The following is a 57,671-nucleotide window of genomic DNA, read 5'->3' as shown; positions in this document are numbered from 1 at the left end:
GGGCTCAGAGAGCCCTTGCGTCCCGTTTCAGTCAGTCCGACCGAATAGAGAATACCTTCCGGTATCCCGTAGCGATCTGCCGCAGCATGTATTTGCCGTTCGCAATCGACCGTGTTGACCGGTTGAGAAGCCTCACAGGTAAACGTGGTCAGGACGAGCACTGGCAACGCGAGCAGGTACTTCAGGGCGTGAAACGCTTTCATGGCTGATGGTCTCCTCTCTGGCGTTGCTTCCCGGCTGCCGATAGAACTGTTCCTGTTGCTTCTCTTCATGGCCACGCTGGCCCTGTTGTGCACCCTGCTGGCCCGTATCCGCGGATTGGCGGTTATTGGTGCCGCTATCCTGGCGGTCCGCGCCGCTGGCAAGGGTTACTGTTACCTGTTCCACGGTAAAGCCCTGCGATTTCAGTGCATCCAGAATTCCAGAGCTGTCCTTTTGCAGCTCGCTATAGCCCTTGAGCGTGTGTGCGGTCAGTTGCACGCTGAGCTCATCTCCGACCAGTTTCATGGCAGCGGTAACGTGCCCCAGGTCCACGGGTGTCATCTGGATCTTCAAGACGTGGACGACCTGCCCTGTGCTTGAGATCATCGGAGAGTTACTTGTCTGACCCGACATGGCTGTGGCCCATTCCGGGTCAGTCGCCATCGCCGTCGTGATGCTTGCTGCGTTGGATGTCGGTGCCAATCCTACAAATCGTCTGCTTTCCACCACCTGCACAACATCGGCAACATCACCTGAAGCCTTCGATACGTCGACCTTCGTAGACCCATCCTCGCTGGTGTCGAAATGAAGATCGAGAGCCGACGCATCCTGCTTCTGCAATCGTACGACGGTTGAACTGGTCGTCGCGCTTTCATCGATCGGCTCACCACCAAGCGCCGCGCCTGACACGGTACCCAATGCGGAGTTTCCATCACCGCGGGCCGGAGGTGCGTTCTGCTGGGTGGTTTGCTCGATCGGCATCACTGTCGAAGCAAGCAGCGTCAAAAGATCGTTGTTCTGGCTGGAGGCCTCAGGCAAGGCAACATCCACATCATCTACGTCGTCGCCAGTTTCGACAGTGCTGTCCGTTTCAGAAGGTGCAGAGGAGGCAGATGTTTTACTCAATGCGGTGACAAGCTTCGCCAGATCGCTCATCACCGGCAGCGGCATGGTTTCATCCGTGGCTTCAAGGAGCGGCGCGACAGCGACCGGGCCAGCCTGCACGGCTTTGGCATTCTGAAGCCCATCGAACGGTGCGGGTATCGCCGTCTGTGTCGTTGGCGGAGCGACTGTAGCGTTCGTTGCCTCGAGAAAGATTCCCGGCGTGGTAATGGTCTTGTTGGCAGCCGCAGTCGGTGCAGCGGTGACAGGCGTCTCTGCGGTATCGGTCTGGGCAGCCGTTGCCGATTGTGCAGCGTCGACATTGCTATTTGCAGATTTGCTGGCCGGAGCCTGCTTGGAAGGAGCGGCCTTGTCGAGGGTATCGGAAAAGCCCGATCCTCCCCGCTTCGACGAACTATCTCTGTCCTGACGGCTTGCCTGACTGACAATCTCAGCATTACCGGGAATAGTCTTTAAGACATTCATTCTATCTCTCCTCCTGCTCCAGCAAGGAATCGATCTCGTTCAAACGAGCGCGGCTCTTGTCGAAGAATTCTCTCAAAGGTGCTCCAGCAACGGCCTGCCCTGACTGTTTCTGTGAGTCGGCATCATCATTACTGGCCTGCAAGACAGGCTTGCCATCATCTGCCAGGCCTGCCCCAATGCCTTCCGGCGGGCTTGCAGAGGCTGGCGCTCTCACGATTTGTTCGGCAATCGATCTGGCTGCATCACGAAGCGCAAGATCGCGCGAAGACAGTTCGTCGTTGGGTATGCTCGCCAGCGTCTCGCTGGCACTATGGACAGCACCGCTCGGAACGTCTGCCAGGCCGGAATACAGCGCCGACAAAGGTGCCCGCGAGGTATCGCCAGTCTGTGATGTCAGCGCTTTCGCCTCGTCCGTCGCAAAACGCGCTAGCTCGACCTGGCCTCGTAAGGAGGCCTGACGCGCGATGCGCAAATAGATTTCCTCAGCCCGTTCGGGATCCATCAAATCCGCGATTTCCGTGATGTTATCCTTGGAAACCGGCCCGAAGCTTTCGACAACGAAACTGACGAAGAGATCGGCGAACTGTGATGCGTAGGGCGAATGCAGAAATCTGACCGCATATTTTCGAACGTATTCGAGGGTCTTTTCGTGCTGCTTGGTCTGTATCATCGCGATGATTGATCGCCGCAACGCAGCCTCTTCGATAATCGTACCAGGTGCCGTGAGACGCGCATCATCGAAGAAAACAAGGGACGCCGCTGGATCTCTGGTGACGGCAATGTTGCCCGCGATCAGCATCAGATATGGCCCGAGAACACCCTTGCGATATTCGGGAAGAATATCGGTGATGATCTTTTCGACCTGCACGCCACGCCCGTTGAAATATTTCTGCAGAACGTTGATGACGCGGGAATCGAAATGTCCCTGAACGTCACGCGCAACAAGATAATCAAGCGTTTGCGGGTTGCCGCCACTCATGATGTAGGCGAGCGCCGCATCCGCATTTCGTGAATCTTCGAATATCGAAGTGTCGGCCGTTCTCAGGGTCGAATCGATGGTTTCCAGAAGATATTTCTGCATTTCCCGCGCAGAGTGATCGCCCATGACGACCGAGTCCTGAACGAACTGGAGAGATCGCAGGATTTTGGCCGGCGGCAGATCACTCTGAGCGTATCCGTAACTGGCGCTGGCCAGCCACGGAATACCCAGAAACAAGACAGCAATGCGGGTCGCTTTCATCATCCGCTGCCTCAACTATCCTCTAGCAATATTTCGATGCGACGGTTTGCACCATTCAGCGGATCGTCTGAAGTTTGCAGACGCCGGTCGGCAAAGCCGGACAATTGCTTGATGCGCGTCTCATCCAGACCTCCGCGAGACAACATGAAGTAAGCCGCGTGAGCGCGATCCATCGACAGCGTCCAGTTGTCTTTCCCGTCACTGCTGTAGGGCCGCGCATCCGTGTGCCCGCGAATGACGACAGCACCTTTCTGCTTGCTCAGAACCTGGCCGATTTTTTCCATGGCCAGCACGAGATCTTTTTGCGGCACGGCAGAGCCGATACCGAACATGGCGGTATTGGCCTTTTCAGAAATCGTGATCAGGGTTCCGCCTTCTGCCGGTGTGACGACGATGCCTTCGGCCAGTTTGCCAGCAACACCGGAGACCTGCTGGGCAATCTCGTCGCGCAATTCCTCCGTCGTCTTTTCCTGTGCGGCAGCTGCTGTCGATTTTGCAGAAGCGTCTGTTTTCCCAACCTTCGTCTTGCTTTGTTTCGAAGACGGTTCGCCTATCTCATCGACCGAGCCCGGATCGACCTTTTGCGCCTTGACATCCGTGGCCTTCAATGGAGCCGGCGGTTCGCTGTCATTGATCACACTGGCCATGTCCTGTGGAACAGCCACTGCTTTCGAATCTGTCTTCTTCTGCGCTTTTTCAGGCAGAGCCGTATCCTGGATCGCTATGCCGCCCTGATCGGGGCGCACGTCAACCTGCTTGCTCCAGAAGTCCGGATCGAACGGGTCGCGATAGGCCTCACCACCGGACGCGCCGGTCGATGGACCGGAATTGCTGGCACCGCCCTCGCCCTTGGCGCTGACATTGGCCTGCTGTCCGACTTCCTGCGCGATTTCAGCCAGAACCGCGTAAGGGTTCTCGAAAAACGCGGCTTCGGAATAGGCCGTCTTGTCGCCCGAAGATGAGGTCATGTCGTCACCGCTGGCAGCAGCAGCGGCATCAAAGGACTTTTCGGCTTTGGTATCGGATTTTTGCTGCGAATCCTCGCCCTTCGCCGTCTTTGCGGGCTGCTTCATTCCCTTGTCGGCGGGCTTCTCGTCCGTCAGCTTGATCGGATTGAAATAGCTTGCCACGGAAGCCTTGGTTTCCTCGTTTGCAGCATTGACCAGCCACATCACGAGGAAGAAGGCCATCATAGCGGTCATGAAGTCTGCAAAGGCGATTTTCCAGGCACCGCCGTGCGAGCCTTCGTGACCGCCTTTATGGCGTTTAACGATGATGATTTCATTTTTGCCGTGATGGTGATTTTCGCCTTCACTCATCAGCCAAACCCCGTGCGTTCTGGAAGAACTCCGCCAGTCTCGTCATCAAGACTGAGCTATCCAGTTGAACTTTAATATCAATATCGTCTGATTCGTCGTAATCGACCTGATTGTCGACCGGGCCCAAATCGTCGCGGATTTTGGACAAGAGATGCTCTGGACCGGTGATCTTGATCGTCCCAGCATACCCGCCTTCAATCTCACGAATGATCTCGGCCGAAATATCTGCGGCAGTCGTTTTCGCGAGTTCCCGCTCCATCACCAAGGCGAACAGGCGAAAACAGGCGGCCTCGACATTTCCGGCAATCGCCTGCTTCATGGAGATGACAGAGGTCGCGAGATGCGTTGCGATCTCATCCTCGTAGCGGTTCTGCATCGCCTCCAGCTCTTTGCTGTGAAGGGCGCGCAGTGCTTCCAGTTCAGCCTCTTGACTGAGAAGCTGTTCCCGTTTGCCCGCTTCTTGCCCTTCGGCAAAAGCTTTGCGCTTTTCCTCATCGAGATCGATGGCGATTTCGGGTTCCGGCAGCCAGGCACTTTCAAAGGAGGACACGGATGTCTCGGGCTCGAATACGCTTGGTGCTTCAGGCGGCGGGACGAACTGGCTGAAGTCCTTGAGATATTTCGCTAGCGCTCCGCTCATAGCCACACCTCGCCCAATATCGCGCTTGTCTTTTCTATGGAGAAGAGAATCATGAAATAATCCAAGGCATTTAGATACAGCCAGCGGAGCGACGTCGCACTTTCCGTGAGAGCGCGAAAACCCGGTAGCAATTCAGTGTCCGAAAGTAGCGGTTCAAACTTGTGCGAGGATGAACCCCACCGCACATCAGCCAAAGAGAGTCGCTATGCTCTTGCGATGGTTGTTCGCCATGGACACCACCTCCACCGCCAAATCACGCTGGGTCTTGTATGCCGTCAACTTGGTCGATTCCTCTTCCATGTCGGCGTCGACCAGGCGGCTCACGCTTTTATCCATGGAATCTTTCAGCGAACTGACAAAAGTTGTCTGTTGGTCCATACGGTTCGACATCGTACCGAGAGAGCCTCCCAGTTCATTCAGCTTTTTCTGCACTTGGCCAACGACATAAACCATGTCATCCAGTTCATCATTCGTCGTCGTGTCAGAAACGGCGATTTCCGTACCAGTAACTCCAGTCGCTGATCCCGCATTCAGGAGATAGTATTCTCGCGCGGGAGAGGCGACATCGGCGTTACGCGCACTGGCGTCAACGCCTGCGGTAAGCAATCCTCTGCTTGCATCGCTGGTATCCACCAATGTGGTCTGGGTGGTATCGACGCTCAGATATTGCAAGGAAATGGCGCCAGACACATCCTTATGAAATGAAAACGGCACGGACTTGGTGTCGGGAAGCTGTTCTGCGGTGTTGTATATCCAATTGTCGCCCGAGAAACTGGCGGCCTGCGACACGGACTGAAGGTTGTTTTTCAGCGCACTGATCGCGCCGTTGATTTGTCCTCTGTCCGCACCCGGCTCATATGCCGTCGTCAATTGCGTCATGATCTGATCGACCACACCGATCAGAGACGTCACCGCTTCGTAGGCTGTATCGGCCTTGGATGCGCCAAGATTGAGGGCATCGCCAACGCTCGTCAAAACGTTTGAATCCGACTTGATGTTTGTGGCCGTCGACCAGTACCCGGAATTATCCGCCGCAGACGCTATCTTGTAGCCGGACGTAACGCGTTCCTGCGTCTTCTGCAGGGTGTCATCGCTAAACAAAAGCGTCTGAAGTGCACTCTGCACGGTGCCGGAGGAGATGATCTTGGTCATGGTACCTACATTGGGCAGGGAGTAATAGGACATGCCAGATTATCTGGCGAAAGCCGCGCTCTCATCATGAAGAGACATAGGTGCGAAGCGATATGATCGCTGCATGGCTTAGGGTTAACGAAATGCGAACCCCGTTACAAGCTATATACAAGCCCAAGCTATAGCGAAACTTGCGTGATGGGGCCGGTGACACGCTATTGCGTCTTGACTGACCACCAACATGAAAAAACCGCGCCTCCTTTTCAGAGGGCGCGGTTCTGATCTTGAAAAGATATATTTTACTGCTGGAAGAGCGACATGATGTTGGAGGCGCTGGAGTTTGCAATCGAGAGCGATTGGATCGCCAACTGCTGCTGTGTCTGGAGTGCCGATAGCTTGGCCGATTCCTCTTCCATGTCAGCGTCGACCAGACGGCTCACACCTGCCTCGATCGCATCCGACAGCTTGGCAGAATAAGAGTCCTGCAAATCGATACGGGTCTGAAGCGCGCCGATGGCTGCCGCAGAGTCCGTCAGTCCGCTCATCGCGGTTTCGACGATGTCCATGAAGGCATCGATGTCGCCCTGCGTCGAAGCACTGGTCAGCTGCACGCTCATGATGCTGCCGAGGATACCTTCTTCGCCCACACCGTCGGCATTGATGGTACCGAACATGGCGTAGGAACCGATGTTGAATTTCGCCGTGGTGACGCTCACACCGCCATCGGAGGTGCGGATAAAGCCATCGACAACGCTTGCTTGCGTCGTGTCACCGGCCACCATCCAGTTTTCACCGGAGAACGAAGCCCCCTGGGCGATAGCGGAAAGCTGTTCCTGGAGCTTGCCGATTTCCAGCTGGATTTGGTCTTTGTCTGTCGATTCTTCGGAGGCGGTGACAAGCTTTGCCTTGATATTGTCAACGGCGCTGATCGCGCTTTCCATGGCCGCATAGGCGGTATCGACCTTGGCAGCACCAACACCCAAAGCGTCCGAAGCGGCATTCAGCGCTTTATTGTCGGAGTTCATCGTGGTGGAAATGGACCAATAAGCTACGTTGTCTTTCGCCTGGGCGACGCGGTAACCGGACGAAACGCGGTCCTGTGTGCCGGAAAGATCTGAATTAATCGAGCGCAGCGTCTGAAGAGCAGACATTGCAGAGGTGTTTGTCAAAATACTGGTCATCTTCAGGGCGCCCCTTTGGCAATTCTTTAAGAAGAGACATTCCGGTCAAGGCCGGGAAACGCAGCAGGCAGCTTCATGCTTACCGACCTAAAATGTTCGGTGCGCTGTTTCGATGACCACAGAAAACAGGTTTATGGTTAACAAAGGTTTAATCGTAGGGGTTTTTTTACCTACATGAATAGAAGATTAAGGCCGAAAATTACCGTTAAACTCAAATAACATATTGTTAATAATAAGGAATTCTCAATTCTCTTCTCGTTAATTTTCCAAAAAAAAAGCCGCGCAAAAGCGCGGCTTTTTCGTTCAATTTGAAAATCATTAACCTCTGAAGAGGGTCATGATGTTCTGCGAAGAAGAGTTGGCAATCGACAGCGATTGGACGGCCAGCTGCTGCTGGGTCTGAAGAGCCGAAAGACGTGCAGATTCTTCTTCCATGTCGGCGTCGACCAGACGGCTTACGCCGGCTTCGATCGCATCGCTCAACTTGCTGGAATAGTCATCCTGCATGTCGATACGCGAAGAAAGAGCACCGAGAGCAGCTGCACCGTCCGTCAGGCCATCCAGAGCGGTCTGAACAGTCGTGAGGAAGGCATCGATTTCGCCCTGTGTCGATACGCTTGTGAGAGCGATTGTCATGACGGCAGACAGAATGCCACCGCTGCCAACGCCATCAGCGATGGTCGAGAACATTGCGTAGGAACCGGCGTTGAAGGTAGCCGTCGTAACCTTGACCGAGCCAACGGAGTCACGGATAAAGCCGTCAACAACAGTTGTCTGGGAGGCTGTGTCACCCTGAATCGCCCAGTTTTCACCGTTGAACGAAGCGGCCTGGCCGATAGCCGTCAGCTGTTCCTGCAACTTGGTGATTTCAAGCTGAACCTGATCTTTGTCGACAGATGTTTCGCTGGCGGTTGTCAGCTTCGCTTTAATTTCGTTGACGACGTCGATCGAGCTGTCCATGGCGGCATAGGCAGTATCAACCTTGGCAGCACCAACGCCCAGAGCATCCGTCGCAGCGTTGAGCGCTTTGTTGTCGGAGTTCATCGTCGTGGAAATCGACCAGTAGGCGACGTTATCAGCAGCTTTGCCAACCTTTTGACCGGACGAAACGCGGTCCTGTGTCGTGGAAAGGTCGGAATTGATTGTGCGGAGAGTCTGCAAAGCAGACATGGCAGATGTGTTAGTCAAGATACTGGTCATAGTATTAATTGCCCCTTTGGCAAGTATAGTTGAAGGGACATTCCGGGTTCACCGGTGAACAACGATCAGCGTCATGCCTGCCGAATACTATAGTTAACTTCCGGCCGTCGTTTCGATAACCCGATCTAACATCATTAAGGTTAAGGACTTCCAAACATTGTATAAAAATTTAGTTAATTTCTAAATAAAATGAGTAATACTTTGTTAACGAACCAAACGCAAAAGGCCGGACCTCGCGGTCCGGCCAGTTTTTTTAGTTGTCGTAATCGTCTTAACGGAACAGAGAAATAATGTTCGAAGACGAAGAGTTGGCGATGGACAGCGACTGGATGGCCAGCTGCTGCTGTGTCTGGAGAGCCGACAGCTTTGCCGATTCTTCTTCCATGTCAGCGTCGACCAGACGGCTGATACCAGCTTCCATGGCATCGCTCAGCTTGCTGGAATACTCGTCCTGGAGGTCGATACGTGTCGAAAGAGCACCGAGAGCAGCTGCACCCTTCGTCAGCGAGCCGAGTGCAGTTTCAACCGTGGTCAGGAACGCGTCGATCTGGCCCTGCGTCGATACGCTTGTGAGAGCGATTGTCATGACGGCAGACAGAATGCCACCGCTGCCAACGCCATCAGCGATGGTCGAGAACATGGCATAGGAACCAGAGTCGAAGGTCGCTGTTGTAACCTTGACCGCGCCAGTTGTGTTGCGAATGAAGCCGTCAACAACGGTCGTCTTCGAGCTGTCGGAAGACTGAACAGCCCAGTTTTCACCGTTGAACGAAGCGGCCTGACCGATAGCTGTCAGCTGTTCCTGCAACTTGGTGATTTCGAGCTGAACCTGCTCTTTGTCGACGGATGTTTCGCTGGCGGTTGTCAGCTTTGCCTTGATTTCGTTGACGACGTCAATCGAGCTGTCCATGGCCGCGTAGGCTGTATCTACCTTGGCCGCGCCAACGCCGAGTGCGTCAGTTGCTGCGCCGAGTGCCTTGTTGTCGGACTTCATCGTGGTCGAGATGGACCAGTATGCAGCACCGTCGGAAGCGTCGCCGATTTTCAGGCCGGTGGAAACGCGATCCTGGGTCTTGCCGAGGTCGTTATTGATGCTACGCAAAGTCTGGAGAGCAGAGCTGGCGCTGGAATTGAAGTTGATGCTAGACATAAGTTGCCCCTTAAAACGCGGTACAAGAGAGGGACATGCCGGATTACGAGTACCGGCGCGAACGGTTCGGCATCATGCCACTCGGTTCCGTTTTCTACTGGACACCAAACCCGCCACGCAGGATCAAAATGCGCGGCAAGCATTTCCAAGTTCTTAATTTCAGGGATATCCCCAGACCCGTCGATTTTGTTGGTTAATGTTGCGCAAATGGCCGGAGACAGGGGTTAACCACAATGAAGCAGGCACCGCGCAAGCAGACCTGTTTCAAGCAAGGTTCGTGCAGTATCTATCAAAACTCTAAATCGCCAAGATCTGCGTCCGTCACGGGCTAGCGTCCCAAAACAAAGACGGCAAGAGGATAGAACGAGACAAATGTTAAACGAAATCAGCTATTCCGCCGCATCGAAACATTTCAAGACGGGCCAATACACGGAGGCTCTTTCGACGCTGAACCAGCTGATCGACACAAAACGCGATGCGCGCACCTATGCGTTGCTGGCGAAAACGTGTTTACGGATCGGAATGCCTGAACAGGCCGCGACGTCTTACGAGCTCGCATATCAACAGGACGGTATGGATGCCGAAAGCTATCTCGTCGAAAGCATCAAACTCTACTTCGACTGCGGACAAAAAGACAAAGCGCTCGCGCTGTCCAACAAGCTGATCCACAAATTCCACAAATACCCCGATATCACCTATATCGTCGGCACGATCCTGCTGGAACGCGGCGAGCCGCGTATTGCGCGCGCCCTGAAAAGCATCCTGATGAAAAGCGACGCCATCGAGCACGTCAAGCTCGGCGCGCGGATCGCTATCACGACCTGGGATTTGTTCGATCCGAAGGACATCGAGACCGCTCGTCTGCTTTTGGCGAAGTTGCCACGCCAGCAGGCCGTTCGCCTGATGTATCTTGTGTTCTGCCGCGAACACAGCAAGTTCGATGCGATCGAAAAGCACCAGCCCATCATCGATGCAGCCGTTGCCTCTGGAGAGACGTCCTTCATCTCGCTCGATGGCACGTTCTTCAATATCCATTGGAGCGATAACGAACACATCAACCAGCTGGCGCGCAGCAATACCCCAGCCTTCACACCAGAGATGACCGCCAAACGGCATCAGCTGCCGCATGCGTGGGGACAGAAGATCCGGATCGGCTACCTCTCTTCCGACTTGTTCGACAAACACGCCACCATGAAGCTTATTCGTCGGGTTCTTGAACTGCACGACCGGGACCGCTTTGAGGTCACCTTGTTTTGCCACTCAGATCCGGATCTGTTGAAGACAAACCAGGCCGACCGCACCTTGTGGGGCAATGTCGTCACCATCAGAGACATGACCAACGACGAGGCACTCGCCGAAATCAAGGCGCGTAACATCGATATCCTCGTTGACCTGAAAGGTCACACGGCTGGCAACCGCACGGCCATTCTCAACATGGGTGCAGCTCCCGTGCAGGTCGCGTGGATCGGCTTTCCGGGGTCGACAGTCAATGTCGATCTGGACTACGTCATCGGCGACCATCACGTGCTGCCAGACAGTTCAAAGCCCCATTACTACGAAAAATTCGTCCGCCTGCCGGACAGCTATCAGCCCAACGATCCCATCAATCGACCCCTTGCGAAACAGATCAGTCGTGGCGATGTCGGTCTGCCAGAAGACGCTTTCGTTTTCGCGTCGTTCAATGCAAACCGTAAGATCACGCCACGCACTGTGGAGCTCTGGTGTGACATCCTGAAGCGCGCACCCAACAGCGTGATCTGGATTCTACACAACAGCCAGGATAGCAAGACGAATATCGTTACCAAGTTCATCGCCATGGGCATTCCTGCAAAGCGCGTCTTCTTCATGGGCAAGCTGGAGTTTGAACTTCACCTCAATCGTATCACCGTCGCTGATCTCGGGCTCGATACGTTCCCGGTCAACGGACATACGACGACCTCGGAGCAGCTTTGGTCCGGCCTGCCGGTTCTGACGATAAAGGGCACGAATTTCGCATCGCGCGTCAGCGAAAGCCTGCTCCACGCGATCGGGACACCGGAATTGATTGCCGAAAACGAAGCCGCTTATGTGGATCAGGCCGTTGCCCATGCTCTGGACCCATCACAGCTCAAGGAAATCCGCGCCCGCATCGATGCGAACCGCTTCACCAGCCCGCTCTTCGACGCAGAACGCTACTGCCGTCATCTCGAGGCTGCCTATGAGACGATGAGCAAGCAGGCAAAAGCAGGCAAGGCACCCGATCACTTCGATGTGCCAACCCTGCCCGCACGCACCGAGCCTTTCCTCGTCAGATAAACCGACGCAGTGACCTGAAAATCAAACACGGTTTTCAGGTCACGACCTGACTACGAAATGATCAGATAGTGCGCGCCAAACCGGGTAGCGACCTTCGCTTTAATGAATGTAGCCCATACGGATAGCCTTCGCGATCGCTTGGATTCGGTTGACCGAATCGAGCTTTATGGTAGCCGAGCCGAGATAGGCATTGACGGTGTGAACCGATAAGCCGAGCTTGACAGCGATTTCCTCACTGATGCGCCCATCGCCCGCAAGTTGAAGGCAGGCGACTTCTCGTTCGCTCAGCGATTCCGCAGGCGTCACGCGACGCTCATCAAGTGCGAGCAGATCGACCATGATTTCAGTGCATTTGATGTGCTGCTCAAGAACCATTTCATTGTCCAGCAGCAGATTCCCACCACAGAACACCACATACCCGTTGCCAATCGTTCCCAGGCGCGCAGGAAGAGCCAGTCCGGCATAGGAGAGATCATCGTTGACGAGCCTGACCATGAGTGCGGGAACGTCGGGTATCTCTGCGAAACCCGAACCGTTTTCGCTCTTCCAGGTTACTGGCAGCAGCGAGCGCTCCATATGGTCGAGCAGTCGCTCTCCCATGGATTGGACGAGACGGGCGCTTTGCTCATTAGCGTTGATGCCCCAATTCTCTATCTCGCAGAACAGTTTCCGTTTGTTTGGAAACCCCGAGGCGACAGCACGCAGGACCACAAAGTTCTTCGCACCGAGAATGCGCTGTATCGCGACCAGTTTGGGAAAAAGATCAGAGCGGCTGGTGGAGGCATTTGCACGGGCGGAACCGGCATATTCGCCGTTTGATGCCTCGGATTCCTTATAATAGCCCATCCCACGCGCCCTCATACGAGATTATTTCGAACCGCATAGGCAATGGCCTCGGAGCGGGTCTTGGTTGCCGTCTTACGCATGACGCTGGTGATGTAGTTATTGATGGTATTGCGGGAAATTCCAAGGATCGTTGCCATTTCGTCGCTGGTCTTGCCTTCGGCAATCCAGAAGAGGCATTCGAGTTCACGCTCGGTCAAATCGATGTCTCGCTCAACCCGAGATTCGGCGATAATGCCAGAGCTTGCAAAATAACCCGCCAGCATCGCCGCTTCGCGCAGGCGATCATCCACCGGTACGCCATCTTCCACAAACAGCAAAAGCAGCGAAAAACGAACCCGGCCGACACAGAAGGTCAAGGCGCAATATTTCCGATCGACGCCATGGGGAATGACAGCATCGTCAGGCAGAAACAGCATACGCGGCTTGAGAAGCGCCAGGCATTTTTCCATCTCGCTGACGCGGTTCTGATTGTTGGTCAGCTCCGCACCCAGCCTTCGCACGAGATCGAATGGCCAATCGGATGTGATGATGAAATTGAGGCCGGCTTCCTGAAGAAGATCTTCCCGCGCCAGAAGATAGTGCGACGCGCCAGCAAAGGTCGCAAGCATTTCCACCGCAGCTGTAACGTTACCGTCAGTCGCCGCAATTGAAATGTTTCGAATGAGTTGATCGCGCGGCAATAGCTTCACCGACCTATCAAACGGCGCGGCTGACAGCCTGCGAACATCAACATCCACCTTCAATAGCCTACGCCCTCTTACTCTCCTGATCGGAGATTATTTAACCGGGATGGAAATCATTTCCATTCAGAACACAATCACAGTCTGTGGCTTGCATATCTGGCGACCGAATCATTTCATTTTAGGAAAAGCTACAGGGAAAACCATTCGTAGTCGAAGGCATCCCCGCATTTATCTCCTGATCATACCACGAAAGCATATTGATGTTATCGATCTCGCACAGAGTTGATTTCAACTATTCCAACGTAAATTGTCGATTTGATGAACAAATTGTAAATTTCGTTCCAAATCAGACCATGTGCGCCAGTGTGATGCAAGAGATAAAACGGAAGAAGGCCGGTGCTGGACCGGCCTTCGTGTTCAAGCTGCTTTTTCGATTGCCCACTTGCGCAGGATTTTGGCGGCGCGCTCTTCGCTGATTTCCACCATGCGGGAAAGGCGACGTTCCGGCCCTTCGCGAACCCGGCGGTTGAAATCGCCGCTGTCGCCATCGCCCGAGAGAAGATCGTCTGTGCTGTCGAAGCCGAAGTCCGCGCCGAAGCCATCCATAAGGCCACCACCCGCGCTTGCTCCGCCCATGCCGGGAGAGAAGTCCGGCAGTTCGAGACCAGCTGCATCCTGACCAAGTTCCGCTGTCGAAGAGGCGCTTCCGCCGGACATGGAGCGAACGATGGGGCGGACACCGAGCCAGACCACGAGGAAGGCGACGACGACGAAGGCAAGCGAGTTGATGATGCCGGCAGAGTTGCGGCTCATCACTTCCATGAAGCCCGGGCCAGCCACTGCCTGATCGAGAAGCTGAGTTTCCAGGAAGTCCATGGCCGTGATCGTCACGACGTCACCACGATCGGTCGAGATACCGGCAGCGGACGCCACGATCTTCTGCATTTCGGCAAGATAGGCATCGACCTTGGCCTGATCGGACGGTTCGCCGATCATTTTCGCAAGACGGCCCTTATTGACGACGACGGCAATTGAAATCTTGTCGACGGTGTAGCCATTGCGAACAGTGGCGGTTGTCTTCGAGTTGATTTCGTAGTTGGTCTGTTCTTCCTTCTTAGCCGTCTCATCAGAAGACTTCGGACCGCCGCCACCGCCCTGTGGGGCCGCCTGTGGAACGTTCTGCTCTACGGTCGCAGCCGAATCCGGCGTGGTTTCCTGAGACTTCTGATCTTCCTTGGTGGTGCGGACGGACCGTTCGACGCGCGATTCGGGATCGAAAACGGTCTCCTGAATCTGCTGGCTATCAGTGTTCAGCTCTGCCGTGACAGTGGAGCGGAAGTTGTCCATGCCGAGAAATGGGGCCAGCGCCTTGTCGATCTTGGTTTCGAGTTCCTGCTGCACGTTCTGTGCGAGCGTGAGGGAGCGGTTCAATGCGCCGTTCCCGACATCGTCGCCAGATGCGAGCAGTTGACCGGTGGAGTCGAGCAGCGTCACGTCATCGACCTCAAGGCCGGGAACAGCCGAAGCGACGAGGTGGCGAATAGAGGATGCGGCCTTGCGGCCCGCCGCGGCGCTGGCGCGGATCATGACGGATGCGGTCGGCTTCTGCTCTCCACGGCGAAAATTACCGACATCCGGCATGACGATGTGTACGCGTGCAGCGGCAACACCATCGATCTGCTGGATAGAACGGCCAATTTCGCCCTCGAGGGCGCGAACGCGGGTGACTTCCTGCATGAAGGATGTGAGACCCAGCGAACCGACATTGTCGAAAAGCTCGTAACCGGCATTGGCGCTATCGGGCAGTCCGCGTTCCGCAAGCAGAAGACGAGCCTTGCTTGTCATGCCAACGGGCACCTGAAGGCTGGTACCATCGGCTCCCACCTGGAAATCAACATTCGACTCGGCCAGAGCGATACTGATCTTGTTCAGATCCATGGTCTCAAGGCCGACATAAAGTGTCTCATAGGCAGGTTTGTTCACATAGAGCGCGGCTGCAAGAATGATCGCCATGGACAGAACGCCCACACCACCCAGCACCAAAAGCCGCGTCTGGCCAAGAGCCGCGATATTTTTTAAAACCTGAGGGAATTGATTTAACAGATTCATTCTGTCCCGCACCGTCGTTCAAAGAGTCCAGAAACCTTTTGGTCCCAATACCTCACTAGACGGCGAAGCTTGCGCGAGCGTTTCCCTCAAGGCTTTAAAGAGAAGTCGCTCGCGCCTCGGATCAAGCGGCGATGTAGACCGAAATGATCGACGATACCTGGGCTGGCGTCAGAGAGCCCATATGCGTGTTCAAAAGCGTATCGATCTGCTGGCTGGACAGGCTGACGAGCGTGTCCGTCGACAACCCGGCAACACCGGAAGAGCTGAAGGCCGCGATATCCGCCGTCGAGAATTTAGAGATATTCTCCTTCGAGATGGCCGCGACTTGCGTCGAGGTCAACGCGCCGACCTGCTGAGGCGTCAGTGCCTCACTCTGGCCCGTGGTCAGAACCGCGATGACGCTTGTCGATAGACCGGAAACAGCACTCGTACTCAGAGCGATGATATCTTCCGTCGAAAACAGGGCGATATCTTCCGTTCCCAGCGCAGCAGCCTGAATGGCGTTCAACGCATTGAGCTGCTTCGTGGACAAGGTGTCTACCTGCACGGTGCTCAGCGCGACGATCTGGTTGTAACCCAGCCCGCCGACCTGTCCCGGCGTCAGCACGCTGATATCGCTTGTCGTCAACGCGGCGATGATGGCCGTGGACAGTCCTCTGATCGAACCCGACGCGATGGCGGCGATATCCGCTGTTGAGAAGGTCGACATGCCCTCAGTGGTCAGACCCGCCAGACCGTCCGCGCTCAACGCTGCGATCTGGGTTGTCGTGAAGCTGTCGAGCTGATCCTTCGTCAGAGCGGCGACCTGCTTGCTCGTCAAGCCGGAGATGCCCGCAGTTCCCATCGCTGCCAATTCCGTGGCGGACAGAGCCGCAATGAAATCCGTCGGCAAACCACTGACGGCCAGGGAGCTGATCGCAGCGATCTGCGCGGAGCTGAGTGTATCCAGCTCTTCTGCGGTCAGCCCGGAAACAGCAGTGGAGGTCAATGCAGCCACCTGTGCGGTTGACAGGTTATGCAGTTGCTCCAGGCTCAATGCGCCCACCTGGCCACTCGACAGCCCCGCAATGCCGGCTGTGCTGATGGCTGCAATCTGGCTTGTCGAAAGAGCGGCAATATCACCGGTTTCCAGAGCCGCGACTTGCTGTGACGTGAACGCTCCGACCTGCGTCGGAGACAAGACGCTGATCTGATCGACAGTCAGTGCGACAACCTGCGCCGTCGAGAGGCCCGAAATACCGAGTGAGCTCAACGACGAGATGGTCTCGGTGGGAAGCGAAGCCAGCGTCGCCGTTGAAATGCCCGTTATGGCTCCGGCACTGATGGCGGCGAGGTCCGCTGTCGAGAACGTCTTGAGGTCATCCAGACCCAACGCTGCCAGTTGCTTGGAGCCGAGTGCCGCCACCTGATCACTGGTGAACGCTTCCACTTGGTCTGTACTCAAAGCAGCGATCTGACCGCTCGTCAGCCCCGAAACGCCGGAGGTGCTCAAAATGGCAATTCTGCTCGTGGACATGGCGGCGATTGCTGACGTCGACATTCCCTGAATGACGTGGGAGGGCAGCGCCGCCAGATCATCGGTCGATAGCACGTCGATGTCGTCATTCCCGAGCGCCGACAGCTGCGTCGAGGTCAAAGCCGCCACCTGTGTCGGGGTCAAGGCTTCTACCTGGTCGGTCGATAGAATATCGATCTGGGCTGTCGAAAGACCGGCTATGGCTGCGCTGCTCAGCGCCATAACCTGCGCCGTCGAGAGTATCTTAGCGCCTGCCGTTCCAAGCGCAGCAACCTGTTTGGAGCCGAGTGCGGCGACCTGCGCGGTGCTCAGAACTTCCAATTGTGCCGTCGTCAACGCCGCGATCTGCGCGGTAGAAAGACCGGAGATACTCGCTGTTCCAAGAACGGCGACCCGTTCTGTTGCGAGACCCGCAATCGTCGTCGTCGAAAGCCCTTGAATGGCACTAGACGACAATGCCGCCAGTTCCGCAGTTGAAAACGCGCCAAGATCATCGGCACCCAGAGCGCTCACCTGTGCGGAGGTGAGAACTGCCACCTGCGTCGTGTTGAGGGCTTCGATCTGGGATACAGACAATTTCGCAATTTGGTCCGTTGAAAGACCAGCGATACCTGCCGTGCTCAATGCCGCGATTTGCCCGGTCGAAAGCGCCACCGCCCCCGTCGTCCCAAGTGCGGCAATCTGTTTCGAACTCAGCGAGGCGACTTGCGCCGTCGTCAACGCTTGCACCTTGTCAGGCGTCAAAGATGCGATCTGGTCTGTGGACAGGCCGGATACGCTGGCAGTCCCAAGCACCGCTATGCGGTCTGCAGAAAGTCCGGCAAGGGTTGAGGATGAAAGACCCTGAATTGCGCTCGAACTCAATACCGCGAGTTCGGCCGTCGAAAATACGCCAAGGTCGGCAGCATCCAGTCCCGCCACCTGCGTGGAGGTCAAGACGGCCACCTGCGCGCTGTTCAGTGCTTCAATCTGCGTGGTCGTCAGGGCTGCAACTTGAGCCGAGACAGGCCCGGCACCCCGATGGTGCTGAGAGCTGCAATCTGTGCCGTCGAAAGTGCTGCAACGCCATCCGTACCCAATGCTGCGACTTGTTTTGAGCCAAGGGCAGATATTTGTGTCGTGGTCAGCGCCCCCAGTTGGGCTGGCTTCAGGGAAGCGACCTGGGCCGTCGAAAGCCCACTGATGCCAGCGGTCGACAGAGCGGCAAGGATACCCACATTCTTTGTCGATAGTTCAGACAGTGTTTCGGTCGACAGACCTGCGACAGCACCACTGGAAAGCGACATGATATCTCTGGTGGAAAACACAGCCAGATCGTCTACTCCCAAGGCACCAACCTGAGCAGAACTCAGTGCTGCCACCTGCGCGGTGGTCAGAGCTTCAGCCTGTAACGTACTCAATGCCCCGATTTGACCGGTCGATAGTCCCGTAATGCCATCAGAGCTTAAAGCCGCAATCTGGCTTGTTGTCAGCGCTGTGATCCCGACGCTGCCAAGAGCACCCACCTGCCTCGACGTCAAAGACGCGACCTGCGCAGTTGAAAGCGTATCGACCTGATCGACGGTCAAGGCCGCCACTTGGCTCGTTGAGAGGCCGGAAATCCCCTTGGTGCTGATGGCCGTCACCTGAGACGGTAAAATGTTTGCAATCGTATCGGCCGACAAGCCGGAAATCGCCGTCGAACTGATGGCCGCGATGGCGGCGGTGGACATGGTGTTCAGATCATCGGTTCCGAACGCCGCAATCTGCTGGGAGCTCAGAGCCGCCACCTGTTTGGTCGACAAGGCGAATATCTGCCCGGTCTTCAACGCCGCTATCTGGCTGGTGCTCAAGTTGGCGACAGCATCCGTACTCCAGTAAGCAATTTGGCTGGTGGTCAAGCTGGCAATCGTGCTTGTCGACAATGAACTTAGCACTGCCGTACTGATTGAGCCGATCTCTTCATCCGTGAATGTGGCAATGCCCTCTGCCTTGATCGCGGAAAACTGCGCATAGCTTAGGGCTTGAACCTGCACCTTCGTCAGTGCTTTGGCTTGGTCGGTGTCCAACAACGCGATCTGCGCTGTCGTCAGACCAGAAATCCCGCTGGTGCTGAGTGCGGCGACCTGCTCCGTCTTGAAAGCCTTAACGTCGTCGGTGCGCAGCACAGAAACTTGCTCCGCGGTCAGTGCTGCAACCTGCTTGGTGGTCAAACCTGACACCTGAACCGACGTCAGTGACGCCACCTGCGCGGTCGTCAGGCCGGTTATACTCGTTGCGCTCAGCGCCGTGATGTTTGTTACGGAGAGCATTGACAGCACGGACGTGGAAAGACCCGATATCGCAGAGGAACCGATAGTCCCGATCTCTTTGTCGGTGAATTTCGCGATATCGTCGGCTCCAAACCCTTCAATCTGTTCGGCGGTCAGCTTGGCGATCTGCGTATACGTCAGGGCCTCGGACTGCACGACTGACAATGCCGCAATATGCTTGTTGGAAAGACCCGCGATGCCGGATGTGCTGATTGCTGAGATTTGTCCCGCCGTCAGCGCTGCGATCTGCGAGGTACTCATCACAGATACCTGGGTAGACGTGAACGCGGCGATCTGCCCGGTGGACAAGCCAGCAAGCTGGCTCGGTGTCAGCGCGGCCAGCTGCGTATCCGTTAGGCTCGTCACGGCGCTCGCGCGCATGGCAGCGATCTTGTCTGCCGACATGGAGGCGAGAATGGTCGGGCTGAGCACCGCGATCTGGGACGACGTCAACGCTCCGACCTGCGATATCGTAAGAGCGTTGAGCTGCGTCGAACTCATGATATCGACCTGATCCGTCGTCAGGCCCGCGACGGCCGTCACGGACAGGCCTTGTATTTGTAGCGTCGTCAATGCGGCAACGACTGTGGAGCTGAGGCCCGCCACGCCCTTACCGCTGAGAGCCGCGACATCTGCCGAAGAGAAGGTGGCAAGATCATCCGTCCCCAGTGCGGCGGTTTGCGTTGACTTGAGAGCCGCGATCTGACGTGTGGTCAAGGCATCGACTTGCGTGGTGGAAAGCGCCACGATCTGATCGGAGGTCAAGGCACCCACCGCGCCTACGCTCAAGACCTTGATCTTATCGGTCGTAAGGGCGGCAATAAAATCGGTCGACAATCCCGCAACGCCGTTGGCGCTAAGAGCCTGGATCTTGTCCACCGACATCGCCGCGACGTCCTCGGACTTCATGCCTGCAAGCTGGGAAGATGTCAGCGCCGCAATTTGTGATGTTGTCAACGAGCCAATCTGCACGGTCGTGAGGTCGGATATCTGATCTGCGCCAAAGCCAGCCAGAGCCTTGGCGGCAAGCGCTGGTACCTGGGCCGTCGTCAGGGCAGCAATCGATGTCGAAGACAGGGCCGCAACCTGAGTAGAGGTAAGGACTTTGATCTGCGCGGTGGAGAGCGCCTTGACCTGTTCCGCCGTCAGGGCTGAAATCTGATCACTGGTGAGCTTTGCGACGGAGTTGGAATTCAAAGCCGCGACCTGCGCTGCTGTCAAAGCAGCGACAGCTGATGTCGACAGGCCGGAAATTGCTTTGGTGCTCAAACCACCCACAGCCGCTTCCTTCAGTGCTGCGATATCGACAGCCTCCAGCACGCCGAGTTGAACCGACGTCAGCATGGCTGCCTGGGCGGAAGAAAGACTGCCGAACTGGACACTGGTGAAAGCATCGATCTGACTCGTCGTCAGCCCCGCAATCGCCGCCGTGCTCAGCGCGGCGATCTGTTTGGCAGTCAACGCCGCAACGACGCCGGTGCTCAAACCCTGAATGGCTTTTGATCCTATGGCCGCGATGTCGTCAGTGGAAAATTTGGCGATGTCATCCTTTTCCAGCACCGCCAGTTGCGCCGATGTGAGCGCTTTGACCTGAACCGAGGTCAACGCTTCGAGCTGATCTGGCTTCAGCGAAGCGATCTGTGCTGTGGAAAGACCGGCGATGGCCGCTGTGCCGAAAGACGCGATCTGTTCCGGTGTCAGCGAACCAAGATAGTCCGTCGTCAGGGATTTGATCTGTGCGGTTTTAATCGAGCTCAACTGCTTAGGCGTCAGGGCCGCCAGTTGATCACCTGTCAAAACGCTGAATTGATCCGAGGAGAAAACCGCGATCGAGGCCGTGCTGAGAGCCTTGATCTGATCGTCTGTCAATACGGCAACGGCCGCCGTGCTCAGGCCTACAATTCCCTTGGTGGTGATGGCCGCGATTTCGTCTGTAGTGAACGTCTTGATGCCGTCGGCACTAAGAGCGCCGATCTGCGCCGAGCTCAGCACCTTGATCTGCGTCGAGGTCAACGCCGCAACCTGGCCTGTCGAGAGCGCTGCCACTTGATCCGTTGTGAGTTTGGCAATCGTACCCGTCGCCAACGCGGCAATCTGGTCAGCCGTCAATTCGGCGATCACGTCCAATTTCAGGCCAGAGATGGCTTTGCCTGACAGTGATGCCAGCGCCGAGGTTGAAAACGCCGCAATATCGTCCTTCGAGATCAACGCCGCCTGAGCCGATGTCAATGCGGCGAGTTGGGTCGATGTCAACGCAGCAGGTTGGCTGATGATCAGCGCCGATATCTGGTCGGTTGTCAGTTTGGAGAATGTGCTGGCACTGATCGACGCGACCTGAGCGCTGGAAAGCGACGCGACAACGCTGGTCGTCAGCTCTGCTGCTGCACTGCTCGTTATCGCTGCTATATCGGCGGTCGAGAAAGTGGCGATTTGGTCTTCGCTGAGGCTCCCGATCTGAGCCGCGTTCATAGCCTTCACCTGAGCCGATGTGAATGCCTCGACTTGTTCGGTCGACAAAGCCGCGACACTTTCAGCCGAGAGGCCGGGGATAGCTTTCGTGCCAAGAGCGGCGATTTGATTTGTGGACAGGGCCTGGATATTTAGGGAGGATAGGGCCTCTATCTGTGACGACTTGAGGACGCTTACCTGCTTCGTGGTCAAACTCGCCAATTGTTCAGTGGATAGCGCCGATATCTGATCCGTGGACAGGCTGGCAACCACGGTCGTGCTCAGTGCAGCGATTGCCGCCAAAGACAGTCGAGAAATATCTTCGACATCAAGCGCCGAGACCTGGTTCGCTTTCAGCGCGGCAGCTTGGCCAGACGTTAGCGCACTGAACTGTACGAAACTCAAGCTTGCAAGCTGGTCTGTCGTCAGCCTCGCAATCGCACTCGTGTTCACCGCGCTAAGCTGCGCATCCGAGAGCGCGTTGAATGCCGAGGTCGTCATCCCTGGAATAGCGTTGGCGGAAATGGCTGCAATCTGGTCGGTAGAGAGAACGAGAATGGCCTCTGCCTTCAACCCCGGCATGGCTTTGCTGGAAATCGCGGCCATATCCGCCGTGGAGAACGTTGCAAGATCTTCCAGTTCAATCGCGGCCAACTGGTCGGAACTCATCGCGGCGATCTGCGATGGCGTCAGCGCTTCCGCCTGATCGGTCGTCAAGGACTGCAATTGAGTTGACGTCAACGCCGCAACCTGGCCTGCGCTCAAGCCTTCGATGGAAATTTTAGTGAGGACTGATATCTGATCCAACGTCAGTCCCATGACAGCCTTTGCCGAAATGGCGCTGAGCTGTTTTGGCGACATCGCCTCCACATCTTCCGCTTCCATGGCCGATATCTGGTCCGACGTCAGGACGTTGATCTGCTTTGAAGAAAGGACCTTCACCTGATCGGTCGAAAGCGCCGCCATATCCTCGGCAGACCAGCTAGAAACCTCAGCCGTTGACAGCTTGGTGATTTGGCTTGGGGTGAGGGTAGGTATGATCGACGTCATTTGCAGGCCTTGATCGCGAGTTCAGTTATCGAAAACGAAGTCTCGGAGCCAACACGCCCCGAACGTACGTCGCGCGGCCACAGAGCGTAAGGCAGCATTCGACATCGACAATCCTAGGTTTCGTTGCTTGTGCGAGGCTTTCAGTTTTATCGATATGAGAGCCGGCATGGCTCTTGGGCCACAGCACAGCTACGCCCTCCCTCACCCGTTAGGCAGAGGAAAGAGCGTGTAGCGGTTTACAGGATTGGTTTCGATGTCAGCGCGGCATTACAGCGGCGGATTGAGGAAAGAGGGCATCGCCTCTTTCTTTTCTGCGAGCGACAGGAAAAGACGTGCCGTATCGAGCGCTTCACGGATCGTCACATCCATATCCAGATAACGATAGGTGCCAAGCCGTCCCACGAAGGTCACGGCTTTCTCGTCATTGGCCAGCGAGACATATTGAGCAAGCTGCTCTTTTTCTTCAACAAGCCGGATCGGGTAATAGGGCACATCATCAGGGCCGCATTCGCGCGAAAACTCGCGGTAACAGACGGAGCTTTCGTGCTTTTCCCAAGGTGAAAAGTGCTTGTGTTCGGTGATGCGGGTGTAGGGAACGGAGACTTCACCGTAGTTCATCACCGCACAGCCCTGATAATCACCGTCATAGGTAAAACGTTCGAAATCGAGTGTGCGATACCCTAGGCGACCATTGGTATAATCGAAATAACCATCCAGCGAGCCGGAATAGAAGGTGTGATCGTAATTGCTCACATCCGCACGCCCGAAATTGCTGTTCAGATGGACACGAATGCCGGGTTGCTCGAGAATTTTTTCCACCATCGGCGTATATCCGGTCTCCGGCATGCCCTGGTATTTGTGGAAGAAATAATCGTCGTCATAGTTGAACCGCACCGGCAGGCGCTTGAGGATCGAAGCGGGCAAAGCCGTTGGCGAGCAACCCCATTGTTTCTGGGTGTAGCCCTGGAAAAAGGCCTCGTAAAGATCGCGTCCAACGAAGCGCAGCGCCTGCTCTTCGAAGGTCTGCGGATCCCTGATGGTCTTGTCGGCCTGCTCGTCGATGAAAGCCTTGGCTTCATCGGGCCGGAATGTCTTGTCGAAAAACTGATTGATCGTGTGCAGATTGACGGGAAGCGAAAACACCTGGCCCCGGCTCGTCGTCTTGACCCGGTTCTTGTAAGGCATGAACGTCTGGAAGGTATTGACGTACTCCCAGACTTCCGCATCGTCGGTGTGAAAAATATGCGGACCATAAACATGAACCATCACGCCGGTTTCCGTGTCCCGTTCCGTATGGCAATTGCCCGCTATATGGTCACGTCTGTCGAAAATATCGACCTGATGACCCGCTTTTGCCAGTTCGCGACCAATGACGGCACCGGAAAGCCCCGCTCCGACAATTGCAATCTTTTTGGATTGAGACACTCGACCTGCCCTCATGATGTTTCAGAGCGCCCCGCATTTTTAAATGCGCAAAGGCCGCTCTGCTTTATAGTGTGTGCACTGTGATCGACTGAAATCGATAGTGATTTTCAGACGTCAAGCCTTAGCGGCGGCCTCGCTCGTCCACAACCTGTTGTCGGTCGGGATCGGCGAATAGTCGTGCCACTCGCGCAGCTTCTGAAGATAGCGTTGACGATAGGTCTGCTCATCGACGAACTCAAGGTTTTCCAGAACGAGTTCGGCACCGATTTCGTAATAGACGTCCATATTTCTGAGGTCGGGAACCGGCGTTTCTCCACGCTCGGCTTCGTCCTGCATCTGCCAGAACAGTTCTTCCAGACGGCGCGCCAATCCTGGAATGTCACGAAGCGCACTCGTCTCGCGATTGGCCTGAATCTTGTCTCGGACTACTTTCAATGTCTCCGGCGCTTTCGCATAGGCAATTGCCTTTTCGACATAGTCCTGCGGACCTTCGCAGATCAGCTCAGGCACGCCGGTCGCAGCCACCACGCTGCTGCAGAAACGGGCGGCGAAGCTCTTTCCGGGGAATGTGAGGACCGGAAGACCGACGGTCAGCGAATCCGCTGCCGTAGAGTGCGCGCCATAAGGGAATGTATCAAGGAAGAGATCGGCAACGGCAATGCGCGCCAGATGTTGGGCATTCTGCGCTTTTGGGGCGAAAATAATGCGCTCGGGCGCGATACCTGCCTCTTCGGCAAGCTGACGCAGTCGCTGATCGGCCTTTTCGTTACCGCTCAGCAGCCACAGCACGCTGCCAGGCGTGGCCGTCAATATCTTCATCCATTGATCGAAAGTGCTGGCATTGATCTTCTGCATGCCGTTGAAGCAGGCAAAGACAAACGCATCGTCCGGCAGACCGGCCTGCTGACGGGTAGGCTTTTCGGCAATGGTCCGTTTGCGGTCGATCGGCTGGTTGCAGGCAATGCGCAGCACTTTTTCCGCATAATAGATTTCGCTGCCCGGCGGGACAATTTGCGCATCAGCGATCATATACTGGTGGAAAGCACCGCCCATCGAACCCGGATAACCGCAGAAGTTGACGATGACGGGAGCCGGGCGATAGGCAAAAATCTTCGTTCTGGCATGTTTCGTGAAGCCGTTGACGTCGATGAGAATGTCGATTTCATCACTGGCAATCTGTCGCGCGGCCGCTTCGTCAGACAGCGAACCGATATCGTGCCAGGCATCGACGGCGGCTTTCATACGGTCTTGTGTCACATCGTTGGCAACCGCATCGCCGCAATAATAGGCGTGAATTTCGACGCTCTTCTTGTCGTGCAACTCAAGCACTTCACGCAACGCGAAACCGACTGCGTGGTCGCGCAAATCGGACGAGACATAGCCGACGCGCAGGCGCTGACCCGTGCCGGACTTTTGCTTGACCTTTGCACGTGGGAAATTCTTGATGTCGAGGCGACCAACGAAACCTTTGATGTACTCATGGGCTTTTGCAAGCTGGAACATGGGGTCGTCGGAATAACAGCCCAAAGTCAAAGGCGAGATGCAATTGATCATCTGCCGTGTGGTGATATGGCTGGAAGGCTGAATGATCGGCCATTTGCACTGGCGTTGGCGGATCGCGGTCCAGTGTTGGCCGGTCTCGGTCTTTTCGGGACGCAGTTCCATCGCCTGCCAAAGCACGGTCTCCGCTTCCTCGAGCAAGCCCGCATTTTCCATAACGCGACCGATGTGCTGTAGCGCCATCAGTCTGTAAGAGAGGCGATCCGGCGTCGTTTCGGATGTGCTGTCGGCAAATTTCTGCCATTGCTGGATGGCTTGCGGAACAGCGCCACCGTCCTCAAAGGCTCGACCCAGATTGATATGGGCAGGTCCGAAAAGCGGATCTATGTGCAGGGCAGTGCGCATGGCATTCATCGATCCGGGAAGATCGTTGGCCTGACGCAACGTGACCGAATAATTGAAGTAGACCATCTGCAGGCCAGCATGGTTATCGTTGAAGGCCAGCCATGTCTTGTAAAGCGCCACGGCCTCATTCACGCGACCCTCGGCGGTGAAACTCTCGGCAAATTTGAAGAGATCCATCAACGCCAGGCGTTGCGTCTTTGCCAGCTCCAGCAAATTCGGGAAAAGCGAGCTGGAAAAACCACTATTCGTTACACTATTCATCAATCATGACCCCGGAACTGGCCAGCCAAACGGCAAAAACCATTATCTCTTGTAAACCGGTGTGCAGATAATACTTTGAAGCTTGCGCGGCGCTTTACTTGCACAAAAACAGTGCTCCGCCGCTCATTATTTAATAAATTTTGGGTTTATAAGGCCTTTTGGTGCAACGATGACCGTAGGCCAACTCAATATGCTGGCATGATCGGGCCTCATGGCCCGCTCGGCATTAGCGTCGGCTGGCTAGAATAAATCAAAGTCGCCGGAGACCTTGTCCAGCGGTTGCGAATGTCCGTGACGCAAACCAGCACCCAGCGCTTTTTGCATTTCGGCCAGTTTCACGAGGCTGAGTGCCGTCGAAACGTCGACCGCCCAATCCAGCGGAATGGAGCCGGTGATCGTGTCGATGAATTCTGCTAGACCACGCGTCTTCTGAACGGCGAGATCGATACCCTGCAACAGCCTCATGCCTTCGGTCGTTACTGCGCCATCGGTCGCCTCGAGCAATTGCGGCTCGATCCGCTCGATGAGGTAGGCCACGTCGTGTAACTCCGACACGACCCGCATCAACACGTCGGGAAGCGCTTCTTCAAACGCTTGAAGTTCAGCGTGCTCGGCGATCTGCATAAAATACTCCGTGACCAGAGCGCCGGACCAGAAACGTAATGAGTTTCCGGTTCGAAGCTGAAACAAAATGACTAAACGGCAAAGCAAACCTGCTTGTGCGCGCCGCTTTAGAAAAACTCGATATCGTTGGCCACTGGCTTCGGAGCTGGCGCTGGACGCTTTTCCAGAGCAACCGTCGACTGCGTTTCGGCACCGCTGAGCGGATGCTGACGCGCCCGACCGGATACTGGCCAGAACTCCACCTTACGACCTGAATCTCCCCCGGTTGATTGCCCGAGAAGACGAATGCCTTCATCCCTTAGAAACTGCACCGCGAATGCGGCGTTCTGCTCGCCGACATTCGAGAAGCTGGCAATGGTTTTCGCCCCGCCGAAAATCTTTGCCTCGAGACGATCACGGCGTGCCCCCTGCTTCAGCAAGCCGTTGATCAGCAATTCCATGAGATGCACCCCGTAACGGGTCGCATCTCCACCCCCCGTACCCCCTGTCCCCGGCAGCAAGAAATGGTTCATGCCTCCGACGCCCGCAACAGGGTCTCTGAGACACGCAGCCACGCACGAGCCGAGAATGGTCGTCAGGACCACATCGGGATCGTTGGCGATTTTATACTCGCCTTGGATTATATGAACGCGCTTGGCTGCGGTTTCGATCATTTCAAGGATCCAAATACGGCTTCGATCGCCGCCTTCATCTTGTCGATGGAGAATGGCTTTGCCAGAACATTGTTGGCACCCAGCTGGGCTGCCTTCTGAACCAGCGCGCGGTCACCCTGCGCGGTCAGAATGATAAAGGCAGCTTTCTTGGTGGTCGGGTTCGTGCGAACCGCCTGCAAGAAACCAAGACCGTCCATCTTCGGCATGTTGAAGTCGGAGATCACGAGATGATGGGGCTGTTGCTCCATGATCTTCATGCCCTGTTCGCCATCGCCAGCGGAGGTGATCTGCTTGAAGCCGAGCTGCGTCAGCGCATCACTGAGCAACAGGCGACTGGTAACCTGATCGTCGACGATCAGAACTTTGATTTTTTCTGCAAGAGACATTAGTCGGAACCTTCTTTTCGGGCAGCAGTAAGTTTCAGAATTTCTTCGCCGATGGCGTTGAGCGGGTATTGTTGTTCAACCGCACCGAGCTCATGAGCAACGCGCGGCATGCCATAAACGACGCAGGTTTTTTCGTTTTGACCGATCGTGCGCGCACCGGCATGGCGCATCTTCAGCAAACCGGCAGCACCATCACGCCCCATCCCTGTCAGGATGACGCCAACGGCATTGCGTCCGGCAAGTTCGGCCACGGAATCGAACAGAACATCCACGGATGGACGATGGCCATTAACAGGTTCTTTTTCCAAAAGCCTGCAACTTGGTGCGGAATGATTAACGACCTGCAAATGGCGCTCTCCGCCGGGTGCGAGGTATATTTTACCGGTCTGGAGTCGTGCTCCATCCGTTGCCTCTTCGACCACGGGCGCGCAGAGCCGGTTGAGGCGTTCGGCAAAGCTTTTCGTGAACGTCGAGGGCATGTGTTGTGTGATGACCGTGGGCGGACAATTGGCCGGAAACTTCTGCAAAACCGAGATCAATGCCTCCACGCCACCTGTAGATGAACCGATCGCCACGATCTTGCGTCCAACGCGGTAATCGCTCACTGCCATTGGCGCAGAAACGACGGGTTTTTCTGCCGCGATGTTGCGATAGCTCTGGTGCTGGGAACGCGCCGCAGCCTTCACCTTTTCAGCCAGATCGCCAAACGGCCTGCTATCACCCGGTGCCGGTTTGCCAACGCAATCGAACGCACCGATTTCAAGGGCTGCCAGTGACGCACCCGCACCGCGATGCGTCAGCGTCGAGACCATGATGACGGGCATGGGCCGAAGCCGCATGATTTTTTCCAGAAACTCGAGGCCGTTCATCTCCGGCATTTCGATGTCGAGCGTTACCACATCCGGGTTGAGTTCCTTGATCGCGGCGCGCGCTTCCATAGCGTTGCCCGCCTGACCAACCACCTCAACATCGGGGTCAGCCTTCAAGACAGCCGAAATCAGACCGCGCATCGTCGGCGAGTCATCGACCACGAGAACTCTGGCGGGTGCAGTCATGCTTTTCTCCCGCCGGGTTTGCCGATGAAGCGATAGGTGGTGATACCGGTGTTGTCGAACAGCGCCTTCGGATCACCCGAGACACGCTCGGAGTGACCGATGTAAAGATGTCCGCCTTCCGGCAGAAGACCTGCGAAACGCGACCAGATCTTCACCTGTGTCGGCTCATCGAAATAGATCACGACGTTGCGGCAGAAAATAACGTCGAAACCGCCCTTGAAGGGCCATTGCGTCATCAGGTTCAACTCGTTGAACGTGATCAGCTTTTTGACCTTGTCGCTGATCTGGTGCTTGCGGCGACCGGCGACATCGACGTCCTGAAACCATTGCTTGCGCATGGCCGGAGAAACGGTTTCCAGCGCGTTTTCGTCATAGACCCCTGCCCTCGCCTGGGCGAGAATCTTGGGATCGATATCCGTGGCCAGGATCCTGAAATCGTAATCGGCGGCATTGGGGAACATGCCCAGAACCGTCAATGCGATCGAATATGGCTCCTGCCCGTCAGAGCATGCGGCGGACCAGATACGGACACGACCACCGGCTTTTGCCCGGTTGATAAGCCCCGGCAGAACCTCATCGCGCAGATGCTCGAAGTGGTGGTTTTCGCGGAAGAAGCGCGTGAAGTTCGTCGTCAGATGCGACAGCATCTCACGGCGGGCATGCGCGCCTTCCTGCGACGAAACCAGGGTGCAATATTCCCGGAAACCGGCAATACCCAGGTTGCGGATGTGTTTGGACAGTCGCGAATAAACGAGCGACGCCTTTGTGTCGTTCAGATAGATGCCGGCATCGGCATAGATCATCGCGGCGATTTCGGACAGATCGCGGCGTGTCAGCGGATATTCTCCGCTGGCCAGCACTTCGTCCGGGGATAGGCGTGTATCGTTAAACTTGAGCGCTGTCATTCATCACTACTTTCAACCGGCTGCCGCAAGAGACATCTCTTGCTTGAGCGACTGGCCACGAGACGCGCCGACAACGGCATCCACATCGAGAATAAGCGCGACGCGGCCATCACCCAGGATGGTTGCGGCAGCAATGCCCGGGACGTGGGTGTAGTTGGCTTCCAGCGATTTGATCACGACCTGACGCTGACCCTGGATGGCATCGACCATCAGAGCGCGCTGACCGCCACCTTCCGACTCCACCAGCAGAGCAACACCGTCGACCGGGTTTGCCTGGGTGTTGCGGAAGTTGAGGATACGACCAACATCCACCAGCGGGCAGAAAGAGTTGCGGATGGAGATCAGGCGCTGGTTGGAGCCGAAGGAGTGAATGTTCACGGCTTCCGGCTGCAATGTTTCGACAATCGCCGTCAAAGGCACGACGAGTGTCTGGCCGGCAACCGTCACCACCATGCCGTCGAGAACGGCAAGCGTCAGCGGAAGGCTCATGGTGAAGGTTGAGCCGAGACCCGGACGCGATGTGATGCTGATGCGGCCACCAAGTGCCTGGATCGAGCGCTTGACCACGTCCATGCCCACGCCACGACCCGAAATGTCGGAAATCTTGTCGGCAGTGGAGAAGCCCGGTGCGAAGATCAGGTTGTCGATTTCTTCATCCGTCAGGTTGGCATCGGCAGCGATCAGATCGTTGTCGATGGCCTTCTGGCGAACGCGTTCGCGGTTGATACCCGCGCCGTCGTCGGCCAGTTCGATCAGGATGCGGCCCGAACGATGCTTTGCCGTCAGCTTGACGGTGCCTTCAGGGTTCTTACCTGCGGCTTCGCGCTTTTCCGGTGTTTCGATGCCGTGGTCGACGGCATTGCGGATCATGTGCGTCAGCGGCTCGGCCAGCTTGTCGATAACGGTCTTATCGACTTCGGTGTTTTCACCCTCGGTGATCAGACGGATCTGCTTGCCGATCATGTCGGCAACTTCGCGGACGATACGCGACATGCGCTGGAAGACCGGCTTCACCGGCTGTGCGCGGATGGCCATGACGCTATCTTGAATTTCACGCGTCAGCTGCTGAAGTTCTTCAAGGCCCATATTGACGGCAGAGGTACCGGTCGCGTCGTTTTCGATCACGCTCTGCGACAGCATCGCCTGATTGATGACGAGCTCGCCCACCAGGTTGATGAGGCGGTCGACGCGGTCGAGATCGACGCGGATCGTCTGACCGGCGCTTGCGTTGGCAGCGGCTGCAGCTGCGGCCGGTGCTTCCTTTTTCTCTGCGGCAGCAGAGACGGAGCGCGAAACTTCGGTGGCTGCAACGGCAGTCGCAACCGTCTTGGCAGCAATCGTCTCTTCTGCGGCGGCAGACAGGATGGCAGGCTCTTCTTCTACCTCATCCAGAACCGAAAGATCGAACGGGACCGGTATCATCGGCAGTTCTTCTTCCGCCGGTGTTTCGGACACGACTTCGGAAATTTCCAGATCGCAATCCCATTCGGCAAATTCGAACACGGTACGGATGCCAGCGGCACCCTTGTCCGTCTTGATCGAAATCTTCCACTGGAAATAAGCGGTTTCCGGCTCAAGGTTTTCGAGCGATGGCAATGCGGTCATATCGCAGTTGATGCTCATCTCGCCGATGCGGGAGAGATCGCGCAGCAACAGAGCCGATTCATTGCCCTTGGTGTAGAGCGATGTCTGCGGTTTGAAAACGACGTCAAACGATGGCGTCTCCATCATTGGAACGGTGTCGTCCTCGAAATCGCCGAAGGAGAAGGCGACTGGCTGGAAGCCGCTATCGTCGGTCGGCGCGGGTGCGGCAACGGCGGCCGGTGCTGCTGCTTTTGGTGCAGAAGCAGGCTCGGACGCAGAGGAACCGGGAGCCAACTTTTCGCCGTTGGCCAGCGCTTCCAGCTCCTTGACCAGACCGCGTGTGCGGCCTTCTTCGACGCTGCCGCCATCACGGGCAGCATTGGTCAGATCGGCCAGGACATCGGCCGATTTCAGCATGACCTTCAAGACGTCCTGATCGGGTTCGAGCTTGTTCGATCGGACGCAGTCCAGCGTCGTTTCGAAAACGTGCGCAAAGGCCACGAGATCATCGAGCCCGAATGCGCCAGCTCCACCCTTGATGGAATGAACGGCACGAAACACAGCATTTACGGTTTCCGGATCACGGTCACCGTCATTCAATTTCAGAAGACCCGATTCCAGTTCGGCGAGTTGCTCTTCGCACTCCTGGAAGAAGATTTCTTTGATTTCGTTCATATCCATCGTGAGTAGTCCCGTATCAAGCAGTTACGCGTTCAATGGCATCGATCAGCTTCACAGGATCGAACGGCTTGACGATCCAGCCGGTAGCGCCTGCCTGACGGGCACGATTCTTCTTCTCGGCATCGCTTTCGGTGGTCAGCACGAGGATGGGGATCGCACGGTATTTCTCGTTGCGACGAACGCCCTCGATAAAGCCGAAGCCATCGAGGCGGGGCATATTGATGTCGGTGACGATCACGTCAGGCTCGCAGCCCTCGAGAACTTCAAGTCCTTCGATGCCGTCTTCTGCCTGGATCGTTTCGAAACCAGCATTGTTGAGCGTGACGAGCAGCATGTTGCGGATCGTTCTGGAATCGTCGACGGTCAGAACCTTCTTCTTCATTTCGATGTCTCCTTCGGGAGCATATGATCGATATCCACGCCGATCAGTTTAAGGGTTTTGTCAAAGGCATCGGACGCCTTGGAAAAAGTGAATGACTTGCCATCGGCTTCCCAAGCCTTGATACCAGCCATCAAGACCTGGGCGCATTGCACGCCCACGCGCTCGACCTCGGAGGCATCCACCGCAAGCGGGGCACCCCTCATTTCCATCAGTTTTCCGTGCAAGACGGATGCCTGATTGAGGTCCAGCACGGGTGACAATTTCAATGCCGACTGCGCTGCTTTCCTGCCTGCCATCAAATCACTCCTTGGCGTCTGAATTGTTGCTGCACGTAGCCATACTCCACGTGTTCATCACGCGTGGTCGCCACAGTGCCTTGATACGGTCTCGCCACCTGCTCCGAAGCGGTGTGCTGCTGGCGCGCGATGCGGAATTCCCGCACCGTCCGGCCCAGTTCGAGAATAACGGTATGCAGATCGTCGGCTTCTTGCGCCGCCGATGTCATCTGTGCTGCGGATCTGTCCGTCTCCGCGCCGATGGAACCAAGCTCCACCGCAACGTTCTGCAGACTGACGACGTTTTCGCCGGTGCGACGCGCCACATCGCCGATCATGTCGCTGACGCCGGAGACCTGGCGGACGACACCACCAATGGCTTCCTGCGTGCGATTGACCATCCGAACGCCTGCATCCACCTGTGTTTTGGTGCCGTTGACGAGGTTCTTGATTTCGCGCGCGGCATCCGCCGACCGCTGGGCAAGAGCCCGGACTTCCTGCGCGACGACGGCAAAACCGCGGCCACTTTCACCCGCACGTGCAGCCTCAATGCCTGCATTCAGTGCCAGCAAATTCGTCTGGAACGCGATCTCGTCGATGGAGCCGATGATGCGGCCGATCTGTTCGGCGGATTGTTCGATACCGGCCATGGCGCTGATGGCCTCACCCACAGCCGTACCGCTTTCGGTCGCAGCACTACGTGCCTGTGAGACTGCGCTTTCGGCGGCCGATATACGCTCACTGCTGGTGCGCACGACATCAATGACAGACCCGAGCGTATCCGATGCACTGCTCAGCCGCTGCGCCTGGGTGGATGAAGCCGCCGCTACCGCTCGCCCCTCACCCGCCAACCGTTCGGTTGCCGTATGCGCATCGCGAATGCCCGCTTGCGCGGTGGCCATGGAAGCACCGATCTTTTCCAGCGCGCCGTTGAAGGCTTCGGCCAGATCGCGATAGGCTTCGGGAATATCGCCCGTGATGCGTCCCGTCAGGTCACCTGCCGCAAAAGCATTCAACGCATCGCCCAGAAGACGCTTGGCATCAGCCTGATCATCTTCGCGCTGCTTGGCCAGTTCCTGCGTGTGGCGAATGCGCAACTCATTGAAACGAAGCGACACAGCGATTTCCGTATCGACCATGACCAACCGCACGACTGCCTTGACGGCATCAGCCAGTTCTTTCTGGCGTTTGCGGGTACCCGGCAAAAGGGCACGTGGGGAATGGTCGGCAATCAAACCGCCGAGAAGATTTTCCAGAACGACCGCATGACCGGCGACATGCCAGCGTGGGTCCAGACCCATGCGGCTTTCGGTGTCCGACAGCACCTTGATCCGCTCCGCATAGACGGCATCGAAACGGGCGTCGGTCAAAACGCTCCAATGCGCGGTCTGGAGATCGTGCAGCCTGTCGAGCTGGTTTTCGCTTTCGAAAGATGGGGAACAGTACGGCATGGACTGAAAGCGGACCATCAGGTCACGCAGGCCAGCTTTGACATGGGGTTCCAGCATTGTCCGATAACGACGCAGCAGATCGCACTGGTCTTGATCAAGACCAGCGAAACGCAAACGACCACCCAGGCTGCTGCCCGTGGCCTTTCGCGTATGATCTGTTGGCAATTCCTGCCCCAAGCGACGTCCCCAAATGCTGCACCGGCGGTCACCGGCAGTTAACCGATTGAGAATGTCAGAATCCGGGGGGATATGTCACGAATATGCACACCAAAGATTGATGCCGCACCGACGCTGCTGAGCCTTCTGCAATCTAACGATAATACCGGATCAACCCGGTACGGCAGGGCGGCGTCATGCCTGGAAGAAGTTTCTTGAAACTCCATTCCGCCGTGAAATACGTCCAATCTTTATGGTTAATTCCTTGCTCGAAGGTTAAGAAACCACAGCTTCACCTATAAATGCTAAAATTTGTTATATAACCTATCTAATCTGATGGTTTATTGCATCGACGCTGGGTGCGACAAATTCGATTTTTGGAAAAGATTTCTGATTTTTAGCCGTGCTGCGCTGGACAAGCGCAACACCGTTCCCCTAAAACAAAATCACACAATATCCGCTTCCATGGTGATGTTTCAACGGAACACTGACGACGACTAAGGAGACAAGATTTTGCCATGGACCGGGAAAAGCCACTGGACCCCGCGCCATTCCAAAAGACTGATCAATGTCTTGGTCGCAGGCATGCTCGTTTTCGTGGGGCTTCAGACGGCAGCAAGCGCTGCGCCGGTCTTGAAAGCACATCGCCTCGAGCGTTCTCATCTGCCTCAGCAGCAATCGTCGGCCAGCACCCAAGTTTCGACCGTGGGGCCGGACCACGGCTTTGCAGCACTTTATCAGCAATCCCATGATCACGACTTTGTTTACGCGTGTTTATCAGTCTGCGCACTGGTAACTGACTATACGAAAGCCCAAATCACGCTCGAGACCACGCGGCACGTCGTGCATGGCTTTCACCTCACCGGAACGGCGTCGCCTCGCGGCCCACCTCGAACGACCTCATAGCCGTCGCGGCCAAATTCTCCGTCTTTTTCGACGGGACTGGCGAAGCTGACGGGCACAAGAACCGCCAAATCTTAACGCCAGAGAAAACTGCCGCCCCGTATGAGTCTTGACGTTCTCCTTCCCATTCTGATCGCCCTCCCCTTCATCGGCAGTGTTGCCACCGCCATGATGCCGAGAGACGGCGCTGCCCGTGCTCCCGCCGCTGTCGCGGGTGGCATCGCCCTGTTCAGCTTCATGGCAACCATCTTTCTTTACAGCAGCGTCGCTGGCGGGGCGGTCATCAAGTACGACGTGGAATGGTTGCCTCAGCTGGGCTTGAATTTCACGCTGCGGCTGGACGCATTCGCGTGGATGTTCCTGGTGTTGATCACCGGCATCGGTTTTCTGGTGGTGCTTTACGCGCGCTATTACATGTCGGCCGACGATCCTATTCCGCGGTTTTTCGCATTCTTTCTGTCCTTCATGGGTTCGATGCTGGGCATCGTGATGTCGGGCAACGTCATTCTCCTGTCGATCTTCTGGGAATTGACCAGCATCTTCTCGTTTCTTCTGATCGGTTACTGGCACCACAACGCCACGGCCCGTGATGGCGCGCGCATGGCGTTGACCGTTACCGGCATCGGTGGCTTTTGCCTGCTGGCCGGTCTGCTGATCCTCGGCCACATGGCTGGCAGTTACGATCTGGATGACATTCTGGCAAAGGGCGCGGATATCCGGGCGCATGCGCTTTACGTTCCGGCACTCGTGCTCATTCTCATCGGCGCGCTGACAAAGAGTGCGCAGTTTCCCTTCCACTTCTGGCTTCCCAATGCCATGGCGGCACCGACACCGGTATCGGCCTATCTGCATTCCGCGACCATGGTGAAGGCAGGCGTGTTTCTGCTGGTGCGCCTGTGGCCAGTGCTTGCGGGAACGCAGGAATGGTTCTGGCTGCTTGGATTTTGCGGCATTACCACCCTGCTGCTCGGTGCTTACTTCGCCATGTTCCAGCAGGATCTAAAGGGGCTTCTGGCCTATTCGACGATCAGCCATCTCGGCCTGATCACCACGCTTTTGAGCCTTGGCAGCCCACTGGCTGCGGTTGCGGCCATCTTCCACATGATGAACCATGCCACCTTCAAGGCATCGCTGTTCATGGCGGCTGGCATCATTGACCATGAAACCGGTACCCGCGATATGCGGCGATTGAGCGGGCTCTATCGGTTCCTACCTGCAACGGCCACGCTCGCCATGGCGGCGAGTGCGGCCATGGCCGGTGTCCCGCTGTTCAACGGCTTTCTGTCCAAGGAAATGTTCTTTGCCGAGTCCGTTGAAACCCACGCGGATTCTTTCCTGGATCAGGCCCTTCCCTATGTGGCGACGCTATCGGGTGCATTTGCCGTCGCCTATTCGTTGCGCTTCATCCACACCGTCTTCTTCGGCCCTCCGCCGCACGACATTCCCAACCCCAAGCCGCATGAACCACCACGCTGGATGCGCTTTCCCATCGAGTTTCTGGTTCTCGCCTGCCTGATCGTCGGCGTCGTGCCGAGCCTGTCCATTGGTCCGTTCCTGCATTCGGCCGTGATTTCGGTACTTGGCCCGCAAACGCCTGTCTACAGCCTCTCCATCTGGCACGGGTTCAATCTGCCGCTGATGATGAGCCTTGTCGCGCTGATCGGCGGTATCGTGATCTATGCGGCACTGGGCGGATATTTCTCGCGTTGCGATGATGGGCCGCCCCTTTTTCGTCACCTGCGCGGACAACGCATCTTCGAGCGTATTCTCGTCACCGTTTCGTGGAAATGGGCGCGCTGGCTGGAAAGCACGCTCGGCACCCGGCGTCTGCAGCCGCAGTTGCGCATGCTGATCATGGTCGCGCTGATTGCCGGTTTCTCGCCACTCGCATCGTCCCAGTTCTCTTTGACGCTTCCCGGTGTGACGACTTTCGATCCCATTTTTGCGATCCTGTGGGGGATCGGCATGATCGCGGCCATGGGTGCTGCGTGGCAGGCGAAGTATCATCGTTTGGCGGCGCTCATCATGCTCGGCGTGTCTGGTCTCGTCACCTGCCTTACCTTTGTCTGGCTATCGGCACCGGATCTGGCCATCACGCAATTGCTGGTCGAAATCGTCACGCTCGTTCTCATTCTGCTTGGTTTGCGCTGGCTGCCGAAGCGTATGGTCAAGGTCGACAACAACAACGAACTCCCATCACAGTTGCGCCGTGGACGCGACTTCCTGCTGGCGGTCGCCTGCGGCATAGGCATGACTGTGATCGCCTATGCCGTCATGACGCTTCCCGTTCCTAACACCATCGCCAATTATTTCCTCGATAAGGCCTACTCGGAAGGCGGCGGAACCAACGTCGTCAACGTCATTCTGGTGGACTTCCGCGGCTTCGACACGATGGGGGAAATCGCGGTGCTTGCCATCGTCGGCCTCACTGTCTTTGCCCTACTTCGCCGTTTCCGCCCGGCGCAGGAAAGCATTGGCCTGCCGGAACAACAGTTGATCCAGAACGCATTCGATTCCGACAGCCCGGAGCGGAGCAAAGGCGAGACGGTGCGAGACTACCTTCTGGTACCATCCGTCATCATGCAGTGGATGTTCCCGGTTATCGTTACGTTCTCGATCTTCCTGTTCATGCGTGGGCATGATCTTCCCGGTGGCGGTTTCTCCGCCGGTATCACCATGGCAGTGGCGTTCCTGCTGCAATATCTGGCCGGTGGCACACGCTGGGCGGAAGACCGCATCCGCATTCTACCGCTTCGCTGGATGGGTTTCGGACTGTTGATGGCAGCGGCGACAGGCATGGGGTCTTGGGCCTTCGGCTACCCGTTCCTCACATCCTATTTCCAGTATACCGACATCCCCTATATCGGGAAAATGCCAACGGCGACGGCCTTGCTGTTCGACCTCGGCGTCTTCTCGCTGGTTGTCGGCGCAACCGTTCTTATTCTGATAGCATTGGCGCACCAATCGCTGCGTAATTACAAGGTACGTACGCCCGACGCCGCAAAAGCGGAGGAGGTGTAATGGAGCTTATTCTTGCCATCGGTATCGGGGTCATGACGGGATCCGGCGTGTGGCTGATCCTTCGCCCGCGTACCTATCAGGTCATTATCGGCCTTTCGCTTCTGTCCTACGCCGTCAATCTCTTCATCTTCGGCGTCGGCGGTATCAAGACGAATGCACCACCCTTGCTGCTGGATGGGGTCATTACCTCGACCCTAACGGACCCCGTGCCGCAGGCGCTGGTGTTGACGGCCATCGTCATCGGCTTTGCAACGACAGCGCTCTTTCTCGTCGTTCTGCTGGCGGCGCGCGGCCTGACCGGCACTGACCACGTGGACGGGAGGGAGAGAAATTGAACTTCTTCCCTGCTCACATCGTGGTCGCACCCATTCTGGTGCCGCTGATTGCCGGTGCCATTCTGCTGTTTATCGACGAGCGCAAGCGCAATACCAAGGCCGTGGTCAGCGTCATCGCAACCTTCGTTTCGCTTGCCGTGGCAATCGCTCTGTTCCTGGAAGTGAATTCCACGGTCAATACGGAAGTCGCAGCGGTCATTTCCACCGGCGTCTATCTGCTCGGCAACTGGCCCGCTCCCTTCGGCATCGTTCTGGTCGCAGACCGCCTGTCGGGGTTGATGGTCCTGCTCGTGGCCTTGCTCGCCATACCGTCGCTCATCTACTCACTGGCAAAATGGCACAAGGCCGGGGCGCATTTCCATTCGCTGTTCCACCTGATGCTGATGGGCGTCAATGGCGCATTTCTGACGGGCGATCTGTTCAATCTCTTCGTGTTCTTCGAGGTCATGCTGGCCGCATCCTACGGCCTGCTGCTGCACGGTTCGGGGCAGTTGCGCGTCAAGGCCGGCCTGCACTATATCGCGATTAATCTCGTCGCCGCGCTGTTCTTCCTCATCGGCGTCAGCCTGATCTACGGTGTCACGGGTACGCTCAATATGGGCGATCTGGCACAGCGCATTGCCGGGCTCAACCCGGACCAGCGCATGCTGCTGGAAACCGGTGCTGCGGTGCTGGGTGTTGCGTTTCTCGTCAAGGCGGGCATGTGGCCGCTGAACTTCTGGCTGCCATCCGCTTACAGTGCAGCATCGGCACCCGTTGCTGCCATCTTCGCCATCATGAGCAAGGTCGGCATTTACGTCATCGCCCGCCTGTCCTTCCTGCTGTTCGGCGAGACGGCAGGGGCATCTGCCGGCTTCGGCCATGACGCGCTTCTGGTGGGTGGTATCGCCACTATCGTGTTCGGCACCATTGGCGTTCTCGCATCACAGGCGCTTGGGCGTCTGGCCGGATTTTCCGTTCTCGTTTCATCCGGTACGCTTCTGGCAGCCATGGGCACTGGCAACGCAACCGTCGCTGCAGGCGCGCTCTACTATCTGGTCTCCTCCACACTGACGATCAGCGCTTTCTTCCTGCTGATCGAGCTTGTGGAGCGCGGTCAGGATGCCGGTGCCAACGTTCTCGCGGTCACCATGGAAGCCTATGGCGATGGCGAGGAGGATGAGGCCGAAGACGAGGTTGGCGTCACGATGCCCGGCACGATGGCCGTCCTCGGCGTATGTTTCGCCGCTTGCGGCATCCTGCTTGCCGGGTTGCCTCCACTGTCCGGCTTTATTGCCAAGTTCTCCATGCTCTCGGCCATTCTCAACCCATCCGGGCTTGGGGCCAATGACAGCATCTCCACGCTGTCCTGGTGGCTCGTCTTCCTGATCGTGTTCTCTGGTCTCGCTTCGTTGATTTCCATGACACGCGCCGGAATTCGAACGTTCTGGGGTTCGCTCGAAGGAACAGTGCCGCGCGTGCTGGTGATAGAAATCGCTCCGATCCTGCTTCTATTGGCGATGACGCTTGGCATGACCATCGCTGCAGGCCCGATCATGCGTTACATGCAGGAGACGGCCCGCATTGGCGGCCTGCCCGAAAGCTATATTCAGGGCGTGATGACAGCACCTCGCGCTGACAACGGTTCGGAGGCAGCACCATGATTGGCAGCATACTCCCCTATCCGTTGCTGACGATATCGCTGGCAATATTCTGGATGACGATCAACAGTTTTTCGCCTGGGCATTTGTTGCTGGGAACGGTGGTGGCGATGATCGCGTCTTGGGCAATGGCCTCCCTGCGTCCGCCGAAACCACGGATCCGCAACTGGCATCTCGTATTCAAGCTGATCGCCATCGTGATCTACGACATCGTGCGCTCGAACATCGCGGTCGCGTCGATCATCCTGTTTCAGCGCGGTCGTAGAACCAAATCGGGTTTCGTGACGGTTCCGCTCGACATTCGCGACCCCATGGGGCTGGCCTTTCTGGCGATTGTGCTGACCGCGACTCCGGGTAGCGCGTGGCTGGAATATAATTCATCGCAGGGCACGCTGCTCATCCACGTGCTGGATGAGATGGAAGAACAGCATTGGCAAAGTCTCATCAAAGGCCGCTATGAAAAAATACTGATGGAGATCTTCGAATGAGTTCGGTCATCCTTTTCTGGTCGTTTTCAATCGCCCAGCTTTTCCTCGCAATCGCCATGGCGATTTCGGTTTATCGCATTGCCATCGGCCCACGCGCGCAAGACCGCGTGCTGGGTGCCGACACGCTTTACGTCAATGCCATGCTGCTGGTTCTGACATTTGGGCTTCGCACCGGTAACGACGTCTATTTCGTGGCATCGCTGTTGATTTCCATATTGGGCTTCGTTTCGACCGTTGCCCTTTCAAAATTCATGATGCGTGGGGAGGTTATCGAATGAGCAATGCCGCCGAATTTCCGTTGTGGGCTGCCATCCTCGTGGCATTCTTCGTTCTGTTGGGCTCATCACTGGCGCTCATCGGCACCATAGGCTTTGCAAGGCTGCAAAGTTTCTATGAGCGTCTCCACGCGCCTACGCTCGGCACCAGCTGGGGAACAGGCGGCATCGTCATGGCCTCCATCATCTATTTCTCGGTCTCGGGCGAGCGCCCGGTGTTCCACGAAATTTTCATCGGCATCTTCATGACAGTCACCACCCCGGTCTCCCTGATGCTGCTGGGTCGGGCGGCGCTGTACCGCGACCGCGCCGAACAGAACCCCAACAGCCGCCAAAGCCTCTGATCTGCCATAGGAAAAATGCGTGTATCGACCCAGGCAGGCACCTAAAAGTGCAAAAATGTGACAGGCTGTAAAACAAGTTTTTCAGCCGCAGAAGAGATATATTTCTAATACGATAATGATTTCCTATACTTGACGTCCATAAAACCAATAGAAAAGCCCAATAGTATCGGGTACTTACCTCTTAAAATATTCCCTGAATTTTAACAGTTTTCCCGCATTGTGGCAAAATTCAGTAGTTCTCGGGGTATGTGATGACGAGTTTCTTTAAGAGATCGATAGTCGTCCAGATGGTTTGTCTGACGATCGCGCTCATTTTTCTAGGTATTTTTGCCGTTGGTACAACAACCTATCTTCGGTTGAAGGAAGACGTTATGGAAAGCGCGATCCTCGATACCCATCGCGCTGTTCGAAGCATGGCTATTCTGTACGAGATGAAGGTTGGCGGTGCGACGGTTGCTATGGAAAATGGCGATCTAAAATCCGTCAGCAGACCAAGCATTGGTACATTGCTTGATTTTGATCTGGTCGACCGCACGGGTCTGGCAAATGGTGGCGTTGCTACTGTGTTCCAGACACAGGGTACTGATTACCTGCGCATCTCTACCAATGTTAAGAATGAAAAAGGCGAACGCGCCGTCGGCACCAAGCTTGCACTCGATCATCCCGCCTATGCGAAAATACAAAAGGGCGAGTCCTATTTCGGCGAGGCAAAGCTTTTCGGTACGGATTATATGACAGGTTACGTCCCTGTGCTGTCCAAGACGGGCGCGGCCGTCGGTATTCTCTTCGTCGGCGTCCCGATGACAGTCTATCAGTCGCACATCAATGGCTTGGGCAACATCGTCCTGTGGTGCGGCCTCGGCGTCATGCTGGTGTTCGGTTTCCTTGGGTATTTTCTTATCAACCGCGCGCTACGCCCTCTCGGTCTGCTGACAACGGCAGTGAAATCCCTGTCTGAAGGCAAGCTGGAAACAGAAATCCCCTATACGCAGCGCAAGAACGAATTCGGCAACATCGCCCGCGCGCTTGAAGTCTTCCGCGACAATGCGCACGAGAAACTCGTCATCGAAGGACGCAGCGTTGAAGAACGTGCAGAAGCGGAAGCAGAGCGTGGTCGCAACGATGCCGAGAAGCGCGAAACGGATCGTCAGATCGATTTTGCCGTCAACCAGCTTGCTGGTGGTCTGGCGCGTCTTTCGCAGGGTGACCTGACACAGACCATCGATACACCGTTCTCCGGTCGCCTCGAACAGCTGCGTTCTGATTTTAACAACTCGCTTGCCAACCTGAAAGACGTATTAGCGCAAATTCGCGAGAGAACGCTGGTCATTCAGCACAACGGCATGGAAATGCGCGAGTCCTCAAACGACCTGTCGCGCCGTACGGAATCCCAGGCCGCTTCGCTTGAGCAGACAGCCGCCGCGGTCGAGGAAATCACCGTGACCGTGAAATCCTCTGCCGACCGCGCCCGTGAAGCCAATCAAGCCGTTCGCATCACCCAGAAGAGCGCTGACAGCTCTGGCACCGTCGTCAAGAACGCCATCGACGCGATGGGCCGGATCGAAGATGCTTCCAAGAAGATCGAACAGATCATCGAGACTATCGACGATATCGCTTTCCAGACCAATCTTCTGGCACTGAACGCTGGCATCGAAGCTGCGCGCGCCGGCGAAGCGGGCAAGGGCTTTGCGGTTGTCGCACAGGAAGTACGTGAGCTTGCCCAGCGCTCGGCAGATGCCGCGCGCGAAATCAAGACGCTGATCAACCAGTCCACCAACGAGGTCGGCACGGGTGCGCTTCTGGTGCAGGAAGCCGGACAGGTTCTCTCCGACATCAGCACGCAGATCGTTGTCGTCAGCCAGCATGTCGAGACCATTGCGACGGCAACGGCCGACCAGGCGTCTGCGCTGCAAGAAGTCAACGGCTCCGTCAACCAGATGGACCAGATGACCCAGCAGAATGCGGCCATGGCGGAAGAATCCAGTGCTGCAACCCAAATGCTGTCAGAAGAAGTCGAGGCCCTGCTTGGCCTGGTGCAACGCTTCCAGATCGGCCAGAACGGTCAGCAGCAGGAACGCTACAGCCGCGCTGCTTGAGACCAATCGCCTATCCCGAACCAAACAGAATGGCCGCTCGATCGACATCGGGCGGCCATTTTCCGTTCAGTCACAAATACTTTGCGCCAAGCCCACTATTCTGCAGCCGCACGTGTAACGCTGAAAACCTGGTTGATATAGGCGCGCAACGCCGCTGGCCGCACAGGCTTGTGCTGAACGGCGATGGCTTCCTTTTCCGCCTGCGCCCGAACCTCCGGCGTCCGATCTGCGGTGATAAGAAGCGCCGGAATTTCCCGTTTGTAAAAGCGCCTCAGGCGCAGAACGGCATCGATGCCGTCGCCATCATCGAGATGATAATCGGCAACGATCATATCCGGCGCGGCGGCTTGCGCTTCCAGCATGTGATCGATAGCGGCAAGGGATGCTGCCTGACTGACCTCGCAGCCCCAGCCGGACATCAGCAGCGCCATGCCTTCCAATATCCTGGGCTCGTTATCGATACAGAGAATATGAAAGCCGTGCATTTGATTGGCGATGGGCTGCGGCGTGCTGCGTTCCACCGCCTTGGCTGCGCGGCCATGCGCCACCTCGCGGGGCAGATGGACACGGAACGTCGTTCCCCTGCCCTGAGTGGATGACAGGTGAACGGGGTGGTGCAGAATTCGAGAGAGCCTGTCCACGATGGACAAGCCCAACCCCAACCCTGCCGCCGTCTTCGCTCCCTCGTCCAACCGCGCGAACTCCTTGAAGATCGTGCGGAACTTGGAGGATGGGATGCCGATGCCGGAATCGGTGACCTGAATGACCGCTTCCTTACCGCGACGCCTGACGCCGACGATCACCTTGCCGGAGATGGTATATTTGATGGCATTAGACACGAGGTTCTGAACCAGCCGTCGCAGCAGATTGATGTCCGACTTTACCGTCAGCGTTGTCGGCATGACGATGAGTTCCAGGTTCCTCTCCCGCGCCATCGGGGCGAAATCCGTCTCGATCCGCTTGAACAGATCATTGAGCGAAACCGACGCCATACGCGGCTTCATGGAGCCGGTATCGAGCCGGGAAATATCGAGCACCGCGCCCAGAATTGTCTCGACCGATTCCAGTGCGGAATCGATGTTCTGCACCAGAGAGCGGTTATCCGACGCGCCCATTCTCTCCACAAGCGCTGAGGAGTACAGCCGGGCGGCGTTCAAGGGCTGAAGAATATCATGGCCTGCGGCGGCAAAAAAACGGGTCTTTCCGATGTTGGCTTCGTCGGCTGCGGCACGCGCTTCGGCCAGTTCGTGGTTGACGCGGGTCAACTCGCCGGTGCGCTCTTCCACGCGCTGCTCCAGCGTTTCATTGGCCTGCTTCAGCGCCTTGTCGCTGGCAACGCGCTGGGTAATATCGGTGAAGGTCGCAACGATTCCCTTGTCCGGCATGGCATTGGAGCGCACTTCGATGATGCGCGCGCCACCCGCCAGCACCAACGAAAACGGCATGTCCATCGTCAGAAATAAGTCGATGGTTTGCGCCCGCTGACCCAGCGGAATGTCACCGCGCTCCTCCAGCATAGCCACGATCTCGTTCAGCGGCAGCCCCACCCGGCCGAACTGTTCGGGCAGATCGAGCAGGGTGCGGAAGCGGCGGTTCCAGATGGTCAGCTGCTGGGAGCTGTCGAAAACCGCGATGCCCTGATCCATCTGCGCCAAGGCCGTTTGCAGCATGTCCTGGTTGTATTGCAGCGCTTCGCTTGCCTGGTCCAGCAGCCAGACCGTATCGGCACTGGTGTCCTCCGCCTTCTGCAGGATCAGCGACAAAACCAGCCGCGCCGATGAGGAGCCGATGGCGCTGCCCAGCAATTGCTCCGAGAAATGGATCAGCGCCATATCCGCTGGCTGATCGTCCTCCAGCTTTCGGCCTGCGGTTTTTTCGTAGGCCGAAAGCGAGCGCAACATCCGCTCTTCGCCGAGATAGCGGGCAACTGCCGTTTTCAGATCGCCGACGCTGACGCGCGTTTTCCAGCCACGGGTGGCGAATTGCGATTTCGAGTGGCGCTTGACGAAGATGCCGGACTGGATGCGTTCCACCGGTCGCGGATTGCGCGACAGCGAGCCCAGTACGAAGGCCGCGCAGTTGACCAGGAGACTGAGCGTGACCGCATTGACCAGCGGATCGGCTCCCGGGCCGCTGAACAGCGTCGTGCCAGGCAACAGGAAACTCAGGATCGTTGCGGCGATATGGGAATTGTCCGGTCCGCCGAGGCTCGGCAGAAACAGCAGATAGCCCCAGATGATGAAGCCGGAACTTAGCCCTGCTATCGCACCCCGTGCATTGGCCCGCCGCCAGATCAGCCCACCCAAAAGCGATGGTGCCATTTGTGCGATCGCCGCAAAGGCCAGCAGCCCGATGGAGGCGAGGCCAGATGCACTATCCGCCGCCCGGTAATAGGCATATCCCAGAAGCAGAACCGCAAAAATGGCAATGCGCCGGATGTTGAGCAGCGTCTTGGCAAAATCATCGCGATGCGAGGAACGGTTCAACAGTTTCTGTCGCAGAAAAATCGGCATCAAAATGTCGTTCGATACCATGATCGACAGCGCGACAGAGGCGACGATGACCATGGCCGTTGCAGCCGAAAAGCCACCGATGAAGGTGATGAGTGACACCACTGGCATCTGGTTGACCAACGGCAATTGCAGCACATAAAGGTCCGCATCGCCGGTACCGCCAAGCGTCAACAGACCTGCAATGGCAATGGGCAAGACGAAGATGTTGATGGCGATGAGATACAGCGGAAACAGCAGCCCCGCCATGCGCAGTTCATTCGGTGTGCGGTTTTCCACCACAGTCACATGAAACTGGCGCGGCAGCAGGATGATCGCAAAGGCCGAGAGCAGCGTCAGCACGATCCAGCGGCTGATCGGCGTCTGGTAGGACATGGCCTGCATGACCTGGCTGTTCTCGGAGGCCAGCCGCCAGAGCTGCGACGGGCCATCGAACAGGAAGAACACGACATAGACACCTGCCGTACAGATGGCGACCAGCTTCACCACCGATTCCATGGAGATGGCGAGGATCAACCCGTCCTGATGCTCGGTCGCGTCCGTGTGGCGGGTTCCGAATATGACGGCAAAGCCCGCCATGACCACCGTCACCAGTAGAGGCAGATCAAGGAAATAGAGATTACCGCTGCCGATCCCGTAATCGCTCGGGTCCACCATGGCCGCAACGGAATTGGAGACGGCCTTGAGCTGAAGCGCAATATAAGGGATCGCACCGACAAGCGCGATGATCGACACCAGCGTCGCAACCGTCGGGTTCTTGCCATAACGCGCTGCGATGAAATCGGCGACCGATGTCAGCTTTTCGGCTTTGGCCAATTCCACGATCCGCCGCAGGATCGGCATTCCCAGCGTGAAGGCGAGAATGGGACCGGTATAGATGCCGAGGAATTCCAGCCCGCGTTCGGATGCCAGACCGACACCGCCAAAATAGGTCCATGAGGTACAGTAGATCGCAAGGCTCAGCGCATAGACGATGGGCCTGCCTCTGTTGGATGGCGTTTTGCGGCGGCTCTTGCGGTCGCCATAACTTGCCACTGCAAAGAGCAGCAGAATATAGGCGAATGCCGATCCGAATATGACCCACCCAGGAAGCACTTGGCTCTTCTCTCCCACCATCCTCTTGACCAAGCATAGGATAGTTCGAAGAGAATGAGAATTGGCCGGGACTTGGCATAAAGTTTAAGATAGTGGAACCAATCGGCTTTTTGCTTCGTATATCTGCACATTCGAAAATTGAATGTTATCGTGTGTCTGCCGTGCGCTACGCATCGGCTGAGAGAGGGCTTCAAAGAGGGACGTCTGGAATGCTCAACGAGTTTAAAACTTTTATCGCCCGCGGCAATGTCATGGACCTGGCCGTGGGTGTCATCATCGGCGCGGCCTTCAGCAAGATCGTCGATTCCGTGGTCAATGATCTAATTATGCCAATTGTCGGTGCCGTCTTCGGTGGCTTCGATTTCGCAAACTACTTCCTGCCGCTGAGTTCAAAAGTGACGGCCGTTTCGCTTGCGGCGGCACGGGAACAAGGCGCGGTTTTCGCCTATGGTAACTTCCTCACCGTCGTCATCAACTTCGTTATCCTCGCCTGGATCATCTTTCTGATGGTCAAGGGCGTGAACAAGCTGCGTTCGTCGGTCGAGCGTCAGAAGGTCGAGGAAAAGAAAGAGCCCGCACCGCCGCCGGAAGATGTACGGCTGCTCATGGAAATCCGCGACCTGTTGAAAACTGCCGGTACCGATCGCGTCTGATCCATCAGAAAAATCCGTGATCTCTTCACGGAATATCATGCACAGCAGGCTTTTCATGCGCTAAGAAGGCACTCACACTGGAGTGCCTTTTTTCATGTCGGTTCTGCAAAGTCTAAGTGCCCGCTCTTTGGCAACGCCGGAAAGCGGTATCGTCGAAGTCAAGAAATACGCCCACGCGCGCGAAAATCTCCTGCCGTTGTGGGTCGGCGAAGGCGATTTGCCCACGCCAGCCTTCATCGCACAGGCAGCAGCCGATGCGCTGACGGGCGGGGAAACCTTCTATACGTGGCAGCGCGGCATTCCGGAATTGCGCGAAGCGATGAGCCGCTATTACCAGCGTCATTTCGCGGCCAATCTGTCGTCAGACCATTTTTATGTCACGGGCTCGGGCATGCAGGCGATTGTCCTCGCCGTGCAGGCACTCACCTCCCCCGGCGATGAACTGGTTTATCTCACCCCGACATGGCCGAACATCGTCGCAGCCATTGGTGTCGCAGGTGCCAAAGCCGTGCCAGTCGGCATCGATTTTACCAATGGCAAATGGGACATCGACATCGCCAAACTGGAACAGGCGATCACGCCCAAGACCAAGGCGCTGTTCATCAACACACCTTCCAACCCCACGGGCTGGACGGCAACGCATGATAATCTGCGTGATATTCTGGCGCTTGCCCGTCGCCATGGTCTGTGGATCATCGCAGATGAGATTTACGCGCTCTATCACTACGCCGAAACGCGCGCGCCATCCTTCCTCGACATCATGGAAGACGGTGACCGCATCATTTTCGCCAATTCCTTCTCCAAGAACTGGTCCATGACCGGCTGGCGGGTGGGTTGGCTGGTGGCACCGCCGGAAATCGGTCAGATCATCGAAAACCTCATCCAGTATTCCACGTCAGGTGTTGCGCAGTTCATGCAGCGCGGAGCCATCGCCGCGCTCGATCATGGTGATGATTTCATCAAGCAGAACTTCGCCCGCGCCGCCAAATCGCGAGACATTCTCTGCGATGCGTTGATTGCCACCAATCGCGTCGAAACGTTGAAGCCGGATGGCGCGCTCTACGCCTTTCTGAAGATAGACGGCGTCACGGACAGCCGTGCGGCGGCCTTCGACATCGTCGACAAGGTCGGTGTCGGTCTTGCACCCGGCAAAGCCTTCGGTGCTGGCGGAGAGCTTTTCCTGCGCGCCTGCTTCCTGCGCAATCCGGTACAGATCGAAGACGCGGCGGACAGATTGTCGAGCTATATTCTCGGTAAAAACCTCTGATAGAAACACTTTGCCACCGACGATCAACAGGATCATCGGTGGCAAGGATTACATGTTTCAAGACGTATAGCGGAGCGCTTTAGTGCGTTGCGTTGCTCGTCGCCACATCCCTGTTCAGATAGAACGAGGCATGGCGCAAACTGTCTGCCAGAAATGCCGTGTTCTCGTTCGGATCACTCGAAGGGTTCTGGAAGTTGATGTAGTTGATGTTGATGCCGGCACGGTCTTTTTCCAGCATCAACTGCGCATAGATGGTCACGCCTTTCGGCTTGATTTCCAGATCCAGCGTGATGGATGGATAGGTATCCCAGTCCAGCTTGTAATCGCCGCCGATTCCAAAATAGACCGTTCCTGGATGGAAGTAGAGTTCAGCCGCCGAATCCACCAGATCCGCCAGGCTGCTATAATATTCGAACTTTAGAAGAGAGATCAGATCTCCCGCATCGATCAAACGAAGCTCGGCAGCCACAGGGCCGATTGCACGAGCCAAAATTTCTTCTCTTTCAGCCGAATATGAGCACTTTTTCATATTGATCAGTTTACCCGTCTTTTGTTTTGGCGCGCCGCGTAAACCTTATGAATCAGTTCCGCAACGGCCTTATAAAATACTGACGGGATGACACTATCCACCGAGACTTGCGCAAACATGGAGCGGGCAAGCGGTGGGTCTTCAAAAATCGGGATTCCGTTTTCCTTAGCAATCTCTCTGATTCTCAGAGCGATCAAATCCTGTCCCTTGGCGACAATGATCGGCGCATCGCTTTCCTCTTTGACGTATCGCAACGCAATCGCATAGTGGGTCGGGTTGGTGATGACGAGGGTCGCTCTTGGCACGCCGTCCATCATTCTGCGGCGCGCGCGATCGCGTGCGATGGAACGCTGGCGCGCTTTCACCACAGGGTCGCCCTGGGATTGCTTGTACTCGTCCTTCACTTCCTGCTTGGTCATCTTTTGCTGGCTGTGCCAGCGGTGATTGGCCCAGAAGTAATCGGCTACGGCCAGAATGCCCGTCGAGAAAAGAACGACGGTCACCATCTTCTTCAATATCTCATATCCCGTCGACATGATGCTATGCGGATCGGTGATCAGAGAATTCAGGAGGCGGTAATAGTCATTCTTCAGGACGATGACCATGATGATCGCGACGATGACGACCTTGAAAAGCGATTTTCCGAAGTTGACGAGGCCATCCACACTGTAAATTCGGGTAAAGCCGCCGACGGGCGATATTCTGGACGCCTTCGGCATGATCCTGTCGAGAACGAATTGCGGCAGGTTCTGCGCAAAGGACTGCCCTAAGCCAAAAACGATGAACAGAACGGCAGCGGGCAACAGAAACGCACCCATTTCCTTGGCAAGATGAAGCCCCAGCGACACCATATCCGCTGCAGTGTTCATCCTCCACTGCTCGGGGCGTTCAATGATATCTTCGAGTGTTTCACCCAGTCTTTTGACGCCATCGGGGACGAAGAAGACGAGATACAGATAGAATGCAAGCATGGAGGTAAACAGGGACGCTTCATGGGATGAAGGAACGTTTCCCTTCTCCTCCGCGTCGCGAAGTTTTTTCTCTGTGGGTTCTTCTGTTTTACTGTCTTTGTCTTCACCGTCTGACAAGACACGTCCCCTGAACAAAAAAGGCCCGCCGGAATCGGCAGGCCGTTAGTGTCAGGGTATAGGCGTCAGCCGTGGCCCGCAAGCCACCGGGGCTTGCCACACACAGGCTTTATCAAGCGCCGTCGCGTCAGGCGGCGGCGGACTGACCGTCTGTCACGGCTTCCTTCAACAATATCTGGCCGGAATTGGCCAGACGAATGGCTTCCTGCGCAACGGCGCGGCGAGCAATCGCCACTTCGCGGGTGTTGAGCGATGCCATCGGCACAGCAAGATCGGACTCGATCATGCGGCGCTGGCGTGGACTGATGCTGGACAGCACACATTCCTTGATCTCGTTCGTGGCACCGCGAAGCGCCATGGTGAGAATGTCTGCCGAGACGTCGTTGAGCAGGGAAACGCGGCTGCGCTGGGGCATGGCCATGAGATCTTCGAACAGGAAAATCTTCGGCTTGACCTTGTTTGCAGATTCCTTGCTGAGCGTTTCGAGAGAGCTGAGCAGGGTATCGACCTGCGGCTTTTCGAGTTCGTTCATCAGGTCGGCAACCTTCGCCGAGCCTGCAGCATTGCGTTCGGCCTCGAGTTCGGCAATCAGCGCCAGAACGCGCTTTTCGATGATCTGCGCGGCAGCCGGGCTGACTTCCTTCATGTTGACGGTGCGGTTCATGATGTCGGCGCGCTGTTCGTCCGGAATGGTCAGAAGCACCTTGGCACCAAAGGAGGATGGCAACATGGAGAGGATGTAGGCGATGGTCTGGGGATGCTCGCGCACCAGAAACTTGCCGATGATCTGTGGGTCGGCATCCTGAAGCTGATCCCAGATCGAGGTTTCGTAAGCCTGGAATGCAGCTCGGCGACCGAGGAGACCGTCGACCTCTTCAGGTGTCAGGCCTTCTTCAAGAATGCTTTCGATGGCCTTGGCGTTGTCCATCAAGCCCGTGCCTTCGGTAAACAGGTCTTCGAATTCCGCTACGATCACTGCGAGTTCATCGGGAGGAATAACCCGCAGCGTCTGAGCCGAATTGATGATGGTCTGCAATTCAGCCTGAGTGAAAAACTTGAGCAGTTTTCCAGCCACACCTTTGCCCATCGCCAGCAGTACGGCGGCGGCCTTATCAGCCTGAGACAACGGTTTCCCTGCTAAAGGGTTACCGAAATCCTCAAAGTCCATCATGGTCTTTCCTCTCCGTCCCCACAGGGATTAGGCTTTCTTAGTGCTCATTACTTCGATCAGCTTCACGCCGAAGCGCGTATCATCTTCTTCCAATACGGTGATTTCGCCGCGTGCGATGCAGCGGCCATTCACCATGATTTCCACAGGCTCGCCAATCTTACGCTCGAGAGCAATCGTCGCACCTTCCTCAAGTCCCATCAATCCAGATACCAGCATGCGGCTGGTTCCCAGAACGATCTGGACATCGATCGGAATCTCCATGATCAGATCGAGGTTGTCCGACAGACCACTGCCCAGTGGTGAAGGCGAAGCGGAGTGCGGAGCGGCGCTGGAGCCGAAATCCGACATGCCGAAGCTGTCCATTCCACCACCGAACGCAGCAAGATCGTCGCCCGCCGGTTCAACGGCTGCCGAACCGAAGTCGCCAAAATCGCCAAAGTCTGAGAGCGATCCTTCCGAATCACTTTTCAGTACACCGCGCAGATCACCGATTGCCTGGTCCAGATCGCCTGTATCATCAAGCGAAGCCATCAAATCATCTTCGGGTTTTGGTGTCTTTTTCGTAGCCATGCGCTAATTATTCCCTTTGAAACTTGCGTCAAGCTGCCCATGCCTTGCGAAGAGGCATGCCCGGCATTCAACCCATCAAATGTCTAAGAATTTCGTCGTCCGTACTGACGTTGTTCTTTACGCGAACCGTGTATCTATCGCCTGCGCGACCAAACTCGCAGTTGTACATGTTTGCGCCATTGGCGCTGACCTCGACGCAGATGTCGTCCTGGCGAATATCGCGGAAAGGGATTACATCCCCCGCCACAAGCCGCGAGATCGTTTTCAGCGTCAAGCTCTGCAACCGTATCTTGGCTTCCAGCGTCACCTGTGAACGCTTCACCTGTTCGGAGATCATCTCCATCCATTCTTCCTGCTTCTTCAGCGCCTGTGCCGAGGGCTTGGGCGCAACGATGGTCGTCTTGAGCAGCGTGCGCTGCGGAATGACCATTGCAATTTCGGAAGCAACCTTGCCGATTTCGATCTTGAGACGGATCAGCATGCCGAACTGTGCGGAAATCGCCTCTTCGAAAATGGTCTTGCCATTGCCGTTGAACGGTGGATCGATGGTCGGCTCGAAACCGCCGGGCGCATTGACCGACGAGCGAAGCACTTCGCCGATACGCCCCATGACCAAGGCCGCCAGATCGAGCTCGATCTGGGACAAGGCCCGCATTTCAGGCTCCATGATCGTGTCGGGTGCAGCGCCCAGCATGCGTTCCATCAATGCCATGATGAAAGCCGTGCCGGTTCCCAGCAGAAAATGGGGAGCCCAGTTACGCAACGAGCAGTCGGCGACGGCAAAGTCCTTGCCCAACTTCTGAACGAGGTCCGTCATCAGGCCGGATTCACAGCCGATATAGTCCACATCGATGGCGATGCCCGTTTCGCTGTGGAAGATATCCGGCAAAAAATTGCTATAGATCTGCCCGATTTCGGCACCGATCTTGGCGACTTTCTTGCCATCACCCAGGCCACCCGTCAGCTTTGCCAGCAATGCGGGGTCCATCGGCGTTACATTCGATTGTGCAGCATTCGCCATCATCAAGCCGCCTTCTGGTCGCCACCCGGGTTCATCATTTCCTGTTCCACGGCATCGATGGACGGACGCTCGTAGTTGGAAATGGTCTTGCGTCCATATTCGAGAGCGACCTGTGGTACCGAGCCGTTCATGTAGGCCAGCAAGGTCTGCTTCACGATGATGTAGAGGCGGTGCTGCTTGGTGCGGACGATCTTGATCTGCGACGACAGCGGGTTACAGATGGAGTAGGACAGGATGATGCCGAGCATGGTGCCGACAAGCGCCGCACCAATGAGGCCGCCCAGAATCGCAGGCGATTCGTTGATCTTGCCCATGGCTTTGATAACGCCGAGAACCGCGGCCACGATGCCGATTGCAGGGAACGAATCGCCCATAGCAGTGATCGCGTAGTAAGGCTTCATCTTGTCATGCAGGATGGTGTCGATTTCCTCGTCCATCAACGCTTCGATCTCATGGCTGCGAGCATTGCCGATGATGATGAGGCGTACATAATCGCAGATGAAGGACGTCAATTCCTTGTTCTTCAAAACCGATGGTGCGGTCTGAAAGATCGAGGATTCCTCCGGGTTGTCGATGTGAGCTTCGATTTCGTTGCGCGACTTGGTGCGCAGATCGCGCATCAACGAATAGAGAACGCCCAGCACATCCAGATAGTGACGCTCTTTCGGCACCGCGAACTTGAATGCTTCGCCAAGCGCCTTACCGCTGTCTTTCACGACTTTCATCGGGTTGGCCATGATAAAGCCGCCGATACCCGCGCCGCCAATGATGACAAGCTCGAATGGCTGAAACAGCACGTCCAGATGGCCGCCCATCGCCATGTAGCCGCCGATAATACAGCCGAAAGTAATCACTAATCCGATAATAATGTTCATCTGAAGCTCGCGTCTGATGCCAATTTCGCATGTCAGGGATAGGCGACATGCCTTGTGCGAGGCTGGCTTGCAAACCGGTGCAGCCGACTTTGTCTGGAAATGGCGGCATGGTGTAGGCCTGCCAATACGCGCCGCGTTTTCCCGCGTCTCATGGCACCGCCGCTCAAAAGCTTCGCACAAGCAAGCATCCGTAGTTTCGGCGAGAATAAGAGGGTTATGCGCCGTCGGTGCGCGCCTTCTCTCTAAAATTCCGCATAGGAGACACACATGCAATCTGGCATTTACGTCGGCATTTCCTCCCAGATCGCTTTGGAACGTCGCCTCACGACCATTGCGGATAATATTGCCAACATGAACACGGTCGGCTTTCGCGGCACGGAAGTGAAGTTCGATCAGATCATGAGCCAGACGCGAAACGATCTTAAGGCAGACATCTCTTTCGTCACACAAGGCAGCGACTATCTTTCCACTCGCAACGGCGAAATGATCCGGACGGGCAATTCATTCGACTTTGCCGTGAAGGGCGACGGCTGGTTTGCGATCAACACGCCCGCCGGCCAAGTCATGACGCGCGACGGTCGTTTCTCCATGGCTGTGACGGGTGAACTGGTATCGACGCAGGGTTATCCGGTTCTGGATGCAGGCGGCGCACCTATTCAACTCAATCCGGCGGCAGGTGAGCCGACAGTCGGTTCCGATGGACGCATTCTCCAGAACGGCGCAACGGTCGCACAGCTTGGCCTTTATACCGCAAACGCCAATAAAGGCTTTGTCCGCTACGAAAACAGCGGCGTGATCTTTTCGGAAGCACCGCAACCCGTCGTCGATACGTCCGCAGTGGGCGTCGTTCAGGGTTATGTGGAGCAGTCCAACGTCAACGCCATCAGTCAGATGACGCAGCTCATCCAGGTCAACCGCGCTTTCGAAGGCATTTCTTCGCTGATGAAATCTACCGAAGATTCCTTTTCACAGGCCATCCGCACCCTTGGCGGCGGGCAGTAAAAGGCGTTTGATGTAAATGGAAACCCAGATCGAGACCCCTCCCCAAACTCCAGTACAGCCGCCGAACATCTTCTCCAAGCTGGAAGCGCTTGCCCAGATGATGGAGACGCAGATTGCGTCCGGCATGCCGCTGTCCCGCGGCGGTCGGGTCAGAACCATCGCAGCAGGTCATTACACGGTCAGCGGTCTTTCCGAACATGTGCGCCTTGGCGAATTCGTGGTCCACAAGAGCTCGACGGGATTGCATCTTGGCGAAGTCGTCCGCGTTGAGCCCGATCTGGTCTATGTCTGCGCCATCGAGCCGGGCGATCCAATCGGCGTTAACGACATCGTGCTGCGCGAAGGCGAGTTTCGCGTGCAGCCCGACGACAGTTGGTGCGGGCGCACGATCAACTCCCTGTGCAAGCCGATCGACAATAAGGGCCCTCTGTTGAAGGGGCCGAAAGATCGCTCCATCACCACGCTGCCGCCACCCTCGATGACGCGTAGCCGTGTCGTCACCGGTTTTCGTACGGGCGTGAAGGCCATCGATATCTTTACACCGCTGTGCCTGGGCCAGCGCCTTGGCATTTTTGCCGGTTCCGGTGTGGGTAAATCGACACTGCTTTCGATGCTAGCCCGCGCCGATGCCTTCGACAAGGTCGTCATCGCCTTGGTTGGCGAACGTGGCCGTGAAGTGCGCGAATTCATCGAGGACACGCTCGGTGACAATATGCAGAAATCCATCGCCATTGTTGCCACCAGCGACGAGAGCCCCATGCTGCGTAAGATGGCACCGATGGTTGCCATGACGATTGCGGAACATTTTCGCGATAAGGGCGAAAATGTCCTCTTCATCGCCGACAGTATCACGCGCTTTGCCCATGCCATTCGCGAGGTGGCGATTGCCGCCGGCGAGCCGCCGATTGCGCGTGGATATCCCGCCTCTGTTTTCACCGAACTGCCCAAATTGCTGGAACGCGCAGGCCCTGGCGCGGAGGGAACGGGAACGGTAACCGCGATCATCTCCATTCTCGTAGACGGCGACAACCACAACGACCCGATCGCCGACTCGACCCGCGGCATTCTCGACGGCCATATCGTTCTAGACCGCTCACTTGCGGACGAGGGCCGATATCCGCCTATCAACCCGCTCGCCTCGATTTCGCGTCTGTCTCACAAGGCATGGACGCCAGACCAGCAGAAGTTGGTCTCACGGCTCAAGTCATTGATCCACAACTATGAAGAAACCAAGGATCTGCGCCTGATCGGCGGCTACCGCCCAGGCGTGGATGCCGAACTCGACATGGCCGTCAAACAGGTGCCGTTCGTCTACGACGTGCTCAAGCAATCACCCGGCGACCGAACCGTCATCGACGCCTATGCCGAACTGGCGAACGCATTGAGAAACGCACCGGGCAACAACCAGCCAGCACCGATCCAGCGGCGGGGGGCATGATGATGAAATTCATGAAACAAAAGACAAATTCGACAGCGGATAACAATGCGCGGCAGAGGCGTTCGATAAGAGATTTCGACCGTCTGTTGACCGGCGGCCTTATCTTCGTCGCCGCAACAGCCGCCGCACTGCCATGGTACGTTTTCTTCAACCCCGAAAAATTCGGAATCAGTGGTTCCGGTTGGGAAGCTTTGAAAAACATGCCGCAAAAAGACGGTGGCGGCGTAACCGCTGTGGTGCCTCACATCAACGAGGGTCTGACCTCGGATGGCCGCAACGACGTGGCCAAGCCGGATATCGATGCCCTGACAACCGCGACCGTCCAAACTGCGGGAGAAGGCCAGAACGCAAACAGTGACGGAAAGTCGCAACCCTTCCCCGGCGGAACACGCTTCAAACTTCTGCACGTCTCAAACGGTCGTGCGCTGATAGAAGACAAATCCGGTATGTTCCTCGTCCAGATCGGCTCAGTCCTCCCCGACGAAAGCCGCCTTCTTTCGATGAGCAACGTCGAAGGCAAATGGCAGATCATCACGTCCTCCGGCGAGCTGTACTCGGAGTAGCACCCGCCCCGGTTATCTCCGCAGGCATCCCAATGCCAAGGGGTAACGGCAATAATGTTTGAGACCAAACCAGCCTAGACTAGGCTCAGGACCCATTAAAGCTCTTGCGATGTGCCCCTTGTTTTGATTCACTAAGATCAAAAGGAGACACTGCCATGAGTGACCTGATGCTTTTGTCGGATGCACAGATGCGCCGGATCGAACCTTTCTTCCCGCTGTCACATGGCGTGCCGCGTGTCGATGACCGCTTGGTATTGAGCGGCATCATCTTCGTCCTGCGCAATGGTTTGCGGTGGCGCGACGTGCCGCGTGAATACGGGCCGCATAAGACCATCTATAATCGTTTCATTCGCTGGAGCCGGCTCGGCGTCTTCAA

47 protein-coding genes (1 of these 47 running past the window's edge) are annotated in these 57,671 nt (G+C 56.5%); 15 read left to right on the top strand and 32 right to left on the bottom strand.

The features are described from left to right. From DSM25558_RS02740 to DSM25558_RS02695, 9 genes are all read right to left on the bottom strand, one after another. Window positions 1-203, bottom strand: partial view of a transglycosylase SLT domain-containing protein gene (locus DSM25558_RS02740; RefSeq protein ID WP_077101583.1) — the start only. Its footprint begins 379 nt before the window's first position; 203 of the gene's 582 nt are visible here — the first part of the coding sequence; it begins with the start codon at window positions 201-203; its stop codon lies off the left edge, out of view. Continuing rightward, entirely contained in the window at window positions 133-1,569 is a 1,437-nt protein-coding gene (locus tag DSM25558_RS02735; protein ID WP_077101581.1) for a flagellar hook-length control protein FliK, read from the bottom strand. The genes DSM25558_RS02740 and DSM25558_RS02735 overlap by 71 nt, the downstream gene beginning before the upstream one ends. Before the next feature lies 1 nt (window position 1,570). Next, window positions 1,571-2,812, bottom strand: a complete 1,242-nt coding sequence (locus tag DSM25558_RS02730; RefSeq protein WP_077101579.1) for a chemotaxis protein — start codon at window positions 2,810-2,812, stop codon at window positions 1,571-1,573. A gap of 8 nt (window positions 2,813-2,820) precedes the next feature. After that, on the bottom strand, window positions 2,821-4,128 hold the full coding sequence (locus DSM25558_RS02725) for a MotB family protein (protein WP_077101577.1): 1,308 nt from the start codon (window positions 4,126-4,128) through the stop codon (window positions 2,821-2,823). Further along, window positions 4,121-4,768 (bottom strand): hypothetical protein, encoded by a 648-nt coding sequence (locus DSM25558_RS02720; protein ID WP_077101575.1) that lies wholly within the window; start codon window positions 4,766-4,768, stop codon window positions 4,121-4,123. The genes DSM25558_RS02725 and DSM25558_RS02720 overlap by 8 nt, the downstream gene beginning before the upstream one ends. Before the next feature lie 186 nt (window positions 4,769-4,954). After that, window positions 4,955-5,920, bottom strand: coding sequence for a flagellin N-terminal helical domain-containing protein (locus tag DSM25558_RS02710; RefSeq protein WP_077101873.1), 966 nt, complete (start codon window positions 5,918-5,920; stop codon window positions 4,955-4,957). Window positions 5,921-6,198: 278 nt separating this feature from the next. After that, a complete protein-coding gene (locus DSM25558_RS02705; RefSeq protein ID WP_077101571.1) occupies window positions 6,199-7,080 on the bottom strand; it encodes a flagellin N-terminal helical domain-containing protein in 882 nt (293 codons plus the stop codon). A 318-nt stretch (window positions 7,081-7,398) separates the two neighbouring features. Further along, window positions 7,399-8,280, bottom strand: coding sequence for a flagellin N-terminal helical domain-containing protein (locus DSM25558_RS02700; protein WP_077101569.1), 882 nt, complete (start codon window positions 8,278-8,280; stop codon window positions 7,399-7,401). Window positions 8,281-8,551: 271 nt separating this feature from the next. After that, entirely contained in the window at window positions 8,552-9,430 is an 879-nt protein-coding gene (locus DSM25558_RS02695) for a flagellin N-terminal helical domain-containing protein (protein WP_077101567.1), read from the bottom strand. A 35-nt stretch (window positions 9,431-9,465) separates the two neighbouring features. Here DSM25558_RS02695 and DSM25558_RS28760 point away from each other — a divergent pair, with 35 nt between their 5' ends. Both DSM25558_RS28760 and DSM25558_RS02690 read left to right on the top strand, forming a co-directional pair. Next, window positions 9,466-9,627, top strand: a complete 162-nt coding sequence (locus tag DSM25558_RS28760) for a hypothetical protein (RefSeq protein ID WP_159442473.1) — start codon at window positions 9,466-9,468, stop codon at window positions 9,625-9,627. A 175-nt stretch (window positions 9,628-9,802) separates the two neighbouring features. Continuing rightward, window positions 9,803-11,725, top strand: coding sequence for an O-linked N-acetylglucosamine transferase, SPINDLY family protein (locus DSM25558_RS02690; protein WP_077101565.1), 1,923 nt, complete (start codon window positions 9,803-9,805; stop codon window positions 11,723-11,725). A 99-nt stretch (window positions 11,726-11,824) separates the two neighbouring features. Here the strand turns inward: DSM25558_RS02690 and visR are convergent, their stop codons facing one another. From visR to DSM25558_RS02615, 16 genes are all read right to left on the bottom strand, one after another. Beyond that, window positions 11,825-12,571: a transcriptional regulator VisR gene (visR, locus tag DSM25558_RS02685; protein WP_077101563.1), complete on the bottom strand. Its 747-nt coding sequence runs from the start codon at window positions 12,569-12,571 to the stop codon at window positions 11,825-11,827. Window positions 12,572-12,582: 11 nt separating this feature from the next. After that, window positions 12,583-13,314 carry a transcriptional regulator VisN gene (gene visN / locus DSM25558_RS02680; protein ID WP_077101561.1) on the bottom strand — a complete coding sequence of 244 codons (732 nt, stop codon included), beginning with the start codon at window positions 13,312-13,314 and terminating at the stop codon, window positions 12,583-12,585. Window positions 13,315-13,671: 357 nt separating this feature from the next. Next, the gene (fliF, locus tag DSM25558_RS02675; RefSeq protein WP_077101559.1) at window positions 13,672-15,363 is read right to left on the bottom strand and encodes a flagellar basal-body MS-ring/collar protein FliF; all 1,692 of its coding nucleotides are present in this window, start codon (window positions 15,361-15,363) and stop codon (window positions 13,672-13,674) included. Window positions 15,364-15,484: 121 nt separating this feature from the next. Then, window positions 15,485-17,815: a beta strand repeat-containing protein gene (locus tag DSM25558_RS29195; RefSeq protein ID WP_244554095.1), complete on the bottom strand. Its 2,331-nt coding sequence runs from the start codon at window positions 17,813-17,815 to the stop codon at window positions 15,485-15,487. A 44-nt stretch (window positions 17,816-17,859) separates the two neighbouring features. Next, a complete protein-coding gene (locus DSM25558_RS02670) occupies window positions 17,860-22,668 on the bottom strand; it encodes a beta strand repeat-containing protein (RefSeq protein ID WP_244554094.1) in 4,809 nt (1,602 codons plus the stop codon). Window positions 22,669-22,935: 267 nt separating this feature from the next. Beyond that, window positions 22,936-24,108, bottom strand: coding sequence for a UDP-galactopyranose mutase (glf, locus tag DSM25558_RS02665; RefSeq protein WP_200800715.1), 1,173 nt, complete (start codon window positions 24,106-24,108; stop codon window positions 22,936-22,938). Between the two features lie 99 nt (window positions 24,109-24,207). After that, on the bottom strand, window positions 24,208-26,259 hold the full coding sequence (locus DSM25558_RS02660) for an O-linked N-acetylglucosamine transferase, SPINDLY family protein (RefSeq protein ID WP_077101555.1): 2,052 nt from the start codon (window positions 26,257-26,259) through the stop codon (window positions 24,208-24,210). Between the two features lie 240 nt (window positions 26,260-26,499). After that, window positions 26,500-26,883, bottom strand: a complete 384-nt coding sequence (locus DSM25558_RS02655; RefSeq protein ID WP_077101553.1) for a chemotaxis protein CheT — start codon at window positions 26,881-26,883, stop codon at window positions 26,500-26,502. Window positions 26,884-26,990: 107 nt separating this feature from the next. Then, the gene (cheD, locus tag DSM25558_RS02650; protein WP_077101551.1) at window positions 26,991-27,536 is read right to left on the bottom strand and encodes a chemoreceptor glutamine deamidase CheD; all 546 of its coding nucleotides are present in this window, start codon (window positions 27,534-27,536) and stop codon (window positions 26,991-26,993) included. Next, window positions 27,533-27,922: a chemotaxis response regulator CheY2 gene (cheY2, locus tag DSM25558_RS02645; protein ID WP_042618009.1), complete on the bottom strand. Its 390-nt coding sequence runs from the start codon at window positions 27,920-27,922 to the stop codon at window positions 27,533-27,535. Before cheY2 ends, cheD begins: the two co-directional genes overlap by 4 nt. Next, window positions 27,922-28,977 (bottom strand): protein-glutamate O-methylesterase CheB, encoded by a 1,056-nt coding sequence (cheB, locus tag DSM25558_RS02640; protein ID WP_077101549.1) that lies wholly within the window; start codon window positions 28,975-28,977, stop codon window positions 27,922-27,924. Before cheB ends, cheY2 begins: the two co-directional genes overlap by 1 nt. After that, window positions 28,974-29,882, bottom strand: coding sequence for a protein-glutamate O-methyltransferase CheR (gene cheR / locus DSM25558_RS02635; RefSeq protein WP_077101547.1), 909 nt, complete (start codon window positions 29,880-29,882; stop codon window positions 28,974-28,976). Before cheR ends, cheB begins: the two co-directional genes overlap by 4 nt. Window positions 29,883-29,894: 12 nt before the next feature. Then, a complete protein-coding gene (locus DSM25558_RS02630; protein WP_077101545.1) occupies window positions 29,895-32,147 on the bottom strand; it encodes a chemotaxis protein CheA in 2,253 nt (750 codons plus the stop codon). A 16-nt stretch (window positions 32,148-32,163) separates the two neighbouring features. Next, on the bottom strand, window positions 32,164-32,529 hold the full coding sequence (gene cheY1, locus DSM25558_RS02625) for a chemotaxis response regulator CheY1 (RefSeq protein WP_045229833.1): 366 nt from the start codon (window positions 32,527-32,529) through the stop codon (window positions 32,164-32,166). Further along, the gene (locus DSM25558_RS02620; RefSeq protein ID WP_077101544.1) at window positions 32,526-32,825 is read right to left on the bottom strand and encodes an STAS domain-containing protein; all 300 of its coding nucleotides are present in this window, start codon (window positions 32,823-32,825) and stop codon (window positions 32,526-32,528) included. The genes cheY1 and DSM25558_RS02620 overlap by 4 nt, the downstream gene beginning before the upstream one ends. Then, a complete protein-coding gene (locus DSM25558_RS02615; RefSeq protein ID WP_244554093.1) occupies window positions 32,825-34,420 on the bottom strand; it encodes a methyl-accepting chemotaxis protein in 1,596 nt (531 codons plus the stop codon). Before DSM25558_RS02615 ends, DSM25558_RS02620 begins: the two co-directional genes overlap by 1 nt. Window positions 34,421-35,416: 996 nt before the next feature. On the opposite strand from DSM25558_RS02615, the gene DSM25558_RS02605 reads away from it, so the two are divergent. From DSM25558_RS02605 to DSM25558_RS02575, 7 genes are all read left to right on the top strand, one after another. Further along, window positions 35,417-38,335, top strand: a complete 2,919-nt coding sequence (locus DSM25558_RS02605) for a monovalent cation/H+ antiporter subunit A (RefSeq protein ID WP_077101538.1) — start codon at window positions 35,417-35,419, stop codon at window positions 38,333-38,335. Further along, the gene (locus tag DSM25558_RS02600; RefSeq protein WP_067648772.1) at window positions 38,335-38,670 is read left to right on the top strand and encodes a Na+/H+ antiporter subunit C; all 336 of its coding nucleotides are present in this window, start codon (window positions 38,335-38,337) and stop codon (window positions 38,668-38,670) included. The genes DSM25558_RS02605 and DSM25558_RS02600 overlap by 1 nt, the downstream gene beginning before the upstream one ends. Then, window positions 38,667-40,313 (top strand): monovalent cation/H+ antiporter subunit D, encoded by a 1,647-nt coding sequence (locus tag DSM25558_RS02595; RefSeq protein WP_077101536.1) that lies wholly within the window; start codon window positions 38,667-38,669, stop codon window positions 40,311-40,313. The genes DSM25558_RS02600 and DSM25558_RS02595 overlap by 4 nt, the downstream gene beginning before the upstream one ends. Continuing rightward, window positions 40,310-40,798, top strand: coding sequence for a Na+/H+ antiporter subunit E (locus DSM25558_RS02590; RefSeq protein ID WP_077101534.1), 489 nt, complete (start codon window positions 40,310-40,312; stop codon window positions 40,796-40,798). The genes DSM25558_RS02595 and DSM25558_RS02590 overlap by 4 nt, the downstream gene beginning before the upstream one ends. Further along, window positions 40,795-41,076 carry a K+/H+ antiporter subunit F gene (locus DSM25558_RS02585; RefSeq protein ID WP_077101532.1) on the top strand — a complete coding sequence of 94 codons (282 nt, stop codon included), beginning with the start codon at window positions 40,795-40,797 and terminating at the stop codon, window positions 41,074-41,076. Before DSM25558_RS02590 ends, DSM25558_RS02585 begins: the two co-directional genes overlap by 4 nt. Beyond that, entirely contained in the window at window positions 41,073-41,417 is a 345-nt protein-coding gene (mnhG, locus tag DSM25558_RS02580; protein ID WP_077101530.1) for a monovalent cation/H(+) antiporter subunit G, read from the top strand. The genes DSM25558_RS02585 and mnhG overlap by 4 nt, the downstream gene beginning before the upstream one ends. 251 nt (window positions 41,418-41,668) lie before the next feature. Next, the gene (locus tag DSM25558_RS02575) at window positions 41,669-43,513 is read left to right on the top strand and encodes a methyl-accepting chemotaxis protein (protein WP_077101528.1); all 1,845 of its coding nucleotides are present in this window, start codon (window positions 41,669-41,671) and stop codon (window positions 43,511-43,513) included. A 95-nt stretch (window positions 43,514-43,608) separates the two neighbouring features. On the opposite strand, the gene DSM25558_RS02570 is transcribed toward DSM25558_RS02575, so the two are convergent. Continuing rightward, complete coding sequence (locus DSM25558_RS02570; RefSeq protein ID WP_077101526.1) at window positions 43,609-47,118, bottom strand: hybrid sensor histidine kinase/response regulator; 3,510 nt, start codon at window positions 47,116-47,118, stop codon at window positions 43,609-43,611. Between the two features lie 209 nt (window positions 47,119-47,327). Between DSM25558_RS02570 and mscL the strand changes: the two genes are divergently transcribed. Continuing rightward, entirely contained in the window at window positions 47,328-47,771 is a 444-nt protein-coding gene (gene mscL, locus DSM25558_RS02565) for a large conductance mechanosensitive channel protein MscL (RefSeq protein ID WP_077101524.1), read from the top strand. 94 nt (window positions 47,772-47,865) lie between these two features. Then, complete coding sequence (locus tag DSM25558_RS02560) at window positions 47,866-49,038, top strand: pyridoxal phosphate-dependent aminotransferase (RefSeq protein ID WP_077101522.1); 1,173 nt, start codon at window positions 47,866-47,868, stop codon at window positions 49,036-49,038. 79 nt (window positions 49,039-49,117) lie between these two features. Here DSM25558_RS02560 and DSM25558_RS02555 read toward each other — a convergent pair whose 3' ends face one another. The 6 genes from DSM25558_RS02555 to motA all read right to left on the bottom strand — a co-directional run bounded on the left by DSM25558_RS02555 (window position 49,118) and on the right by motA (window position 54,292). Then, a complete protein-coding gene (locus tag DSM25558_RS02555; protein WP_077101521.1) occupies window positions 49,118-49,567 on the bottom strand; it encodes a hypothetical protein in 450 nt (149 codons plus the stop codon). A gap of 5 nt (window positions 49,568-49,572) precedes the next feature. Continuing rightward, complete coding sequence (flhB, locus tag DSM25558_RS02550) at window positions 49,573-50,655, bottom strand: flagellar biosynthesis protein FlhB (protein WP_077101519.1); 1,083 nt, start codon at window positions 50,653-50,655, stop codon at window positions 49,573-49,575. 127 nt (window positions 50,656-50,782) lie between these two features. Further along, on the bottom strand, window positions 50,783-51,826 hold the full coding sequence (fliG, locus tag DSM25558_RS02545) for a flagellar motor switch protein FliG (protein ID WP_077101517.1): 1,044 nt from the start codon (window positions 51,824-51,826) through the stop codon (window positions 50,783-50,785). A 27-nt stretch (window positions 51,827-51,853) separates the two neighbouring features. Further along, window positions 51,854-52,396, bottom strand: coding sequence for a flagellar motor switch protein FliN (fliN, locus tag DSM25558_RS02540; protein WP_077101515.1), 543 nt, complete (start codon window positions 52,394-52,396; stop codon window positions 51,854-51,856). Between the two features lie 67 nt (window positions 52,397-52,463). Continuing rightward, the gene (locus tag DSM25558_RS02535) at window positions 52,464-53,423 is read right to left on the bottom strand and encodes a FliM/FliN family flagellar motor switch protein (RefSeq protein ID WP_083716280.1); all 960 of its coding nucleotides are present in this window, start codon (window positions 53,421-53,423) and stop codon (window positions 52,464-52,466) included. Next, complete coding sequence (gene motA / locus DSM25558_RS02530) at window positions 53,420-54,292, bottom strand: flagellar motor stator protein MotA (RefSeq protein ID WP_077101513.1); 873 nt, start codon at window positions 54,290-54,292, stop codon at window positions 53,420-53,422. Before motA ends, DSM25558_RS02535 begins: the two co-directional genes overlap by 4 nt. Before the next feature lie 267 nt (window positions 54,293-54,559). Between motA and flgF the strand changes: the two genes are divergently transcribed. The 4 genes from flgF to DSM25558_RS02510 form a co-directional block, all read left to right on the top strand. Beyond that, complete coding sequence (gene flgF / locus DSM25558_RS02525; RefSeq protein WP_077101511.1) at window positions 54,560-55,294, top strand: flagellar basal-body rod protein FlgF; 735 nt, start codon at window positions 54,560-54,562, stop codon at window positions 55,292-55,294. Window positions 55,295-55,391: 97 nt separating this feature from the next. Then, window positions 55,392-56,732, top strand: a complete 1,341-nt coding sequence (gene fliI / locus DSM25558_RS02520) for a flagellar protein export ATPase FliI (RefSeq protein WP_244554101.1) — start codon at window positions 55,392-55,394, stop codon at window positions 56,730-56,732. A gap of 11 nt (window positions 56,733-56,743) precedes the next feature. Beyond that, entirely contained in the window at window positions 56,744-57,295 is a 552-nt protein-coding gene (locus DSM25558_RS02515; RefSeq protein WP_143239994.1) for a flagellar protein, read from the top strand. A 155-nt stretch (window positions 57,296-57,450) separates the two neighbouring features. Continuing rightward, window positions 57,451-57,671: transposase (locus DSM25558_RS02510; protein WP_143239993.1), on the top strand; the 221-nt coding region annotated here is incomplete at its 3' end.

Origin of the sequence: Agrobacterium sp. DSM 25558, assembly GCF_900100825.1 — a bacterium.
Taxonomy (GTDB): Bacteria; Pseudomonadota; Alphaproteobacteria; order Rhizobiales; family Rhizobiaceae; genus Agrobacterium.
The sequence above is the reverse complement of the archived record's forward strand: the minus strand, read 5'-3'. Positions and strand labels throughout refer to the sequence as shown.

Coding starts and splice junctions, on each gene's coding strand:
- DSM25558_RS02725 (WP_077101577.1), bottom strand. CDS start 4,128: ATGAGTGAAGGCGAAAATCACCATCACGGCAAAAATGAAATCATCATC.
- DSM25558_RS02605 (WP_077101538.1), top strand. CDS start 35,417: ATGAGTCTTGACGTTCTCCTTCCCATTCTGATCGCCCTCCCCTTCATC.
- fliN (WP_077101515.1), bottom strand. CDS start 52,396: ATGGCTACGAAAAAGACACCAAAACCCGAAGATGATTTGATGGCTTCG.
- DSM25558_RS02735 (WP_077101581.1), bottom strand. CDS start 1,569: ATGAATGTCTTAAAGACTATTCCCGGTAATGCTGAGATTGTCAGTCAG.
- DSM25558_RS02600 (WP_067648772.1), top strand. CDS start 38,335: ATGGAGCTTATTCTTGCCATCGGTATCGGGGTCATGACGGGATCCGGC.
- mnhG (WP_077101530.1), top strand. CDS start 41,073: ATGAGCAATGCCGCCGAATTTCCGTTGTGGGCTGCCATCCTCGTGGCA.
- DSM25558_RS02655 (WP_077101553.1), bottom strand. CDS start 26,883: ATGCAGATCGCCGAGCACGCTGAACTTCAAGCGTTTGAAGAAGCGCTT.
- DSM25558_RS02660 (WP_077101555.1), bottom strand. CDS start 26,259: ATGAATAGTGTAACGAATAGTGGTTTTTCCAGCTCGCTTTTCCCGAAT.
- DSM25558_RS02705 (WP_077101571.1), bottom strand. CDS start 7,080: ATGACCAGTATTTTGACAAACACCTCTGCAATGTCTGCTCTTCAGACG.
- DSM25558_RS02515 (WP_143239994.1), top strand. CDS start 56,744: ATGAAACAAAAGACAAATTCGACAGCGGATAACAATGCGCGGCAGAGG.
- DSM25558_RS02690 (WP_077101565.1), top strand. CDS start 9,803: ATGTTAAACGAAATCAGCTATTCCGCCGCATCGAAACATTTCAAGACG.
- DSM25558_RS02730 (WP_077101579.1), bottom strand. CDS start 2,812: ATGATGAAAGCGACCCGCATTGCTGTCTTGTTTCTGGGTATTCCGTGG.
- mscL (WP_077101524.1), top strand. CDS start 47,328: ATGCTCAACGAGTTTAAAACTTTTATCGCCCGCGGCAATGTCATGGAC.
- DSM25558_RS02555 (WP_077101521.1), bottom strand. CDS start 49,567: ATGAAAAAGTGCTCATATTCGGCTGAAAGAGAAGAAATTTTGGCTCGT.
- fliG (WP_077101517.1), bottom strand. CDS start 51,826: ATGATGGACTTTGAGGATTTCGGTAACCCTTTAGCAGGGAAACCGTTG.
- DSM25558_RS02560 (WP_077101522.1), top strand. CDS start 47,866: ATGTCGGTTCTGCAAAGTCTAAGTGCCCGCTCTTTGGCAACGCCGGAA.
- cheR (WP_077101547.1), bottom strand. CDS start 29,882: ATGACAGCGCTCAAGTTTAACGATACACGCCTATCCCCGGACGAAGTG.
- DSM25558_RS02620 (WP_077101544.1), bottom strand. CDS start 32,825: ATGGCAGGCAGGAAAGCAGCGCAGTCGGCATTGAAATTGTCACCCGTG.
- fliF (WP_077101559.1), bottom strand. CDS start 15,363: ATGAATCTGTTAAATCAATTCCCTCAGGTTTTAAAAAATATCGCGGCT.
- cheB (WP_077101549.1), bottom strand. CDS start 28,977: ATGACTGCACCCGCCAGAGTTCTCGTGGTCGATGACTCGCCGACGATG.
- DSM25558_RS02670 (WP_244554094.1), bottom strand. CDS start 22,668: ATGACGTCGATCATACCTACCCTCACCCCAAGCCAAATCACCAAGCTG.
- DSM25558_RS02695 (WP_077101567.1), bottom strand. CDS start 9,430: ATGTCTAGCATCAACTTCAATTCCAGCGCCAGCTCTGCTCTCCAGACT.
- cheY1 (WP_045229833.1), bottom strand. CDS start 32,529: ATGAAGAAGAAGGTTCTGACCGTCGACGATTCCAGAACGATCCGCAAC.
- DSM25558_RS02590 (WP_077101534.1), top strand. CDS start 40,310: ATGATTGGCAGCATACTCCCCTATCCGTTGCTGACGATATCGCTGGCA.
- motA (WP_077101513.1), bottom strand. CDS start 54,292: ATGAACATTATTATCGGATTAGTGATTACTTTCGGCTGTATTATCGGC.
- glf (WP_200800715.1), bottom strand. CDS start 24,108: ATGAGGGCAGGTCGAGTGTCTCAATCCAAAAAGATTGCAATTGTCGGA.
- flgF (WP_077101511.1), top strand. CDS start 54,560: ATGCAATCTGGCATTTACGTCGGCATTTCCTCCCAGATCGCTTTGGAA.
- cheY2 (WP_042618009.1), bottom strand. CDS start 27,922: ATGTCTCTTGCAGAAAAAATCAAAGTTCTGATCGTCGACGATCAGGTT.
- DSM25558_RS02720 (WP_077101575.1), bottom strand. CDS start 4,768: ATGAGCGGAGCGCTAGCGAAATATCTCAAGGACTTCAGCCAGTTCGTC.
- DSM25558_RS02630 (WP_077101545.1), bottom strand. CDS start 32,147: ATGGATATGAACGAAATCAAAGAAATCTTCTTCCAGGAGTGCGAAGAG.
- DSM25558_RS28760 (WP_159442473.1), top strand. CDS start 9,466: ATGCCGGATTACGAGTACCGGCGCGAACGGTTCGGCATCATGCCACTC.
- fliI (WP_244554101.1), top strand. CDS start 55,392: ATGATGGAGACGCAGATTGCGTCCGGCATGCCGCTGTCCCGCGGCGGT.
- cheD (WP_077101551.1), bottom strand. CDS start 27,536: ATGATCGAAACCGCAGCCAAGCGCGTTCATATAATCCAAGGCGAGTAT.
- visR (WP_077101563.1), bottom strand. CDS start 12,571: ATGGGCTATTATAAGGAATCCGAGGCATCAAACGGCGAATATGCCGGT.
- DSM25558_RS02710 (WP_077101873.1), bottom strand. CDS start 5,920: ATGACCAAGATCATCTCCTCCGGCACCGTGCAGAGTGCACTTCAGACG.
- DSM25558_RS02700 (WP_077101569.1), bottom strand. CDS start 8,280: ATGACCAGTATCTTGACTAACACATCTGCCATGTCTGCTTTGCAGACT.
- DSM25558_RS02585 (WP_077101532.1), top strand. CDS start 40,795: ATGAGTTCGGTCATCCTTTTCTGGTCGTTTTCAATCGCCCAGCTTTTC.
- DSM25558_RS02575 (WP_077101528.1), top strand. CDS start 41,669: ATGACGAGTTTCTTTAAGAGATCGATAGTCGTCCAGATGGTTTGTCTG.